This is a genomic window from Teichococcus vastitatis, from assembly GCF_003604215.1.
In the GTDB taxonomy this organism is placed as follows: domain Bacteria; phylum Pseudomonadota; class Alphaproteobacteria; order Acetobacterales; family Acetobacteraceae; genus Pseudoroseomonas; species Pseudoroseomonas vastitatis.
This window is the reverse complement of sequence record NZ_QXGS01000005.1, coordinates 56,756-113,257: the sequence shown is the minus strand read 5'-3', so window position 1 is coordinate 113,257 and position 56,502 is coordinate 56,756. Positions and strand designations below refer to the sequence as shown.

Annotated in this window: 49 protein-coding genes, 4 tRNA genes and 2 pseudogenes (2 of these 55 only partly in view); 32 read left to right on the top strand and 23 right to left on the bottom strand. The window is 68.2% G+C overall.

Going from position 1 to position 56,502, the window contains the following annotated elements; genetic code table 11:
• A protein-coding gene (rpoH, locus tag D2K64_RS10090) for an RNA polymerase sigma factor RpoH (RefSeq protein ID WP_202910615.1) crosses the window boundary here: on the bottom strand, positions 1–74 show its start. The gene continues 817 nt to the left of window position 1, outside the view; only the first 74 of its 891 coding nucleotides appear in the window; its start codon is at positions 72–74; its stop codon lies off the left edge, out of view.
• A gap of 224 nt (positions 75–298) precedes the next feature.
• Entirely contained in the window at positions 299–1,330 is a 1,032-nt protein-coding gene (locus D2K64_RS10085) for an RluA family pseudouridine synthase (protein ID WP_238384114.1), read from the bottom strand.
• A gap of 16 nt (positions 1,331–1,346) precedes the next feature.
• Here D2K64_RS10085 and D2K64_RS10080 point away from each other — a divergent pair, with 16 nt between their 5' ends.
• The 3 genes from D2K64_RS10080 to D2K64_RS10070 all read left to right on the top strand — a co-directional run bounded on the left by D2K64_RS10080 (position 1,347) and on the right by D2K64_RS10070 (position 3,555).
• Positions 1,347–1,628 carry a hypothetical protein gene (locus D2K64_RS10080; RefSeq protein ID WP_120008224.1) on the top strand — a complete coding sequence of 94 codons (282 nt, stop codon included), beginning with the start codon at positions 1,347–1,349 and terminating at the stop codon, positions 1,626–1,628.
• Positions 1,629–1,729: 101 nt separating this feature from the next.
• A tRNA-Glu gene (locus tag D2K64_RS10075) sits at positions 1,730–1,805 on the top strand.
• Positions 1,806–2,610: 805 nt separating this feature from the next.
• Positions 2,611–3,555 carry a hypothetical protein gene (locus tag D2K64_RS10070; RefSeq protein ID WP_120008223.1) on the top strand — a complete coding sequence of 315 codons (945 nt, stop codon included), beginning with the start codon at positions 2,611–2,613 and terminating at the stop codon, positions 3,553–3,555.
• 54 nt (positions 3,556–3,609) lie between these two features.
• On the opposite strand, the gene D2K64_RS10065 is transcribed toward D2K64_RS10070, so the two are convergent.
• From D2K64_RS10065 to D2K64_RS10045, 5 genes are all read right to left on the bottom strand, one after another.
• Positions 3,610–4,395, bottom strand: a complete 786-nt coding sequence (locus D2K64_RS10065) for a hypothetical protein (RefSeq protein WP_238384113.1) — start codon at positions 4,393–4,395, stop codon at positions 3,610–3,612.
• 189 nt (positions 4,396–4,584) lie between these two features.
• On the bottom strand, positions 4,585–5,892 hold the full coding sequence (gene gltA, locus D2K64_RS10060; protein WP_120008221.1) for a citrate synthase: 1,308 nt from the start codon (positions 5,890–5,892) through the stop codon (positions 4,585–4,587).
• A 162-nt stretch (positions 5,893–6,054) separates the two neighbouring features.
• On the bottom strand, positions 6,055–6,624 hold the full coding sequence (locus tag D2K64_RS10055) for a thermonuclease family protein (protein ID WP_120008220.1): 570 nt from the start codon (positions 6,622–6,624) through the stop codon (positions 6,055–6,057).
• Positions 6,625–6,655: 31 nt separating this feature from the next.
• Positions 6,656–8,230 carry a CYTH and CHAD domain-containing protein gene (locus D2K64_RS10050; protein WP_157985795.1) on the bottom strand — a complete coding sequence of 525 codons (1,575 nt, stop codon included), beginning with the start codon at positions 8,228–8,230 and terminating at the stop codon, positions 6,656–6,658.
• A 10-nt stretch (positions 8,231–8,240) separates the two neighbouring features.
• On the bottom strand, positions 8,241–8,774 hold the full coding sequence (locus D2K64_RS10045) for a SixA phosphatase family protein (protein ID WP_120008218.1): 534 nt from the start codon (positions 8,772–8,774) through the stop codon (positions 8,241–8,243).
• Between the two features lie 119 nt (positions 8,775–8,893).
• Here D2K64_RS10045 and D2K64_RS10040 point away from each other — a divergent pair, with 119 nt between their 5' ends.
• Positions 8,894–9,646, top strand: coding sequence for an SDR family NAD(P)-dependent oxidoreductase (locus D2K64_RS10040; RefSeq protein ID WP_120008217.1), 753 nt, complete (start codon positions 8,894–8,896; stop codon positions 9,644–9,646).
• Positions 9,646–10,248 carry a DUF6134 family protein gene (locus D2K64_RS10035; RefSeq protein WP_120008216.1) on the top strand — a complete coding sequence of 201 codons (603 nt, stop codon included), beginning with the start codon at positions 9,646–9,648 and terminating at the stop codon, positions 10,246–10,248. Before D2K64_RS10040 ends, D2K64_RS10035 begins: the two co-directional genes overlap by 1 nt.
• Before the next feature lie 159 nt (positions 10,249–10,407).
• Here D2K64_RS10035 and D2K64_RS10030 read toward each other — a convergent pair whose 3' ends face one another.
• From D2K64_RS10030 to D2K64_RS09965, 14 genes are all read right to left on the bottom strand, one after another.
• Entirely contained in the window at positions 10,408–11,619 is a 1,212-nt protein-coding gene (locus tag D2K64_RS10030) for an alpha-hydroxy acid oxidase (protein ID WP_120008215.1), read from the bottom strand.
• Between the two features lie 408 nt (positions 11,620–12,027).
• Complete coding sequence (locus D2K64_RS10025) at positions 12,028–12,765, bottom strand: metallophosphoesterase (RefSeq protein WP_120008214.1); 738 nt, start codon at positions 12,763–12,765, stop codon at positions 12,028–12,030.
• A complete protein-coding gene (locus tag D2K64_RS10020; protein WP_120008213.1) occupies positions 12,762–14,186 on the bottom strand; it encodes a cryptochrome/photolyase family protein in 1,425 nt (474 codons plus the stop codon). The genes D2K64_RS10025 and D2K64_RS10020 overlap by 4 nt, the downstream gene beginning before the upstream one ends.
• Positions 14,183–14,905 (bottom strand): ligase-associated DNA damage response endonuclease PdeM, encoded by a 723-nt coding sequence (gene pdeM / locus D2K64_RS10015; RefSeq protein WP_120008212.1) that lies wholly within the window; start codon positions 14,903–14,905, stop codon positions 14,183–14,185. Before pdeM ends, D2K64_RS10020 begins: the two co-directional genes overlap by 4 nt.
• 49 nt (positions 14,906–14,954) lie before the next feature.
• Positions 14,955–17,486 carry a ligase-associated DNA damage response DEXH box helicase gene (locus tag D2K64_RS10010; RefSeq protein ID WP_120008211.1) on the bottom strand — a complete coding sequence of 844 codons (2,532 nt, stop codon included), beginning with the start codon at positions 17,484–17,486 and terminating at the stop codon, positions 14,955–14,957.
• 52 nt (positions 17,487–17,538) lie between these two features.
• Positions 17,539–18,051 carry a hypothetical protein gene (locus D2K64_RS10005; protein WP_120008210.1) on the bottom strand — a complete coding sequence of 171 codons (513 nt, stop codon included), beginning with the start codon at positions 18,049–18,051 and terminating at the stop codon, positions 17,539–17,541.
• Complete coding sequence (locus tag D2K64_RS10000; RefSeq protein ID WP_120008209.1) at positions 18,048–18,581, bottom strand: hypothetical protein; 534 nt, start codon at positions 18,579–18,581, stop codon at positions 18,048–18,050. The genes D2K64_RS10005 and D2K64_RS10000 overlap by 4 nt, the downstream gene beginning before the upstream one ends.
• 4 nt (positions 18,582–18,585) lie before the next feature.
• Positions 18,586–19,932, bottom strand: coding sequence for a 3-carboxy-cis,cis-muconate cycloisomerase (pcaB, locus tag D2K64_RS09995; RefSeq protein ID WP_120008208.1), 1,347 nt, complete (start codon positions 19,930–19,932; stop codon positions 18,586–18,588).
• Between the two features lie 36 nt (positions 19,933–19,968).
• Positions 19,969–21,126 (bottom strand): bifunctional 3-oxoadipate enol-lactonase/4-carboxymuconolactone decarboxylase PcaDC, encoded by a 1,158-nt coding sequence (pcaDC, locus tag D2K64_RS09990; RefSeq protein WP_120008207.1) that lies wholly within the window; start codon positions 21,124–21,126, stop codon positions 19,969–19,971.
• A 93-nt stretch (positions 21,127–21,219) separates the two neighbouring features.
• Complete coding sequence (locus D2K64_RS09985; RefSeq protein WP_120008206.1) at positions 21,220–22,545, bottom strand: TRAP transporter large permease; 1,326 nt, start codon at positions 22,543–22,545, stop codon at positions 21,220–21,222.
• On the bottom strand, positions 22,542–23,045 hold the full coding sequence (locus D2K64_RS09980) for a TRAP transporter small permease (protein ID WP_120008205.1): 504 nt from the start codon (positions 23,043–23,045) through the stop codon (positions 22,542–22,544). Before D2K64_RS09980 ends, D2K64_RS09985 begins: the two co-directional genes overlap by 4 nt.
• A 34-nt stretch (positions 23,046–23,079) precedes the next feature.
• Entirely contained in the window at positions 23,080–24,120 is a 1,041-nt protein-coding gene (locus D2K64_RS09975) for a TRAP transporter substrate-binding protein (protein ID WP_120008204.1), read from the bottom strand.
• 89 nt (positions 24,121–24,209) lie between these two features.
• A complete protein-coding gene (locus D2K64_RS09970; protein ID WP_120008203.1) occupies positions 24,210–25,130 on the bottom strand; it encodes an ABC transporter permease in 921 nt (306 codons plus the stop codon).
• Entirely contained in the window at positions 25,120–25,938 is an 819-nt protein-coding gene (locus tag D2K64_RS09965; RefSeq protein ID WP_120008202.1) for an ABC transporter ATP-binding protein, read from the bottom strand. Before D2K64_RS09965 ends, D2K64_RS09970 begins: the two co-directional genes overlap by 11 nt.
• A 192-nt stretch (positions 25,939–26,130) precedes the next feature.
• On the opposite strand from D2K64_RS09965, the gene D2K64_RS09960 reads away from it, so the two are divergent.
• Positions 26,131–27,618, top strand: a complete 1,488-nt coding sequence (locus tag D2K64_RS09960; protein ID WP_120008201.1) for an NAD(P)H-hydrate dehydratase — start codon at positions 26,131–26,133, stop codon at positions 27,616–27,618.
• A 47-nt stretch (positions 27,619–27,665) separates the two neighbouring features.
• Entirely contained in the window at positions 27,666–29,075 is a 1,410-nt protein-coding gene (locus D2K64_RS09955) for a malonyl-CoA decarboxylase (RefSeq protein ID WP_120008200.1), read from the top strand.
• Between the two features lie 19 nt (positions 29,076–29,094).
• Here the strand turns inward: D2K64_RS09955 and D2K64_RS09950 are convergent, their stop codons facing one another.
• On the bottom strand, positions 29,095–29,862 hold the full coding sequence (locus D2K64_RS09950; protein WP_238384112.1) for an EAL domain-containing protein: 768 nt from the start codon (positions 29,860–29,862) through the stop codon (positions 29,095–29,097).
• Positions 29,863–29,997: 135 nt separating this feature from the next.
• Here D2K64_RS09950 and D2K64_RS09945 point away from each other — a divergent pair, with 135 nt between their 5' ends.
• The 3 genes from D2K64_RS09945 (at position 29,998) to D2K64_RS09935 (ending at position 35,679) form a co-directional block, all read left to right on the top strand.
• Positions 29,998–32,391, top strand: coding sequence for a 1-deoxy-D-xylulose-5-phosphate synthase N-terminal domain-containing protein (locus D2K64_RS09945; RefSeq protein WP_120008199.1), 2,394 nt, complete (start codon positions 29,998–30,000; stop codon positions 32,389–32,391).
• A gap of 130 nt (positions 32,392–32,521) precedes the next feature.
• Positions 32,522–33,808, top strand: a complete 1,287-nt coding sequence (locus D2K64_RS09940) for a Gfo/Idh/MocA family protein (protein ID WP_120008198.1) — start codon at positions 32,522–32,524, stop codon at positions 33,806–33,808.
• 11 nt (positions 33,809–33,819) lie between these two features.
• A complete protein-coding gene (locus D2K64_RS09935; protein WP_120008197.1) occupies positions 33,820–35,679 on the top strand; it encodes a glycoside hydrolase family 15 protein in 1,860 nt (619 codons plus the stop codon).
• 65 nt (positions 35,680–35,744) lie between these two features.
• Here the strand turns inward: D2K64_RS09935 and D2K64_RS09930 are convergent, their stop codons facing one another.
• Positions 35,745–36,938 carry a pyridoxal phosphate-dependent aminotransferase gene (locus D2K64_RS09930; protein WP_120008330.1) on the bottom strand — a complete coding sequence of 398 codons (1,194 nt, stop codon included), beginning with the start codon at positions 36,936–36,938 and terminating at the stop codon, positions 35,745–35,747.
• 172 nt (positions 36,939–37,110) lie between these two features.
• On the opposite strand from D2K64_RS09930, the gene D2K64_RS09925 reads away from it, so the two are divergent.
• The 22 genes and pseudogenes from D2K64_RS09925 to D2K64_RS09820 form a co-directional block, all read left to right on the top strand.
• Positions 37,111–37,195, top strand: a tRNA-Leu gene (locus D2K64_RS09925).
• 63 nt (positions 37,196–37,258) lie between these two features.
• Positions 37,259–37,672: pseudogene (locus D2K64_RS25480) on the top strand (trigger factor); the annotation flags it as partial.
• A 570-nt stretch (positions 37,673–38,242) separates the two neighbouring features.
• A pseudogene (tig, locus tag D2K64_RS09915) lies at positions 38,243–39,040 on the top strand (trigger factor); the annotation flags it as partial.
• A gap of 244 nt (positions 39,041–39,284) precedes the next feature.
• A complete protein-coding gene (gene clpP, locus D2K64_RS09910) occupies positions 39,285–39,929 on the top strand; it encodes an ATP-dependent Clp endopeptidase proteolytic subunit ClpP (protein ID WP_120008196.1) in 645 nt (214 codons plus the stop codon).
• Between the two features lie 151 nt (positions 39,930–40,080).
• Positions 40,081–41,337: an ATP-dependent Clp protease ATP-binding subunit ClpX gene (gene clpX, locus D2K64_RS09905; RefSeq protein WP_120008195.1), complete on the top strand. Its 1,257-nt coding sequence runs from the start codon at positions 40,081–40,083 to the stop codon at positions 41,335–41,337.
• Positions 41,338–41,482: 145 nt separating this feature from the next.
• Entirely contained in the window at positions 41,483–43,900 is a 2,418-nt protein-coding gene (gene lon, locus D2K64_RS09900) for an endopeptidase La (RefSeq protein ID WP_120008194.1), read from the top strand.
• A gap of 152 nt (positions 43,901–44,052) precedes the next feature.
• Positions 44,053–44,325 (top strand): HU family DNA-binding protein, encoded by a 273-nt coding sequence (locus tag D2K64_RS09895; RefSeq protein WP_202910614.1) that lies wholly within the window; start codon positions 44,053–44,055, stop codon positions 44,323–44,325.
• 52 nt (positions 44,326–44,377) lie between these two features.
• Positions 44,378–44,449 (top strand) — tRNA-Val (locus D2K64_RS09890).
• Positions 44,450–44,560: 111 nt separating this feature from the next.
• A tRNA-Asp gene (locus tag D2K64_RS09885) sits at positions 44,561–44,637 on the top strand.
• Positions 44,638–44,866: 229 nt separating this feature from the next.
• Positions 44,867–45,235 (top strand): NADH-quinone oxidoreductase subunit A, encoded by a 369-nt coding sequence (locus tag D2K64_RS09880; protein WP_120008193.1) that lies wholly within the window; start codon positions 44,867–44,869, stop codon positions 45,233–45,235.
• A 4-nt stretch (positions 45,236–45,239) separates the two neighbouring features.
• Positions 45,240–45,800, top strand: coding sequence for a NuoB/complex I 20 kDa subunit family protein (locus D2K64_RS09875; protein ID WP_120008192.1), 561 nt, complete (start codon positions 45,240–45,242; stop codon positions 45,798–45,800).
• Entirely contained in the window at positions 45,793–46,455 is a 663-nt protein-coding gene (locus D2K64_RS09870; RefSeq protein WP_370764667.1) for an NADH-quinone oxidoreductase subunit C, read from the top strand. The genes D2K64_RS09875 and D2K64_RS09870 overlap by 8 nt, the downstream gene beginning before the upstream one ends.
• Positions 46,452–47,669, top strand: coding sequence for an NADH-quinone oxidoreductase subunit D (locus tag D2K64_RS09865; protein ID WP_120008190.1), 1,218 nt, complete (start codon positions 46,452–46,454; stop codon positions 47,667–47,669). The genes D2K64_RS09870 and D2K64_RS09865 overlap by 4 nt, the downstream gene beginning before the upstream one ends.
• Positions 47,666–48,295, top strand: coding sequence for a complex I 24 kDa subunit family protein (locus D2K64_RS09860; RefSeq protein ID WP_120008189.1), 630 nt, complete (start codon positions 47,666–47,668; stop codon positions 48,293–48,295). The genes D2K64_RS09865 and D2K64_RS09860 overlap by 4 nt, the downstream gene beginning before the upstream one ends.
• A 4-nt stretch (positions 48,296–48,299) precedes the next feature.
• Complete coding sequence (gene nuoF / locus D2K64_RS09855) at positions 48,300–49,610, top strand: NADH-quinone oxidoreductase subunit NuoF (protein WP_120008188.1); 1,311 nt, start codon at positions 48,300–48,302, stop codon at positions 49,608–49,610.
• 6 nt (positions 49,611–49,616) lie between these two features.
• Positions 49,617–51,677: an NADH-quinone oxidoreductase subunit NuoG gene (nuoG, locus tag D2K64_RS09850; RefSeq protein ID WP_120008187.1), complete on the top strand. Its 2,061-nt coding sequence runs from the start codon at positions 49,617–49,619 to the stop codon at positions 51,675–51,677.
• 6 nt (positions 51,678–51,683) lie between these two features.
• Positions 51,684–52,694, top strand: a complete 1,011-nt coding sequence (gene nuoH, locus D2K64_RS09845) for an NADH-quinone oxidoreductase subunit NuoH (RefSeq protein ID WP_120008186.1) — start codon at positions 51,684–51,686, stop codon at positions 52,692–52,694.
• A gap of 50 nt (positions 52,695–52,744) precedes the next feature.
• A complete protein-coding gene (gene nuoI, locus D2K64_RS09840; RefSeq protein WP_120008185.1) occupies positions 52,745–53,233 on the top strand; it encodes an NADH-quinone oxidoreductase subunit NuoI in 489 nt (162 codons plus the stop codon).
• A gap of 131 nt (positions 53,234–53,364) precedes the next feature.
• The gene (locus D2K64_RS09835) at positions 53,365–54,069 is read left to right on the top strand and encodes an NADH-quinone oxidoreductase subunit J (RefSeq protein WP_120008184.1); all 705 of its coding nucleotides are present in this window, start codon (positions 53,365–53,367) and stop codon (positions 54,067–54,069) included.
• A complete protein-coding gene (nuoK, locus tag D2K64_RS09830) occupies positions 54,069–54,380 on the top strand; it encodes an NADH-quinone oxidoreductase subunit NuoK (protein ID WP_162306172.1) in 312 nt (103 codons plus the stop codon). Before D2K64_RS09835 ends, nuoK begins: the two co-directional genes overlap by 1 nt.
• 4 nt (positions 54,381–54,384) lie before the next feature.
• Positions 54,385–56,301, top strand: coding sequence for an NADH-quinone oxidoreductase subunit L (nuoL, locus tag D2K64_RS09825; protein ID WP_120008183.1), 1,917 nt, complete (start codon positions 54,385–54,387; stop codon positions 56,299–56,301).
• Positions 56,298–56,502, top strand: the beginning of a protein-coding gene (locus D2K64_RS09820; RefSeq protein WP_120008182.1) for an NADH-quinone oxidoreductase subunit M. It continues 1,307 nt past the right edge of the window; only the first 205 of its 1,512 coding nucleotides appear in the window; its start codon is at positions 56,298–56,300; the stop codon falls past the right edge of the window. Before nuoL ends, D2K64_RS09820 begins: the two co-directional genes overlap by 4 nt.

Here is a 56,502-nt window from a genome sequence, read left to right as displayed (position 1 = left end):
CGGATCTCCTGAAGGTAGCGGGAGAGGTTGCCCTCAGGCGCCATCGGGATCGCGAAAGTCGAAGTGGAAGCCATGTCTGCATCTGCCTCCTGCACCGGCCGGGAGCCCCTGTGACGGCGAGCCCCGGACGCGCATATGGTCCGGTCGCTTCCGCTGAGCCCTGACGCGCCGTCCTGCCCTGGTCACGAGGGGCAGGCTCGACGGCCGCGCCTTGGTGTTGGCACCCGGCGTTGGCGACAAGTGAACGCTACCGCGCTGCAGCGGGTTTCGCAAGAAAATCCCGACTGAAATAGTCGGGTTACTCCGGGTTACCATCCAGCAATGCGAGCAGCCCCAGTAGGTCTGGGGGCAGCGGCGCCGAGAAGCGCAGCATTTCCCCCGTGACAGGATGCCGGAAGCCGAGCGTTTCGGCATGCAACGCCTGGCGCGGGAAGGCCAGCAGCACCTCGCGGGTGGCGCCGGGCAGGTCGCGCGCCGCCGCGGGAATGCGGCGCAGGTAGACCGGATCGCCCACCAGCGGGTGGCCCAGATGCGCCATGTGGACGCGGATCTGGTGCGTGCGTCCGGTCGCCAACCGGCACCGCAGCAGCGCGCAGGCCGTCTTCCAGGCCCGTTCCGTGGCGTAACGGGTGAGGGCGTGCTTGCCGTTGCGCGTCACCACTGCCATGCGCTTGCGATCCGTCGGGTGGCGGCCGACCGGCGCTTCCACCTCCCCGGAGGGCGGGGAGGGGACGCCCCAGGCCAGCGCAAGATAGGAGCGTTCCAGGTCACGTTCGGCGAAGGCATTGGACAGCGCCACATGGGCGACCTCGCTCTTCGCCACCACCATCACGCCCGAGGTGTCCTTGTCGAGGCGGTGCACGATGCCGGGCCGCTTCTCGCCGCCGATCCCGGTGAGCTCCTCCCCCGCATGCGCCAGCAACGCGTTCACGAGCGTGCCATCCAGATTGCCGGGGGCCGGGTGCACCACCAGGCCGGCCGGCTTGTTCAGCACGATCAGGTGGCGATCCTCGAACAGGATGGAGAGCGGGATCTCCTGGGCCTTCGGCGCCGCGTCCACGGCTGCCGGCTGTGTCAGCCGGTACAAGGCGCCGGAACGGATCGATTCGGACGGGTCCAGAACCGGCATCTGGTCTCGGCTCGCCAGGCCGGCCTCGATCAGCGCCTTGACGCGGGAGCGCGACACCGTGCCTATCGCCGCCGCCAGGAACCGGTCGAGCCGGTTGCCCGCATCGGCGGCGCTGGCGGTGATCTCGAAGATGGTGGCCGCCTCCGAATGTCCGGTGGCGGATTCAGGCGATGGCGGGGGGTTTTCGGTGCGCGGGCTCAAGGTACTCGTGGGTGTGATGGGTGTGCTGATCATCATCGGCACGGTGGGGCTGGTGATCGCCATCGTGCAGAAGCTGAACCGGTCGGCCCTGGAGCCGGCCGCCGAAACCCGGACCGGGCCGGCCGCCGCCCTTAGCACAGATCTGGCGCTGGGGCAGCCAGCGGGGACGCGCATCGCGGGCATTGCCGCGCCGGCGGGATGGCTTGCGGTCTGGCTGGAGCGTCCGGATGGCGGGCGGATCGTGATGGTGGACCCGTCCGGCCAGCAGCCGAGCCGTGAGATCCGCCTCGGCAACTGATCCGCCGCCGGGACTCGCAGAAAAACATGCCAGGTGCGGAATTTCCCGGCCCGGCGCTTGATCGAAGCAGGAGCCGGGGATACAAGCCCGCCACGCCTTTAGTCCCCTTCGTCTAGAGGCCTAGGACACCGCCCTCTCACGGCGGTAACAGGGGTTCGAATCCCCTAGGGGACGCCAGGCTTTCGCTCGATAACGCATCTGATCCGTGGCGCTCTGTAGTGCCCGGACTCGCAAGCGTTCGTGGACCGCGAGCGCGCGAGCGGCGAATCTGCCGCGGATGCCGGAGGTGCGGACGGTGGCGAGGATGGTGCCACTCCCTTCGATCTGAGTGGCTGCCACTGGTTCGCCTGACGAATGGTGAGCCGTCGTCGGCTCCGTGCTGGAAATGACCCACGCAGCGTCGCTTGCGTCCCGGCTTCGCGCAGCCTTTCGGAGCGAGGGCAAGCGGGCTGGCCGGCCGATGGACTGCCTTCGCTTCACGGTCCTCACGCCGTTGTCCAACCCGGTCCTTGTTGTTGTTCAACAAAGCTTCCCAGGGCTGATCGAAGCATCTCGTCTTCGCCCCAGGTGAGGCGTTGTCGCGCCATCCTGATGCGGTTGCGAGCTTTTTGTCTGTTCCCGGCATCGTGAAGAAGGACATCCTAGCTTCATTACGACCCTACAACTTGCGCTCACGCCCATGGTCTTGTTTTTGAAGCGTAGTTTTTTTAAGGAAATCATTCTCATTAAAAGAAGCATTACAGGCCATTTATGTGAATGAGATTGCCTGCAATGCACGCCCCGATATCTTTCTCCGCGAGATAAGTCTTTTTTCCAAGACATTCTGTCGGAGGTCACGCCTATGTCTGAGATTGTTGAGGTCGCCAAGTTCGGAGCGTCCCCGGAAGCTTGGGATGCTTTCGCGGAACGCTGTGGCGCATCGTTTCGCTGCGCTTCCGGTGCCTTGTCGCTTTGGCAATTGGATCATCACGGATGGCATCGCATGCACCGCCTGGACCTGATGCTGGTCCGGCCTGGGCAATTCCTGAAGATTGGCCAGGTGGCGGTGGGTGTCGGCCGCAAGCTCCGGGTCTTCGCCGACAGCATTCAACTGCTGCCGGACCAGCTGCATCTCTGGCCCCAGGCGATGGACGCGGTGCTGCGCCACCTCGGGGCTGGCGAGTACCACTATGGATCCCAGTGGAACATTGAGGCTCCGCGCGAAGATGCGCTGTCCGCCTTGCCAGGCGTCGAGGTGCGGGCCGTGGAAGGCATCACCCTCGATGTGGTGGAGTTCCGGCAGTGGAATGACTGGACCAGCTATTTCCGCGCGATCAGCAACAACGCCAAGCGCAATGCGAAACGGGCACAGGACACCTTCCCCGACATGGAGGTGCAGAGCCGCATCGGCCTCGCCTCACTGCAAAGCTGGTTCAGCTTGTATAAGCTCAAGGCAAAGCTGGCGCAGCGGAAGAAGCTGGACCTGAGCGGTCTACGTTCCATCCTGCGCTTCGGCATGCGGCTCGCGGCGCTGCGGAACCGGGCCTTCACCTCCATCGTGCGGTGCGGCGGCAAGCCGATGGCCGCATTCTCTGGCATCGACTTCGGCGCCAACACCTACTTCCTGGAAGCAGGCTCTTGCGACGGCAATACGGGCACGAACTGGCATCTGCTGCTGGGCATGCTGGAGCGGGCCTTTGCTCGCGATCCGCGCGGGCAGTTCGTCATGGGCGCGCAATATGCCAGCGATCCACGGGACCAGGGACTGGCCTTTTCCCGCCGGCAGATCAGGGTGAGCCTGTTGCCAACTAGCGAAGTGGTGTTCCGCTATAAGCCGCCGGCTGTGCGGCTGGTGGCGATGACCCCGGCACCCACTCTGGTGCAGGATGTGGTGCAGGATCTGGCAGCCGCCGCGCGCATCGGTCATGGCATGCCGAATGGCGCCTGAAGCCCGAATGGCGGGAGCCGCATGGCTCCCGCGTTACCCCAGCTGTGCCGGACCTCAGGGCAGGCGCATGAAGTTCGCAGCGCCGGAAGCGCGGGCAATCAGCGCCTGCATGGCCGGATTACTGGCACCCGCCTCATCGGTCAGCGCATCCATCGGGTAGAAATACTCATGCGCCTGCGGCATCTGCGTGCGGGCGAAACCCTCGTATTGCCGGTCCTTCAAGCCATAGAGTACCCGCACATCGCGAACCGGAAGCACCAGGGGCGTCTGCGGCTCCTGCCGCAGAAGCTTGAGGCGCCGCCACCGTGGCAGCCGGTCGCCCGGATCCTGCGGCGCCAGGAGCCAGGGAACAGGACAGACCGCGAGCAGGGAGGTGGTGGAGGGCGCGAAGCGCGACCGCTTGTCCAGCAGGTTCTGCAAGGACGCGCAGGCCTCGATGCAGAGGATGTCGCAGAACGGATCGGCTGGATTGGCGCTGAAATGGAGCCAAAGCCCGTCCGGTACCGTGCGCAGCCTGTTGGAGCCGGGCAGCCGCAGGAAGGGATGCAGGCTGGTATCGGCCTCCCCAGGCCGACCACGCATCCAGACGCCATTCTGCTTCAGGGTTTCGAGGGCGCCGGGTGGGCGCTGCGGCCAGGTGCGGAGGCGTCGTCGCACCAGATCGTCAAGCGAACGGTAGGACGGCTTGTTCGTCGCATTATCGAGCATTCGAGGCAGGCTTCCCGTCCACATCTTACAGATCCCGGACGCAACAAACGGCATCTCTGATTCGTGATCAAGAGCAAACAGTAACTTAACCGTGATCATACCGATGATCGAAGAACAAAGGCCGCCCAGCAAACAAAAAGGTCCCCCGGGGTACTGATAACACGCTCCTCGATATTGCATTAATATCAGGCATTTGGAAGTTATCTTTATACTGATGTGAAAGGTCAGCTGCGCGTGAAACAAAAAGCCCGCCAGGCATTGCCTGGCGGGCCTTCCGGATCATGTCAGGCCGATGTGGCCCTTCCGACGCTGCTCCTGGCGTCAGCCGCGGCTGTCGATCGGCGACACGTCGCGCTGGGCGGCACCGGTGTAGACCTGCCTCGGACGACCGATCCGCTGGCCCGGCTCCTCGATCATTTCCTTCCACTGGCTCACCCAGCCCACCGTACGCGCCACGGCGAACAGCACCGTGAACATGTGGGTGGGGATGCCCATCGCCTTCAGGATGATGCCTGAATAGAAATCGACGTTCGGGTACAGCTTGCGGGAGACGAAGTAGTCATCCTCCAGCGCGATCTTCTCCAGCGCCACGGCGAGGTCGAGCAAGGGCTCGTCCTTGATGCCGAGTTCCGCCAGAACTTCATGGCAGGTGGCCTGCATGATCTTCGCGCGCGGGTCGAAATTCTTGTACACGCGGTGCCCGAAGCCCATGAGCTTCACACCGGAATTTTTGTCCTTCACCTTCTCGATGAAGGTCGGGATGTTGTCGACGTGGCCGATCTCGGCCAGCATCTTCAACACCGCCTCGTTGGCGCCGCCATGCGCGGGACCCCACAGCGCGGCAATGCCGGCCGCGACGCAGGCAAAGGGATTGGCGCCGGTGGAGCCGGCCAGCCGCACCGTGGAGGTGGAGGCGTTCTGCTCGTGATCGGCGTGCAGCACCAGGATGCGGTCCATGGCGCGGCTAAGGATCGGGTTCGGCTTCCATTCCTCGGCCGGCACCGCCGTCATCATGTACAGGAAGTTCTCCGCGTAGGTGAGGTCGTTCCGCGGGTACATGAAGGGCTGGCCGATCGAGTACTTGTAGGCCCAGGCGGCGATGGTCGGCACCTTGGCGATCAGGCGGAAGGCGCTGATCTCACGCTGCGCCGGATCGGTGATGTCGAGGCTGTCATGATAGAAGGCTGACAGCGCCCCCACCACGCCGCACAGGATGGCCATCGGGTGGGCATCGCGGCGGAAGCCACTGAAAAACGTTTTCAGCTGCTCATGCACCATGGTGTGCAGGGTGACGCCGCGCTCGAACTCCTTCAGCTGCTGCGCCGTCGGCAATTCGCCGTTCAGCAGCAGGTAGGAGACCTCAAGGAAGTTCGACTTCTCGGCCAGCTGCTCGATCGGGTACCCACGGTAGAGCAGCACGCCCTCATCGCCATCGATGTAGGTGATGGCACTCTCGCAGGCGGCGGTGCCGCCATAGCCCGGATCGAAGGTGAAGACCCCCAATTCGCTGTAAACCTTTCGGATATCGAACACATCCGGACCGATGGTGCCGCCGATCAGGGGCACGGTGGTGGATTTGTTGCTGCCGTCGAGCTGAATGGTGACGGACCCTTTGGCCGTGCTGCTCATGGCGTCTTCCTCTTGAACAGGGCGGCGCCGCAAAGACCGGGCGCCGTCAATGATGCAGCGCAAGATTAGGGGCCGCTTCCCCGGATTGTCCATCCGGGGCCGTGCCGCGGGGTGCCGCCGCGCGCCGCGGGTCCGGCATGCGACGGGTGGGATCCGGGCCGTTCAGCGGCGCGTTTGCCAGCTCGGCGGCGCACCGCGCGGATGAGACCACAGGCCGCGCCCTGCGTTGCGGGCCGCTGCTTCCGTCATTTCCAGGGACGGAGCCTCCGCCAGCGCCCAGCCGGCGTCCACGAGGCTCCTGTTGGCATCCAGCTCACCGGCGCGGCATTCGGCCAGGGCGCGCCCGAAATGATCACGCCCGACGATCTGGCAGCTCAGGTCACGACCATGCAGCAGGCGGGACAATGCTTCCGCCGCCGCGGCGCCGCAATCAAAGCCGGCGCCGCCGGCCGTGCTGCAGGTCTGCCCCCGCTCCGGCGAGCGCAGCCCGGCCAAGCGCACGGTGCGCTCGCCGAGCCGCAGCGTATCGCCATCCACCACCCGGACCGCGGCGGCGGCTGCGCTCCATTCCTGGTCGCGCGGGGCCGAGCCGAAAAGCGCGGCGGGCAAACCGATCCCGCCCAGCGCCAGCACCACGAGGGCACCCGCGGCACCCAGGGCTGCCCTGCTCCAGCGCCGTTTCGGACGGCGGGTCAGGCGGGATGCACGAAAGATCCGACGACGATGAGCCACGTCGCCAGCGTTACCGAGGAGAGGTCAGGGTTCAAGCCTGTTCGGGTTCTAGCACCGGAGGTTTTGTTTCCGAGCGCTTGGGCGGCAGGTCGTCGCGCCAGAATGACGTGGATCTGGCAAAGCGCCGCCAAGCCTTCAGAGCTTCGGGCCGCATATCCCGGCCGGCGGCGAGAGCCCAGCCCTCCGCCAGTCCGATCGCCCAGGCGGACGCGGTGGCGGTTGAAGCCGCGCTGGCGTCCGCCTCCGCTCTGCGGCCGCTGGACAAGGCTGCGACGCGCTGACGCGCCACCACCGCGTCGTTCGACAGGCCGAGGGCTTCCTGCAGCGCCGAAAGGCGCCTGAGGTAGCGCCGGGCCGTGCGGCCGGGCCACAGCGGCGCGAACAGCTCGGCCGCGTAGCGCAGCTTTTTGGCTTCCAGCCGCAGATCGTGCAGGGCGGTGTCGGAAGCGACCTCGATGTGGCGCGCATCCTTCTTGAGCCGCCGTCCCCGCTTCGCCAGCAATGCGGCGGCCCAGGGACGCAGGGGTGCCTCGCGCGCCGTGGGTGCCGCGTCCCAGCCGCGCAGCGCCGCCAGCTTCATGGCGCACCAGACCAGGCCACGGAACTCGGTACCCGCCAGCATCCGGCCCACCGATTCGTAGGCCGCCTGCCGGCGCTGCTGCGCCGCCCGGACGAGCCGGTTCCAGCGCGGCTCGCTGCCCAGAACCGCGGACAATTCCGCGGCCAGGCCGTCCAGGAAGACATCCCATTCCCGCGCGTCGGTGAGGCCGCGCGCCACCTCCCGCACGCCGTTCTCCAACGCCTCCAACTCGGCACCGCTATGCGTCCTGCGGAACAGCTTCAGGCAGGAGCGCAGGCGGCGCGCGGCGACGCGCAGCTGGTGAACGCCTGTCGGACCGGCATCGATGCGCGCCATCGGCGCATGGGCCAGCAACACTTCGGCCAGGTGGGAGATCGCCAGCGACAAGGCCTCGTCCGGTGTCGCCGCACTGCCCAAGTCGGGTGCGCCGCGCCGGATCATGCGAGGCGGCTCGCCCAGGGCCAGGGCCCGGGCCGTTTCATCGAGGCTGGCAACCGCCGGCAGCAGCGGCAATGTTTCGGCCAGGGCGGTGCCCAGCGCCAGCACCGCCGATGCCGGCCCCCACAGCGTCAGTCGCGCCAATTCCAGGCCGCTGGCGCCGGCCTCGATGCGCCCGATCCGCAACTGCATCGAGACGCCGTCGGCCTCTGCGCCGGACGATTGGAGGCGGCCCGACCACCGTGCCAGTGTTTCCAGCGCCGCGTCGTCCAGGCCATCCGGCTCTCCCCCGGCAGGCAACGCCACCTCCGGGCCGGCCAGGGTGCCGGGCAGCCGGAAGCCCTCCGGCGGCATCAGCGGGCAGAGCCGGCGCGGGCCGCGCGGTGCGTCGCGCAGCGCCAGGTTGCGATCGCAGAGCCGACGGTCCGGCGTGTCCAGCCACACCCAGCGTTCCGTCACCGGTCGCGGGCGCGGGCGCCCCGCCAGCGCGGCATGGCGCCAAAGCAGCGCGGCGCCGGCCACCGGCAGCTCCAGCTCCAGCGTCAGGGCATCGGCGTCAAAACGAGCGCCATGGCGCGGAGCCTGCATGTCGAACTGCTCAACTGGCCATTTCGGGAAGATCATTCGGCGCGACGAAGCGGACCAGACGGCCATTGCCGGGCTCCAGCCGCCGCCACGACGTCGCGATGGCGAATTCGGCCAGGGCACCCGTGGGATAGCCATCGGCCAGGCGCTGCGTGCCCGGGGCGTTGCCGGCCATGCCGGCGGGACCGGCCAGGGCCAGCGCCAGGTCATGCAGCCCGGGGTTATGGGCGATCACCAGCAGCGAGCGGGCGGTTTCCGGCGCTTCCCGCAGCGTGTCCAGCAGGCGCTGCCAGGGAGCCAGGTAGAGGTCGTCCATCGGCTCCACCATCGGGCTGTCCGGCAATGGGGCCAGGGCTTCCAGTGTCTGGAGCGTGCGGCGCGCGGAGGACACCAGCACAACGTCCGGCGCTAGGCCGAGACCGTGCATCACCCCGGCCATGGCGATGGCCGCGCGTTTGCCGCGCGCGTTCAGCGGGCGGGCGTGGTCGGGCAGGCTGGGATCGTCCCATGACGATTTGGCGTGCCGCAGCAGGAGCAATTGCCGCATGGTCGCAGTGTGGCATGCCGGGGGCGGCCTGTCGCGGGGGGGGGAGCGATGACGTGGCCGCCATCTTCCGCTTCCGCTCGCCACGCCCATCTCTGCGACGCGATGTGGGAGACTTGACCATGGCAAGACGTGTTGCGGTGCTGGGAGCGACCGGAGCGGTGGGCGCGGCCCTGGCCAGACGCCTGCGCCAAGCCGGTGACGAACCGTTCCTGATCGGCCGCGACATGGAGCGACTGCGGCCCCTGGCAGCCGAGCTGGATGCCCCGATGGCCCAGGCCGATGTGCTGCAACCTGCCGCGCTGGCTTCCGCGATGGCCGAGGCCGGCCCGGAACTGGCCGGGCTGGCCTATTGCGTCGGATCGATCCCGCTGAAGCCGCTGGCGCGCCTGACCGAGGCGGATTTCCTGGATGCCTTTCGCCTGAATGCCGTGGGTGCCGCACTGGCGGTGCAGGCAGCGCAGAAGGCGCTGATGGCGTATGGGGGCGGGGAGGCGGGGCGCGAAGCCGGCGGAGCCAGTGTGGTGCTGTTCTCTTCCGTGGCAGCGCGTTCAGGTTTCCAGGGCCACGCGGCGATCTCGGCCGCCAAGGCGGCGGTCGAGGGGCTGGTGGTGGCGCTGGGCGCCGAGCTGGCCCCGGCCGTCCGCGTCAATGCCGTGGCGCCGAGCCTGATGCGCAGCAGGATGGCAAGCGGCATCACCGGCAACGCTGCCGTGGCCGAGGCCATTGCCAAGCTGCACCCGCTGCCACGGCTGGGAGAGGCGGAGGATGCCGCTGCGCTGGCCGGCTTCCTGTTGTCGCGCGAAGCGAGCTGGATCAGCGGGCAGGTGATGGCGGTGGATGGCGGCCGTGGCGCGCTGCGGGTGAAGGGCTGATGCGCCGGCGCAGCTGGCTCGCCGGTGCCGCCGGCCTGCCCTTCGCGCTGCTGTCCGCCGCCCCCGCGCGGGCGCTGCCTCCGGAAGGCTACCGCTTTCGCGTGGTGCGGGAAGGCCGCAGCATCGGCAGCCACACGGTGCGGGCCGAGGCGGATGGTTCGGTGCGCAACGTGGTGGCGCTGGAGGTGAAGCTGCTGTCCTTCACCGTGTTCCGGATGCACCATGAATATGCCGAGCGATGGCAGAATGACCGGCTGGTCGGCTTCGCGTCCCGCACCCTGAGGGACGGCCAGGAAGGCCGGCTGCAGCTGGCCGCCACCGCCGACGGGCTTCGGGGCACCGGTCCGGCCGGCCCGGTGGCCCTGCCGGCCGGAATGGCGCCGCTGACATGGTGGGAACCGAGCCATCTGGCGCGGCCGCTGTTTGACACGGCAACCGGCGAGAAGCTGAGCGATCCGGCACTGCGCGACCGAAACGGCGCCACCACCCGCTGGCAATGGAAGCCGCGCGGCATGGTGGCGCTGTACAATGCGTCCGGCACATGGATCGGCTTCACCATGCGCGGGGATGACGGTTCGGAGATCCGTTACGAGCCGGCATGAGCGGCCGCTTCCACGAGGGATGACACCGCCCGCCGGTCCGGGGCCGGGCCGCTGTTCCGCGCCGGGCTGAAGCGGGAGCGTCGCCGCAGGCGACGGCCCGGTTCCCGCCGAGTGGCAAGCCGGTCCCGCTGCCGGGTCAGGGACGGGCGCGGCGCAATATCACAGCGCCATGCTCCGCTCGCTCAAGGTCTGCCGCATCGTCTCGGGCGGGCGCGCCACCTCCTCGCCGGGGCGGGCCCCGTGGATGATGTCGGGCGACAGCTCGGAGATGCTCTTGGTGCCGGTCAGCGCCATGGTGACGTCCATCTCCTTGCGGATGATCTCCAGCGCGTTGGTAACGCCGGGGCCGCCGCCGGCCGCCAGCCCGTACAGCCAGGCCTTGCCGATCATGCAGCCCTTGGCGCCGAGCGACAGCGCCTTCACCACATCCTGGCCCGAGCGCACCCCGCCGTCGAACAGCACCTCGATCTGGTCGCCCACCGCATCGGCGATGGCCGGCAGCACCGAGATCGAGGACGGCGCACCATCCAGCTGCCGCCCGCCATGGTTCGACACCACCAGCGCCGAGGCGCCGAGGCCGGAGGCGATGCGCGCATCCTCGGTGTCCAGCACGCCCTTCAGGATCAGCTTGCCGGGCCAGATGGAGCGGATCCACTCCACATCCTTCCAGGACAGGGACGGGTCGAACTGCCCGGCGATCCAGTGCGACAGGGTGTTGAGCCCTTCCTTGGCGCCCGGAGCATCGGTCAGGTTGCCGAAGGTCTTGCGCTTGCCACGCAAAACTTCCAGCGCCCAGCGCGGCTTGGTGGCGATGTCGAGGAGGTTTCTCGCCGTCAGCTTCGGCGGCACGGCGAGGCCGTTCTTGATGTCGTTGTGCCGCTGGCCCTGGATCTGCAGGTCCAGCGTCAGCACCAGCGCAGAGCATCTGGCCGCGATCGCCCGCTCCACCAGGGAGCGCGAGAAGCCACGGTCGCGCATCACGTAGAGCTGGAACCAGAACGGCTTGTCCACCGCCTCTGCCACGTCCTCGATCGAGCAGATCGACATGGTGGACAGGGTGAAGGGGATGCCGAACGCATGCGCCGCGCGGCAGCCATGGATCTCCCCATCGGCGTGGAACAGGCCGGTCAGGCCGGTGGGCGCGATCGCCACCGGCATGCTCACCGGCTCGCCCAGCATGGTGGAGGCGGTGGAGCGTCCCGACACGTCGATCATCACCCGTTGCCGGAGCTTCAGCGCCGCGAGGTCATCCCGGTTGGCGCGGTAGGTCGCCTCGTCATAGGAGCCGCGATCGGCATAGTCGAAGATGGCGCGCGGAATGCGGCGGCGGGCGCGAAGGCGCAGATCCTCGATATTGGTGACCGGTGGCATGGCGCTGCTCTCCTCCGCGGTGGCGCCCGGTTCACGCTCGGACGCGATCTGCTATGAAAGTAACGCGCGGGACGCCCTGCCGCCATGCCCTCGCGGCCGGAGTCGCGCGCCTCCGTGCCGCTCCGGACCGGCCCGGCGGCACGCGGTTCACCCTCGGGCGCCGGAGCCGCCTGCTCAGCCCGGCTGTGGTCTTCGCGGCGCCGTGGCCCGGAATGGGTCCGGGCGCGACGCCAGGAGCGCGGTCGGATCCCGCCGCGTGCCACACCGGCCTGGCGGGCCGAAGGTCGGGCCACGGCGCCTGCGGCGGAGCGTTTCCCGAGGAGGCGCTTGACGAGCGGGTTCATCCTCCGCCTCCCGCTCGCGCCCTGTTGAAGCGGGGAGGAGCCGCCCAGGCGCAGGGGCGCGGTGTCAGATCGGCAGGTCGATCCAGGACAGGTGGCCACCCTTGCCCGCGCCCGTGTCGAGAAACACCGCCCGGCCGCCGGCCGCGGACACGGCCACGAAGGGCCGCCCGTTCAGGCTGCGCATCTCGTGCCCGCAATACACGGTGATGCCGGACGGGATGCGGTGCACCCAGTTGTGCAGGCGCTGCGGATAGCCGTCATCCCGCATGCGGCTGGTAACCTGACCGAACAGGGCGCGGGGCACCAGCCCGTCCGGCTTGTGCGCACCGGCATCCGCCGGCGAAGGCTCGCGCAACATGCGCGGATGGAAGCCGCCATGCACGAAGATCCAGGAGCCGAGGCGCAGCCAGGCGGGGGCGGCGGAAATCTCGGCTACCGCCTGAGCCTTCAGCTCCGCCCCGTCCGGCGCGGCGTCGAGCTGTGCCAGGGTGATGCCCAGCCCTTCCGGGTCCGGCCGCACCAGTGCCCCGGTGAGCGCCCGGCGCAGCTTGTGGTCGTGGTTGCCCAGGATGAACAGGCCGCGCCGCTGCTGCCGCAGCCGGAACGCCAGGCGCAGGGTTTCGGGATTGTCCGGCCCGCGATCGGTCAGGTCGCCGAGCTGCACCACGAATAGGCGCTTTTCCTCGGCCCCGGCGATGGCGGTGGCGAAGGCGGCGGCGTCGCCATGCACATCGCCCACCACCCGCAGCCCGGCGAAGTCCTGCCTGAGGCGGGTCCAGAGAATGGCGGGGGCATCCCTCATGCCGCCGCCCGCAATTCGCCCAGCGCGGCCAGCGCGTCCGCCCGGCCTTGCGCCGGCTCGACGATGGGATGCGGGTAATCATGGCCGAGACGCAGCCCAGCCTGCCGCAGCACGGCGGCGGGCGCGGCCCAGGGCTCGTGCAGCCAGCGATCGGGCAGCCTCGCCAGCTGCGGCAGGAAGTGGCGCACATAGCGCCCCTCGGGATCGAATTTGCGGCCCTGCAGCACCGGGTTGAAGATGCGGAAATAGGGTGCGGCATCGAGCCCGCTGCCGGCCACCCATTGCCAGTTGGTGCTGTTGTTGCCGAGGTCGGCATCCACCAGCGTATCCCAGAACCAGGCCGCGCCCTCCTGCCATGGCTGCAGCAGCTGCTTCACCAGAAGCGATCCCGCCACCATGCGCACCCGGTTGTGCATCCAGCCATGCCGCCAGAGCTGCCGCATCCCGGCATCGACGATCGGATAGCCGGTCAAGCCGCGCTGCCAGGCGCGCAGGCGCATCGCGTCCGGGCGGTATGGAAACCGGGCATAGGCGGGGCGCAACGCGGTGTCCGGCAGCTCGGGCCGGTGCCACAGCAGGTGATGGCTGAATTCGCGCCACAGGATCTCACGCAGAAAGGCCTCGTGCCCGTCCTGTTCCGCCGCCGCATGCCACACTTGGCGCGGCGACAACTCGCCCCATCGCAGATGCGGCGAGAGGCGGGAGGTGCCGTCGCCGGCTGGGCTGTCCCGGCCGGCGCGATAATCGGCCACCCCGCGGCGGAACCGGTGCAGCCGCTCCCGGGCGCCGGCCTCGCCCGGGGTGAGCATCTCCGGAAAGGCGGCGGCCCAATCGCCTTCGCGGGCGGGCGGCAGCAGGCCGAGATCGGCCAGCGCCACGCCGCCGCGCGGGCAGGCCGCAGCCTGCAGCCGGGGCGGCGCCGGAATTGGCTCCATCGGCGGCACCTGCGCCCGCACGGCGCGGGCGAATGGTGCGTACAAGCCGTAAGGCTTGTTCTGGCCACTGCGCACCGCATCGGGATGCAGCAGCAGGTTGCCCGCATGCAGGCTGAGGCGGCGGCCATCCGCCGCCAGCGCCGCGGCCACCGCCGCATCCTGGCGGCGCGCCCAGGGCTCGCACATCAGCGTGGCATGCACCGCGGATGCCCCGGTCTCCCACGCCAGGGCGGGGACCAGCCGTGCGGCGTCGCCGCGCAGCAGCAGCAGGGGCGCACCGCGACCGGCGAGGTCAGCGGCCAGGGCCTCCAGGCTGTGGTGCAGCCACCAGCGCGCGGCGCCGCCCGGCGCCCAGCGCCCCGCCGCCGCCCCGTCCAGCACGAACACCGGCAACAGCGGCCCTTCCGCCGCAGCCGCCAACAGCGCCGGATGGTCCGCCAGCCTCAGGTCCTGGCGCAGCCAAAGCAGGGTCGGGGCGTCACTCATGACAAGGATGTGGCCTCAACCGGGGCGCGCGTCAGCGCCAGGTGCTTCATCGGCCCGACGGCGCAGGAGAACAGCCGCTCCCGGCCCAGCAGAAAGGCGCGGCCGCCGCGTGGAAACAGGGCGGCGATGGGCGGCGCCGTGATGGACAGCCCGCCCGTGTAGGACCCGAAGGCCGGCAACAGCAGGCGCCGCGCATCGGCCAGGAAGCAAGGCCGCGTCACCGGGCCGCAGCGCGTCGTCATGCTGGCCTTGGGATGGAAGTGGCCACTCAGCTCGAAGCCGGCCCGGTTGTCTGGGACCCCCTCGTGCCGGAAGGTGAGGGGACCGAGCCGCAGCTCCGCCAGCGCGGTGCCGGGCAGCGCGTCGGGGGCCACCGGGTCATGGTTTCCCAGCACCCAGGTGACGTCGCGCCCGTCCAGCAGGCGCAGCAGCGCCGTGCGGTCGGCCGACTGCATGCGCGCCGAGCCGCCGCCATCGTGAAAGGAATCGCCCAGGAACACGATGCGCTCGGGCGCGTAGCGGCGAAGCAGCGGCGCCAGCCGCGCCAGAGTGTCGCGGGTGTCGAAGGGCGGCACCAGTTGGCCCCGCCCGGCGAAGTGGCTGCCCTTCTCCAGATGCAGGTCGGCCACCGCCAGCAGGCGCTGCGCGGGCCAGAACAGCACGCCGGCCGGATCGAGGGCCAGGCGTTCGCCAGCCAGGTGGAAAGGCGCGGAAATCATTGCTTCAACTGCGTTACCGGACAGAGGCCGAGGCGGGAAGGGATTGTTTTCACGAAACACCCTGGCGCAGGCGGCGCGAGGCATAACGCGGCGGACGGCGCCGTCGTTCCCGCGGGGAGCGCGGTTCGGGCGGCGGCTGCGTGGGGTCGAGGCCGAGGGAGCCGGTGAAATGCTCGGCTCCATCCGTGGCTTCCTCGACCAGCGCCTCCGCCTCCGCCAAAAGGGCGTCCTCGACGCCGCCGGCCACCCATTCGCGGCCTTCCTCGATCAGCGCCGGCACCGCCAGCGGGGAAACGCGGTCGAGCGCGCGATGGGTGATGCGGCCGCGGATGCGCGCCAGCAGCGTGCCGATGCGGCCCACATCGGTCAGTCCCGCCGCCGCCTCTGCGCGGGTGGCGCGCAACAGGATGTGGTCGGGCTGGTGGCGGCGCAGCACGTCGTAGATCAGGTCGGAGCTCATGCTCATCTGCCGCCCGGATTTCTCCTGGCCGGGATGGTTCTTCTCGAGCAGGCCGGCGATGGTGGCGATGTTGCGGAAGGAACGGCGCAGCATGGAGCTGTCGGCCATCCATTCCTCCAGCTCCTCGCCCAGCAGGTCCTCGGCGAACAGGTCCGCCATGTCCTCCGGCGGAAAAGCCGACCAGGTGGCCACCACGTAGTCGGTGGCCAGGAAGCCCATGGGGCCCAGGCCGCGATGCTCCATGCGCCGGGTCAGCAGCATCCCCAGCGTCTGGTGCGCGAGCCGTCCCTCGAAGCAATAGGCCACCAGGAACCACCGGCCATCGCGTGGAAAGGTTTCCACCAGCAGCCCGTCGCGCGACGGCAGCTCCGAGGCGTGGCGCTGCAATCGCAGCCATTCCTGCACCGGCTCGGGCAGGGCACGCCATTGCCGCGCATCGGCCAGGATGGCCCGCACCCGCCGCGCCAGGGAGGTGGAGAGCGGCATCTTGCTGCCGCCATAGGCCGGCACGCGCGGCTCGCCATCGCCGCCGGGCGAGACGATCACGCTCATCGGCTCCATCCGCTCGTAGCGCAGCAGCCGGCCGGCGAACATGAAGTTGTCGCCGGCCTCCAGGGTGGAGGCGAACCATTCCTCCACCTCGCCCAGCACCGGACCGCTGCGCAGCCGCACCTTCAGCAGCGGCGTGTCGACGATGGTGCCAAGGTTCATCCGCAGCTGGCGCACCACATGGCCGTTGCGCGGGTGCACCAGCCCCTCGCTGTCACGGAACAGCTTGCGGAACCGCTCATAGGCGGACAGCGCATAGCCGCCATCCTCGACAAAGCTCAGCGTGTCGTCGAAGTCGCGCCGCGTCAGGGCGGCGTAGGGGGCGGCGCGCGTCACCTCGGCGTAGAGGGCGTCGGGATGAAAGGGGGCATGGCAGGCGGTGGCCAGGATGTGCTGCGCCAGCACGTCCAGCCCGCCCGGCCGCGGCGGCTCGCCATCTACCTCGCCGGCGGCGACGGCCTGGATGGCGGCGCGGCACTCGATCACCTCGAACCGGTTGGCCGGCACCAGGAAGGCGGAGGAGGCCTCGTCCATACGGTGATTGGCGCGGCCGACGCGCTGCAGCAAGCGCGCCACGCCCTTGGGCGCCGCCACCTGGATCACCTGATCCACCGCGCCCCAGTCGATGCCGAGGTCGAGGGAGGCGGTGGCCACCACGGCGCGCAGCTTGCCGGCGGCCATCGCCGCCTCCACCTTGCGGCGCTGCTCAATGGTCAGCGAGCCGTGGTGCAGCGCGATCGGCAGGTTATCGTCGTTCAGCCGCCACAGCGCTTGGAAGCACAGTTCCGCCTGGGCCCGGGTATTGACGAACACGATGGTGACGGCCGCGCCGCGCAGCTTCTGGTACACTTCCGGCATCGAGGCGAGCCCCATATGCCCACCCCAGGGCAGCCGGCCCGCGGGCAGGATCACGTCCAGCGTGGGCGGCGTGCCGCCGGTTTCGCGAACCAGCTGCACCGAGGCCGGATCGGCATCCGGCGCCACCCAGGCGGCCATGGCCTCCGGATGCGCCACGGTGGCCGACAGGCCGACCCGCCGCATGCGCGGCGCCAGGGCGGACAACCGCGTGAGGCCCAGCGCCAGCTGGTCGCCACGCTTGCTGCCAGCCAGCGCGTGCACCTCATCCACCACCACGCTGCGCAGGCCGGCGAACAGGGCAGCGGCATCGGGCAAGGACAGCAGCAGCGCCAGGCTTTCCGGCGTGGTCAGCAGGATCTGCGGAGGTGTCGCGCGCTGCCGGGCGCGCCGGTTGGCCGGGGTGTCGCCGGTGCGCGTCTCCACCGCGATGCCGAGTCCCATCTCGGCAACCGGCGTCAGCAGGTTGCGGGCGATGTCGACGGCCAGCGCCTTCAAGGGCGACACATAGATCGTGTGCAGCCCAGGGCGGGGATCCCGGTGCAGATCGACCAGGGTGGGCAGGAAGCCGGCCAGCGTCTTGCCGCCGCCGGTGGGTGCCACCAGCAGGGCGGAGCGGCCGGCCTCGGCCGCCGCCAGCATGGCCAGCTGGTGCGCGCGCGGCACCCAGCCCCGCGCGGCGAACCAACCCGAAAAAGGTTCCGGCAATGTTCCCATCGGCCACCGCGGTATGGCCCGGTTGCCGTCGCCTGCCAAGCTTGGCCGTTGGCTACTGCAGCGCGCCCCAGCGATCCACGGCGGGTTCGGCCGAGGCCCATTTCCAACCTCGCGACTGGCGGCACGCAGTGGCGGCGAACACGCCGGCGGGCGGCGCCTCGGGCCCGTCCGGCAGCAGCGAAAACAGCACCTCGCGGCAGGAGGCGAGCGGCGTCTCGATGACCCGCGTCACCTCCATCCGACCCCCGGTGTCGCGCCAGCCGAAGGGCAGGCCGTGTTCCACCTTCCAGGCCTGTGCCTGCCCCGGTGCCAGCCGCGACGCCTCGGCGGCGATGGCGTCCTGTTCCTCGCTGCGCAGCGAGCGGAACCAGGATGACAGCGTGTAGTCCACCACCGTGCGGATGCCGAGGCCCACGGCATAGCCGACCGCCGGGTTGGAGGTCAGGCCGCCCACGGCGATGCCGCCGACGCCGCCTGCCGCGGCACCGGCATTCTGGCCTGAGGTGGCGTTCTCGCACCCCGCCAGCAGCAGCATCCCGACCGCCAGCACCGCCCGGCGCCTCATTGCAGCGAGCCCCAGCGTTCCGTCGCCGGCTCAGCGCTGGCCCATTTCCAGCGCTCGCCGCTGCGGCAGATGATCGCGGTGTAGAACTCGGCGCGGTCCAGCGCCTCGTCATCCTGCAACTCCACGGAGAACACGATCTCCCGGCAGGTCAGCCCCAGCGCGCCGATCTCGCGCGCCACGGTGACGCGGCCCTGGTGGTTATACGCCAGGGGCACGGTGTGGCGGATCGCCCAGCTGGCGACGGTGCCCATCGCCAGCGGGCCGGCGGCGTTGGCGATGCTGTCCTGCTCCGCCTGCTGCAATTCGCGCTGGGTATAGTCCAGCCCGGCGCGCGCGAGCGACTGCACGCCAAGACCGATGCCGGCCGCCACGGCACCGTTGTCGCTGACGGCGCTGGCGAGGCCGGCACCGGCCAGACCGGCGAGATCGGCCGTGCCTTCGCTGAGAAAGGCGTTGCAGCCCGGCAGAAGCAGCGCCGCCGCCAGCGCCAGGGCAGGTTTGCGGACGGGGAAGGTGAAGGGTGCCGTCATCTTGTCAGAGCCGCGCCAGGACCCGGTCGATGAAGGCGCCGGCGCTGCCCAGATAGTTCGAGGGATCGGTCAGCCGAGCGATCGCCGCCGCGTCCAGCGCGCCGGTGACGCAGGGGTCGCGGCCCAGCGCCTCCGCCAGCGACACGCCTTCGGCCAGCGCGATGTCGCAGGCGTGATGCACGGAGTCATGCGCCCCGCCGCGGCCGAGATGCGGGGCGAGACCCATCATCACCGCCTCCGCGACGATCAGGCCGCCGGTGCTGTCGAGATTGCGGCGCATGCGCGCGGCATCCACCGTCATCCCCTCGGCGATGGTGATGGCCTGGGACAACGCGCCATGCGCCAGAGTGAAGGCCTGCGGCACCGCCAGCGGCTCGGTCTGCCACGGCCCGGTGCCGCGTTCCTGGTCCACCGGCATGGCGTTCAGCATCTGGGGCACCAGCGCCGCCACGCCGCGCGCCTGGGCGATCACGTATTCGCAGGCGATCGGGTTGCGCTTCTGCGGCATGGTGGAGGAACCGCCGCGCCCTGGTGCATGCGGCTCGAACACCTCGGCCACCTCGGTCTGCATCAGCAGCATCACATCGGTGGCGAATTTCGCCAGCGTGCCGGTCAGCAGGCCCAGGAAGCAGATTGCTTCCGTCACGCTGTCGCGCGCCACGTGCCAGGGCGCGTCCGGCGCGGCGAGGTCGAGCTCCCGCGCCAGTTCCTCGGCCACGGCAATGCCCTGGTCGCCGAGTGAGGCCAGGGTGCCGGCGGCACCGCCGAACTGCACCTTCAGCACCCGCGGCTCCATCTGGTCCAGCCGCTCGCGCATGGTGATCAGCGGCGACAGCCAGATCGCGCATTTATAGCCGAAGGTCAGGGGCAGGGCGTGCTGCAGATGGGTCCGCCCGGCCATCACCAAGGCGCGGTGTTCCTGGGCCTTGGCGGCCAGAGCGGCGCTGAGCCGGTGGAGATCCTGGCGGATCAGCGCGAAGGCCTCGCGCAGCTGCAGCACGATGGCGGTGTCGATGATGTCCTGGGTGGTGGCGCCCCAATGGGTCCAGCGCCCGGCCTCGTTGCCGGCCAGCGCGGTGAGCTGCCTCACCAGCCCGACCACCGGATAGCCGGTGTTCTGCGTGGCACGGGCCAGCGCCGGCAGGTCGATCTTATCCAGCACCGCGTTCTCGGTGATGGCGGCGGCGGCCTCCTCGGGAATGATGCCGAGGCGCGCCTGGGCGCGCGCCAGCGCTGCTTCGACATCCAGCATGCGGGCCAGAAAGGCGCGCTCGCCGATGATGCTGCGCATCGCATCAGTGCCGTAGAGCACGGACAACACGGGGCCGTCGGCAGGATTCACGGACAACATGGAGTCAGGCCCCCCCCTGGCCGGTGGTGGGCACGCTCATGCCGGTTCCTCCATCTCGTGGAAGGTTTGTTTGGCGAGTTTCAGCGCGTGGTTGGCCACCGGCACGCCGGCATAGGCGGCGACCTGCAGCAGCACCTCGGCCAACTCCTCCGGTGTCACGCCGGTCTGCTTGGTGGCGCGGACGTGCAGCACGAACTCCTCGTGCCGGCCGAGCGCCGCCATCATCGCCAGGGTCAGCAGGCTGCGGGTGTGGCGCGGCAGGCCCGGCCGGGTCCAGATCTGGCCCCAGACGTTGCGGGTGATGTAGTCCTGGAAGGGCTGGTCCAGCGCCGTGACGGCGGCCGTGGCGCGCGCCACATGCGCCTCTCCCAGCACGGCGCGGCGCACCGCGAAGCCAGCCTCGAGGAAATCCTCGGCGGGCCGCGGCTGCGCTTCCAGATGCGCCAGCATGGCGGCGCACAGGGCCCCGGCCGCCTCGAAGTTCGGGATGTGGTTGACGCCGGGCAGCACCACCAGCCCGGCGCCGGGAATGGCCTCGCGCAGCGCCTCGGCAGCGGCCACGGGCGAGGCCGGGTCGTGCTCGCCCACGATTACCGTGCAGGGCGCGTCCATGCGGCCGCGAACCTCCTCCGCCCGGGCGTCGCGCAGCGCGGCGGCGGCGGCGGCGTAGCCCACGGGATCGGTGCGCAGCAGCATGTGGCGCAGGCCGCGGGCGGACGGCGTTGCCGGGTCCATCACCCAGCGCGGCATCACCGTATCGGCCAGCACGCCGGTGCCGTCTCGCAGCACTGCCTCGATGCGGTTCTGCCAGGTGGCGGGATCTGGGAACTCCATCGCCGTGTCCACCAGCATCAGCGACGCCACGCGTTCCGGCGCATCGACGGCGAGTTGCTGGGCGATGCGGCCGCCGATCGATAGCCCGGCGACGTGGGCACGCGGGATCTCCAGCGCGTCCATCAGCGCCACAACATCCTGTGCCAGCACCCGCATGCTGTATTCGCCGGGTGTGACACCGGTCAGCCCATGGCCCCGCATGTCGGGGCGGATCACGCGCCAGCGGCGGGACAGCGCCGCCGCCTGCGGCTCCCAGACATGCTGGGTGGTTCCGATGGAATGCAGCAGCAGCACCGGGGGCGCGCTGTCCGGACCCTCGACGACGCAATGGACCAGATGGTCCCCGATCTGGACAAACATTCCCTCAGCCATCCCAGCAAGCCGTGCGCGGGAACCGTGGACGGCTCCCGCGCGAAGCCTCACCCTGCGGCGGCGGGCGGTCAACCCTGCGCGCTAGCCGCCCAGCCAGCGCAGCAGGCCGAGCGACAGTCCGGGAAACGCGACGCACAGCGCCAGCCGCAGCAGATCCATCGCGAGATACGGCATGACGCCCCGGTAGATGCGCGCCATCGGCACATCCCGCGCCAGGGCCGAGACCACGAACACGTTCAGCCCGATCGGCGGCGCGGTGAGGCCGATGCCCACCACCACCAGCACCAGGATGCCGAACCAGATCGCCACCTCGTCCGGCGGCAGCCCGAAATCCAGCGCCGTCACCACCGGAAAGAACACCGGCAGGGTGAGCAGGATCATCGCCAGCTCATCCATCACCGCGCCGAGCACGATGTAGGTGAGCAGCAGCAGCGCCAGGACGCCGAAGGCGGGCAGGTTCTGCTCGGTGATCCACTGGGCCAGCAGGTCGGGCGCCTGGGTCAGCGCCAGAAAGGCGTTGAACACCTCGGCACCGAGCAGGATGGCGAAGATCATGGCCGCGGTCTCGGCCGTGCCGCGCAGGGCTTCCAGCAGGCCGGAGGGACTCAGGCTGCGCCGCGCCAGTGCCACTCCGAGCGTCGCCACCACGCCCACGGCGGCACTTTCCGTCGGGGTGAAGACGCCGCCATAGATGCCGCCCACCACGATCACCGCGATCAGCAGCACGGGAATCACCGCGCGCAAGGCAGCGCGCTTCTCCGCCGTGCTGAGCGCCGGCGCCGCCGGCATCGCTTCGGGCCGCAGCCGCGCCAGCAGAAGGATCACCACCGCATACAGCAGCGCCGCCAGCAGGCCGGGCACCAGCGCCGCCATGAACAGCGAGGCGATGTTCTGCTCGGTGCTGATGGCATACACCACCAGGATGACGCTGGGAGGGATCAGGATGCCCAGCGTGCCGCCCACGGCGATGGTGCCGGTGGCGAAGCCGGGCTCGTAGTTCAAGCGGCGCAGTTCGGGCAGCGCGGCGCGGCCAAAGGTCGCGGTGGTGGCGACCGAGGAGCCGCACACGGCGCCAAAGGCCGTGCAGGCGCCGATCACGCCGATCGCCAAGCCCCCGCGCCGCGTGCCCACCAGGGCCTGCGCCGCCGTGAACAGGTCGCGGGCCAGCCCGCCGCGCTCGGCCACCGCACCCATCAGGATGAACAACGGGATCACCGAGAAGGTGTAGTTGGCGAACAGGTGATAGGGTGTCGCCTTGAGGTAGTTGCCCAGCGCCTCCCAGCCCAGGATGTGCTGGTAACCCAGGGCACCGACCAGCAGCATGGCCAGCCCGACCGGCGCGCGCATGGCGATCAGCACCAGCAGCGCAACGAAGCCGGTGCCCGCCTGCAGGAATTCCTCGCTCATGCCTGGGGCGCTCCGGCGGGGCTTCCCTTCCATTGGTGCCAGGCTGTCCAGAACGCCGCCAGTGCCGTGGCGGCGAAGCACAGCGAGCCCAGCGCGATGGCCCACCATTGCGCCACCCCCAGCACCATGGAGCGCGTGCCGCTGAACCAGGCATCTGCCGCGCCCAGTGCCATGCGCCAGGCCAGCAGCGCCGTGATCACTGCCCAAAGGATGTTCCAGCCGGCATCCACGGCTTCGTTGATCCGCGCCGGCAGCCAGCCGGTGAAGCTGTCCACCAGGATGTTGGCGCGCATCAGCGTGCCATGCGCCAGGAAACCGAACACGGCGAGGCCGGAGCCGATCTGCACCAGCTCGAAATCGCCGGGGATCGGCTGGCCGGTGAACCAGCGCAGCAGGATGCTGGCCGTGGCCAGCAGGGCAGTGGCCAGCAGCAGCGCGCTGCCGGCCAGCATCAGGACGGTGGCGAGGCGCGGAATGGCGCCATGGCGGGTGGGCGCCATGTCCGGGCGGTTCTCCTGGGTCGGTGGGGCGGGTTCAGCCGGCGTGATGCGCGAAGGCGGCGCGCGCCGCGTCCAGCAGCGCCTCGCCGCCGCGGTCCCGCATCTGGCCCAGCCAGGCTTCGGTAACCGGCTGGCAAGCTTGGCGCCAGCGCGCTGCTTCCTCGGCGGTGATCTCGATCAGCGTGTTGCCGCGCTTGCGCGCCACCTCGGAGTTCTGCACCGCCTGCTGGTCCAAGGTGGCGCCGACGGCGGCCGCGGCCACCATGCCCGAATGCTGGTCGAGCGTGCTCCGCAGCGCCTCCGGTAGCGCGGCATATTTCGCCTTGTTCATCGCCAGCACGTTGGTCGCGGTGTAGAAGGTGGGGCTGCCCGGAATGGCCGTGTGGTTCTTCACCAGCTCCTGCAGCTTAATGGAGGGCACCACCTCCCACGGCACCACGGCGCCGTCCAGCACGCCCTGGCTCAGCGCCTCCGGCACCTGCGGCACCGGCATGCCGATCGGTGCGGCGCCGAGGGCGCGCAGTCCCTCGCCGGCCTGCCGGGTCGGGAAGCGCAGCTTCAGGCCGCTCAGATCCTCCATGGTGCGGACCGGGCGGCGGGAATGGATCAGCCCGGCATCATGGGCCCAGAACACCAGCGGCTGCACCTCGCCGAACTCTTCCCGGAGGTGCTCGCCGGCGAAAGCTTGGCAGGCGCGGGCATTGGACACGCCGCCATGGTTGGCGATGAAGGGCAGCTCCATCACCTCCATCTTCGGAAAGCGCCCGGCGGTGTAGCCGGGCAGGGTCCAGACGATGTCGGCCACGCCGTCCCGCGCCTGGTCGTAGAGCTGCGGCGGTGCGCCGCCGAGCTGCATGGAGGGGAAGATCCGGATCTTCAGCCCGCCATCGGTGGCGTCCTCGATCCCCTTGCTCCAGGGCTGCAGGAAGTTGCGGTGGATGTTGGACACCGCCGGCAGGAAGTGGTGCAGGCGCAGCGTGACGGAGGCCGCCTGGGCGCTGGCGATGCGCGGCGCCGCCAGTGGTGCGGCAAGGAGCCCGGCCGCGAGGGCGGGCAGGTGGCGTCGTTGCACCATGGTTCGTGAATCCTCCCGGGGGCGGCGGGATCGCCGGGCCGCCAGCGTGGCGGCGTGCAAGCCGGGGCGCAAGCGTTCCCGTGGGGCGCTCAGCCGCCGGGCAGGCTGGTGACGTTCTGTTCCGCCTGACCCCGCGTCGCCCAGCCGGTGGTCCGTTCCTCGATGGCAACGGCGACGGCGTACATCACCACGCCCATCACCGCCGTCACCATCAGGCCCGCGAACACCAGCGGCACGTCGAAGCGGCTGCTGGCCGAGAGCATCAGTTGGCCGATGCCGGAATTGGAGCCCACCGTTTCGGCCAGGATGGAGCCCACGAATGCCACGGTGATCGCGATCTTCAGCGAGGCGAAGAAGTAGGGCATCGCGCGCGGCAGCCCGACCTTTCGGATGATGTCGACCGGCCGCGCGCCGAGCGCGCGCAGCACGTCGCGCAGCTCGGGCTCCACCGTGGCGATGCCGGTGGCGACGTTCACCACGATGGGAAAGAAGGAGATCAGGAAGGCGGTGATGATGGCCGGCACCGTGCCGATGCCGAACCAGATCACCAGGATCGGCACCACCGCCACCTTGGGCACCGAGTTGAAGCCGATCAGCAGCGGGTACAGCCCATGGTAGAGCAGGGTGGAGGAGCCGATGGCCACGCCCAGCGCCAGCCCGAACACGATGGCGAGGCCGAAGCCCACCAGCGTGGTCATCAAGGTCTGCCAGGCATTGCTCAGCAACGGCTCCCACCACTGGATCATGGACGCGGCGATGGCCGATGGCGCGGGCAGGATGAAGGCGTCGATCTGCAGCCCCCGCACCAGTACCTCCCACAGCAGAAAGGTCGCGGCGATGATGATCCACGGCAGCAATGTCTGCAGCCGCCGCCGCCGCCGCGCCGCCGCCGCGAGCGCTTCCACGCGCCGGGCATTCGCCTCGCCGCGGCGCGGCGCGGAATCATCGCCGGGGCGCGGTGCGGGGTCGCTTCCGCGCCGCGGGGTGGGGGAGCCCTGATCAGGCGGCATCGGCGATCTCCCCGCCCTTGCGGGCGGCGTTGATATGGTCGCGCAACTCGTGCACCAGATCCTGGAAGTCCTGCTTGTAGGTGTCGTCGAGGGAGCGGGGGCGGTCGAACGGAACCGTGCGCTCGGCCAGGATGCGGCCTGGGCGGGAGGACATCACCAGCACGCGGTCGGCCAGGAACACGGCTTCCCTCAGGTCGTGCGTCACCAGGATCACGGTGGGCTTCAGCGTCAGGCAGACCTCCTGGAGCTGGGCCCAGAGATCCTCGCGGGTGAAGATGTCGAGCGCACCGAAGGGCTCGTCCAGCATCAGCAGCTCGGGGTCGTGCACCAGTGCGCGGCACAGGCTGGCGCGCTGCTGCATGCCACCGGACAGCTGATAGGGAAAGCGCTTCTCGAAGCCCGCCAGCCCGACCATGGCCAGCAGCCTGTGCGCCTTGTCCTCATAGGCGGCCCGCTCGCGCCGCAGGCGCCGCCTGTGAGGCTCCACCACCTCCAGCGGCAGCATCACGTTGCTGAGGATGTTGCGCCAGGGCAGCAGGGTAGGGTTCTGGAACGCCATGCCGACCACGGAGAGCGGCCGGTCCACCTCCTGCCCACCGACGATGACGCTGCCGGCGCTGGAGGGCCAGAGACCGGATACCAGCTTCATCAGCGTCGACTTGCCGCAGCCGGAAGGCCCGACCACGACGACGAACTCGCCCCGCGCGACATTCAGGGTGGCGTCGCGCAGCGCCAGCGTGCCCTCCACGCCGCCATATTGCATCGAGACCCCGTCGATCTCGACGAAAGGCCGCTCCTTCGTCGCCATGCCCAATCCCTGCCGCACCCGTGTTCCGCCCTGCAAGTGCCAAGCCATGGGGTGCGAAGGCAAGCCTGCCGTACCGCGGCAGCGGCAAAGATGCAGGGTTCCGGGCCAACCCTGCCCATCGGCTGGGCATTGCGGGGGCGGCGCGGCCCCGATGTCACGCAACGGCGGCGGCGGGCCCGTGTTGCTGCGGTGATGCTCCGCGCGCCCGCTTCTTCCACGCTGCCCGCCGAACTGCTCACCCCGGCCGAGATGGCCGAGGCCGATCGTGCCGCCATCGCTGGTGGCGTGTCCGGCCTTGCCCTGATGCAGGCCGCAGGGGCGGCGGTGGCCCGGGCGGTGCGCGCCCGGTTCCGGCCCTGTCGCGTGCTGGTGCTGGCCGGCCCCGGCAATAATGGTGGTGACGGCTACGTCGCCGCGCGGCTGCTGGAACAGGCGGGATGGCCGGTCGGTGTCGCGGCGCTGGCACCGCCGCGGCTCGGCAGCGACGCCGCGCTGGCCGCCGCCGCCTGGCGCGGCCCGTGCCTGGGGCTGGAGGCCGCGGAGATTGCCCGCGCCGGGCTGGTGATCGATGCGCTGTTCGGCGCCGGGCTGCAACGCGACCTGGCGCCGGAGCTGGCGGCGCTGCTGCGCGGCGTCTCGGCCCCGGTGGTGGCGGTGGATGTGCCCTCCGGGGTTGATGGCGCGACCGGGCAGGTGCGCGGCTTCGCGGCACAGGCGGCCCTGACCGTGACCTTTTTCCGGCGCAAACCCGGACACCTGCTGCTTCCCGGCCGTGAACTATGCGGCGAAACGGTGCTGGCGCCGATCGGCCTGCCGGGCGCGGTTCTGCAGGGCATCGCCCCGTCCAGTTTTGCCAATGGTCCGGCCTTGTGGCGCCTGCCGCGTCGTGATGCCGAGAGCCACAAATTCAGCCTCGGCCATGTCACCCTGGTGGCGGGCGCCACCATGCCGGGCGCCGCGCGGCTGGCGGCATCGGCCGCGCGGCGGGTCGGCGCCGGGCTGGCCACGGTGGCGGCGCCGGATGGTCCCACCGCGGCGCTGTTCCGCGCCGGCGAGCCTGGCCTGCTGGTGCGCGACGACCCGCCCGAGGCGCTGATCGAGGATCCGCGCCGCAACGCCTGGCTGCTCGGCCCCGGCGCGTCGCCGGGCCAGGCGATCCTGGATCTGTTGCGGCGGCTGGTGCAGGCCGGCCGCGCGGTGGTCGCGGATGGCGGCGCGCTGACCGCCGCCGCCGGGCAGCCGGACGCGCTGCGGGGCGCGGCGGTGCTGACGCCGCATGCCGGCGAATTTGCCCGCGTCTTCGGCGCCGCGACGGAGGACCGGCTTGCGGCGGCGCGCGCGGCCGCTGCCCGCACCAGCTCCGTGGTGCTGCTGAAGGGCTCGGACAGCATCATCGCGGCGCCGGATGGTCGCGCCGCCATCAACAGCAACGCGCCGCCCGCCCTGGCCACGGCCGGCTCCGGAGACGTGTTGGCGGGGCTGGTGGCCGGTCTGCTGGCGCAGCACATGCCGCCCTTCGAGGCCGCCGCCGCCGCCGCTTTCCTGCACGGCGCGGCCGCCACTGCGGCTCTGGGCGGCGCCCGGCCGGATCAACCCTTGATTGCCGAAGACGTGTTGTCGGGAATCGGCCCCGCCGTCGCGGTGGCGCTTTCCTCTGGGGGCTGGACTGCGGCAAGCTGATCACTACATGTTTCGCCAGATTACTGGCGTAATGCCGGGGAGCCCACATGTCCGACGTTGCCATTGTTCCTTCCGGCTCGGAAGGATTGTTCGACCGGGCATTGAAGCGCGTCACCGTGCTGTGGCGCGACATGGCCGCCTCAGTCGGAGGTCCTGCCGAGGATGCGTCGTGGGAAGCCCGCATGCGGGCCTGCCTGGAGGCGCGCGGCGGCGAGGTTTCGGCCCGCAACCGCGCCGCCAGCCTGGCGCAATCCTATCTGACGCTGGATGAGGCGGGACGCGCCGGCTTCTTCCAGGCCCTAGCGAGCTTCGACTCCGACCCGGCTTCGGTGGAGGCGGCGATGCGTGAGGTCAGTGCCGCCCGGGACAACGCGTCCCGCGCCAGTGCCAAGGCCAAGCTGCGCCGGGTGCTGGAGCCGCCGCGCCTGCGGCTGCTGACGCAGTTCACCACCATCCCAGACGGCATGAAGTTCCTGGTGGATCTGCGCGCCGACCTGAACCGGCTGATGGGGCGCGATCCCATGCTGGGCGCTCTGGATGCCGATCTGCGCGGCCTGCTGGCCAACTGGTTCGACATCGGCTTCCTGGAACTCCGCCGCATCGACTGGAACTCGCCCGCCGCCCTGCTGGAGAAGCTGGTGGGCTACGAGGCGGTGCACCGGATCCGCACCTGGCGCGACCTGAAGAACCGCCTGGATTCCGACCGCCGCTGCTACGCCTTCTTCCATCCGCGCATGCCGGAGGAGCCGCTGATCTTCGTCGAGGTGGCGCTGGTGCAGGGCCTGTCCGGCTCGGTGCAGAAGCTGCTGGACGAGAAGGCGCCGGTGCAGGACCCGCGCAAGGCCGATACCGCCATCTTCTATTCCATCAACAACTGCCAGCGCGGCCTGGACGGCATTTCCTTCGGCAATTTCCTGATCAAGCGCGTGGTCTCCCTGTTGCGCGAGGAACTGCCCAACCTGAAGACCTTCTCCACCCTGTCCCCGATCCCCGGCTTCCGCCGCTGGCTGGAGGAGCGCACCAGCGAGGCGGAGCCGAAGCTGCTGACCGAGGAGGAGGCGAAGCAGCTCGTGGAGTGGTCGGGGCTTGCCAGCGGCGACGCGGCGCTGCGCGCCCTTCTGGCCGGGCCGCGCGCTCTGGCGGGCAGCTGGGGCCTGAAGGCGGAACCGGTGCTGACGCGGCTTTGCGCCCGCTACCTCGTGCTGGAGACCGGGCGCGGCGGCAAGCGGGCCCGCGACCCGGTGGGCCATTTCCACCTGTCCAATGGCGCGCGGATTGAGCGGGTGTGCTGGCGCGGCGACGTGTCCGAGAAGGGAATGCGCGAGAGCATCGGCTTCATGGTCAATTACCTCTACGACCCGGCCAAGATCGAGGATTACCACGAGGCGTATGTGGGGGAGGGCAGCCGCGCCGCAACCACGGCGCTGCGCAGGCTGGCACGCAGCGGCCCGCAATAATCTGCTGCCTGCCCTCGCCTCAGGCAGCGATGGCAGGGCGCGGCAGCGTCTGGAAACCGGGGCGGCCGATCAGGTAGCCCTGGAACAGGGTGACGCCCAGATCCTCCAGGACGCGGAATTCGGCGTCCGTTTCGACGCCTTCCGCCACCACGTCGCAGCCGAGATCGCCGCACAGCGCCAGCATGTGGCGGATGATGCTGCGCCGGCGCGCATCGCGGTCCACGCCGCGCACCAGCGCCATGTCGAGCTTTACCGCATCGGGCTGGAAATCCGCCAGCAGGGTGAGGCCGGAATGCCCAGCGCCGAAATCATCGATTGCGGTGCGAAAGCCGATGTCGCGGTAGCAGGCCAGGATGCGCAGCAGGTGCGCCGGGTCCTGCATGGCCTCGTTCTCGGTGAACTCGAAGATCAGCCTGTCGCGCGGCAGGGTGCTGCGCTCGGCCGCCGCCAGGGTGGCCCGGATGCAGGCGCGGGGTTCATAAACGGCGTTCGGCATGAAGTTGATCGACAGCTTCGCGTCGGTGTCGATCAGTCCCAGTCCGGTGGCCATTTCGATGGCGCAGACGCGGCAGGCCTGGTCGAAGGCGTAGCGATTCGCTTCGGTGATGGCGCCCAGCACGCCGGCGGCCCCTTCCCCGGCGGGGCCGCGCACCAGCGCCTCGTAGGCATAAAGCCGCGATCCGGCGGCATCGCGGCGGAGGATCGGCTGAAAGGCCATCGACAGGGCGGGCAGGGCCGCGGCGGGACCCCGGCAGGCGGCGCAGCCGGGTGAATCAGAAGGCGGCATCCAGGCGGGGCTCCAGTGCGAGGCGGTATTCTAGACATGATAATGATTGCCGGGTCGTGAACGTGGTCCGCTTGGTGGCGGCGGGGCTTTTCACTAGCTTGTGTGGGTCCGAGACTGAACCAGCAAGGAAGCGCCATGAACGCCACTCCCGATCCGCGCGGATTGCGGCCGGCTGACGACCCGGCTCGCCGCCTGCGGCTCCTGCGCGCGGTGGAGCGCAAGCTGCTCTGGCTCTCAGCCTGGACCATCCACAACGCCAACCACATCCGGCCCAACCGCGACGGTCTGAAGGTGGGCGGGCACCAGGCTTCCTCGGCCTCCGTGGCGGCGATCATGACGGCGCTGTATTTCGATATCCTGCGGCCGCAGGACCGGGTGGCGGTGAAGCCGCATGCCGGGCCGGTGTTTCACGCGGTGAACTACCTGCTCGGGCGGCAATCGCGCGACAAGCTGGCGACGCTGCGCCAGTTCGGCGGCATCCAGCCTTATCCTTCCCGCGTCAAGGACGGTGCGGAGGTGGATTTCTCCACCGGCTCGGTGGGCCTCGGCGTGGCGCTGACCTCCTTCGCCTCGCTGGTGCAGGATTATGTCCACCTGCATGGCCTAGCGCGGGAGGGAATGCCGCGCGGCCGTCACGTCGCCATCGTCGGCGATGCCGAGCTGGACGAGGGCAACATCTACGAGGCCCTGCTGGAAGGCTGGAAGCACGATGTGCGCGATGTCTGGTGGGTGATCGACTACAACCGCCAGAGCCTCGATTCCGTGGTCCCCGACCGGTTGTTCGGCCGCATCGAGGGGCTGTTCCGCGACATGGGCTGGAACGTCGTCACACTCAAATACGGCCGCAAGCTGGAGGCCGCCTTCGCACGGGAGGATGGCGAGCATCTGCGCCGCTGGATCGACGACTGCCCGAACAGCCTCTACGCCGCGCTGACCTTCCAGGGCGGCGCCGCCTGGCGCGCCGCGGTGCTGGCGGAGCTGGGCCGCATGCCCGGCATCCGCGCCATCATCGACCCGCTGGACGATGCCGAGCTGGGCGCGCTGATGACCAATCTCGGCGGCCATGACATCGAGACGCTGACGGAAGCCTTCCGCGCCCAGGAGGCCGCCGGCGACCAGCCCACCTGCTTCATCGCCTACACCGTGAAGGGCATGGGGCTGCCCTTCGCCGGGCACAAGGACAACCATGCCGGGCTGATGACCCGGGAGCAGATGGAAGCCTTTCGCGGCGAGATGGGCATCCGCGAGGGACATGAGTGGGACCGCTTCGAGGGCCTCGACCTTCCGGTCGCGGAGCTGGAAGGCTTTCTCCGCGAGATCCCCTTCGCCGCCGCGCTGGCGCCGGAGGGCCGCAGCCTGTCCGCGCCCGCCGTGCCGGTGCCGCCCGTGCTGCCGGCGCCGCGCCTGCCGCCCTCGCGGATGCTGTCCACCCAGGCCGGCTTTGGCGAGCTGATGGCCGAGATCGGCCGCGGCCAGAAGGAATGGTCCGCCGTCGCCTCGCGCATCGTGACCACTAGCCCGGATGTCACGGTGTCCACCAGCCTCGGGCCCTGGGTGAACAGGCGCGGCATCTTCGACCGGCACCTGAAGAACGACGTGTTCCGCGATGCCAAGCTGGCCTCGGCGCAGCGCTGGGGAATGTCGCCGAAGGGGCAGCACGTGGAACTCGGCATCGCCGAGCAGAACCTGTTCCTGGTGCTGGGTGCGCTGGGACTGGCGGACCGGATGCATGGGGCACGGCTGCTGCCGGTGGGCACGGTGTACGACCCCTTCGTCAACCGCGGCCTCGATGCGCTGATCTATGCCTGCTACCAGGATGCGCGCTTCCTGCTGGTGTCCACCCCCTCCGGCCTGACCCTGGCGCCGGAAGGCGGGCAGCACCAGAGTGTCAACACCCCGCTGATCGGCATGGCGCAGGACCGGCTCGCTTCCTATGAGCCGGCGCATGCCGACGAGCTGGCGGTGCTGCTGCGCCACGCTTTCCACCACATGCAGCAGCCTGACGGCTCGGCGGTGTGGCTGCGGCTGTCCACCCGATCCATCGCGCAGCCGGAGCGGGCGCTGGACCCGGCGGCGGTGATCGCCGGCGGCTACTGGGCGGTACACCCCGCTGAGGGGGGCCGCATCGCCATCGCCTATCAGGGTCCGGTGGCGCCGGAAGCCTGGGCCGCCTTCGAGGAGCTGCGCGCCGAGGAGCCCGGGGCCGGGCTGCTCGCCATCACCAGCCCGGACCGGTTGCACGCGGAATGGCTGGCCTCGCGGCGGGCGGCGCGGCGGGCGCCCGGTGCGGCGGCCTCCACGATCGAGGCGCTGCTGGCACCGCTGGCGCGCGACGCGGCCATTGTTTCCGTGCTGGACGGGCACCCGGCGGCCCATGCTTGGCTCGGCGCGGTGCGCGGGCAGCGCGTGGTGCCGCTCGGGGTGGACCATTTCGGCCAGGCCGGCGACATCCCGGACCTGTACCGCGAACACGGCCTGGACACCGACGCGATCCTGGATGCCTGCGCCCAGGCGCTGCTCGGCGGCTGAGGCGTGGGGCAACTGCCGCGGGGGTTCCGCTTTCTTTCCCCGGCACCATCCTCCTCGGTGATCGCGGCATCGTCGGACAAGGCCGCCCCGCGCGGCGGATGATGCGGCACTCCAGCCGAGGTCGCTGCACATGTTCCTTGTTTCCCGCCGCCTTCTCCTGGGCTCCGGCTCCATCGGCGTCAGCCTGATGGGTGGCGCCCTGTCGCAGCCTGCCACGGCGGCCGGGCCGCTGCCCCCGGTTCCGGCGGATATCGGGCAGGTCGAGAACGGCCGTGTCACCTTTCCGAACTGGAGGGGGGAGGCGGATCGTCCCTCTCCGCCGCCCCCGGCACCGCTACCTCCGGAGAAGCGGGTCGGCTTCGCGCTGGTCGGTCTGGGCCGGCTGTCGCTGGAGCAGCTGCTGCCGGCCTTCGCCGAGTGCAGGCAGGCGCGTCCCGTGGCGCTGGTGTCCGGCACGCCGGACAAGGCGCGCATCGTGGCTGAGCAGCACGGCATCCGGCCGGACGCGCTGTACGATTACGGCAGCTTCGATCGCATCCGCGACAATCCGGAGGTGCAGGTTGTCTACATCGTGCTGCCCAACGGCCTGCATCACGAGTTCACCCTGCGCGCCGCCCGGTCCGGCAAACATGTGCTGTGTGAGAAGCCGATGGCCAACACCGCCGCCGAGGCGGCCGAGATGGTGCAGGCCTGCGCCGCCGCCAAGGTGAAGCTGATGGTGGCGTATCGCTGCCAGTATGAGCCCTATAACCGCCAGGCCACCGACCTGCTGCGCTCCGGCGAGCTGGGGCGTCCGCGCTTCATCGAGGCGGTAAACACCCAGGTGCAGGGCGAGATCGATCAGTGGCGCTTCAAGAAGGCGCTGGCCGGCGGCGGCGCGCTGCCCGACATCGGGCTCTATTGCCTGAATTCCGCGCGCTTCTATTCCGGGGAGGAGCCCGTGGAAGTGTTCGCCCGCATCGACAACCCGAAGAATGACCCGCGCTACCGCGAGGTGGAGGAAAGCATGGCCTTCATGCTGCGCTTTCCCTCCGGCCTGATCGCCAATTGTGCCTGCAGCTACGGCGCGCATGAAAGCAAGGATCTGCGGGTGCGGCTGGAGAAGGGCTGGATCGATGTGGAGAACGCCTTTGCCTATGAGGGCCAGTCCATGCGCGTCGCCCGCCGCGCCGGCCGCGCCGAGGGCATCGAGGAGCTGCGCCTGTCGCAGAAGAACCAGTTCGCTGCCGAGATCGACCACATGGCGGAATGTGTGCTCACCGGCCACACGCCGCGCACGCCTGGCGAGGAGGGGCTGCAGGACCATCGCATCATGGAGGCGCTCTACCGCAGCGCCGAGACCGGCCAGCCGGTGGCGCTGCCGGCGGCGGACACGCTGGATGCCACGCGCGGCCCGGGCCTGAAGGGCGACGGCTAGAAGCGTCCTCCATGGCTCCGGCAACCCGCGGCCGCTACCGGCCGATCAGCGATTACGGCATCATCGGCGATACGCACAGCACCGCCCTGATCGCGCCGGATGGTTCGGTGGACTGGCTCTGCTGGCCACGCCATGACAGCCCGGCCTTGTTTCTGCGGATCCTGGATGACGGACGAGGCGGACTCTGCACCGTGGAAGGCGGTGCAGGACAGGGCGAGCCGCGACCGGCCGGCCGCCGCTACCTGCCGGGCACCAATATTCTCGAAACGCACCTGGCCATGGCGGGCGGCGAGGCGACGCTGACTGATTTCATGCCAGTGAACCCGCCGGCCCCGTTATCCGAGGAAGGTCCGGACGGGGAAGGGGAAACCCGGCTGATCCGCCTGCTGCGCTGCGTATCGGGCTGCGTCAGCGGCTGGTTCCGGGTGCGCCCTGCCTTCGACTACGGCCGGCTGCAGGCCGGCGCGGCGGCACATCCCGATTGCGTGCTGTTCTCGGCCGGCGGGCACCGGCTGCGCGCCGCCGGCTCGGCCCCGCCGGAGCTGCGCGGCAACGAGGCCTGGATTCCCTTTTCCCTGCGTCAGGGCGAGGAAGCCTTCCTGGTGCTGACCCATGGCGAGCAGGGGCGGGAGCCGCCGGTGCATGCCGAGGGTGTGGCGCACCGCCTGGCGCAAAGCCGCCGCTACTGGGAGGAATGGAGCGCGCGCTGCGGGTATCGCGGTCCTTACCGCGAGATGGTGCTGCGCTCGGCACTGTGCCTGAAGCTGCTGTGCTACGCGCCCAGCGGCGCCATCATTGCCGCCGCCACCACCTCCCTGCCCGAGGCGGTGGGGGGCACGCGCAACTTCGATTACCGCTTGGCCTGGATGCGTGACGCCAGCTTTTCCGTGGGTGCCTTCGTGAACCTCGGCTATCTCCGGGAAGCGGCGGAGTTCATGCGGTTCCTGCGCGAGATCGGCGAGGGGCCGGGCGCCGAGCTGCGCCTCCTGTACGGCATCAAGGACCCGCCGGCGCCCGAAGAAACGCTGGACCACCTGGAAGGCTACCGCGGCTCCCGCCCCGTACGCATCGGCAATGCCGCCAAGGACCAGCGGCAGCATGACATTTACGGCGAGTTCCTGTCCTCACTGCACCTTTATGTGGACCGGGTCGGCCGCAACCTGCCGCACAGCGTCGGCCGGCACCTGAAATCCGCCCTGCGGGCTCTGGCCGAGCAGGCCCTGGCGCGGCGGCACGAGCCGGATCATGGCATCTGGGAGATCCGCGGCGCGCCGCAGCATTACCTTCACACCAAGGCGATGCTGTGGCGGGCGCTGCATTCCGCCGCCCGCACCGCCGAGATCATGGGCTACCATGATCTCGATATCGCCGGCTGGGATCGCGCGGCCGGCGAGATCCGCGAGGAATACCATCGGCGGGGCTGGAGCATCCGGCGCGGCGCCTTCGCCATGGCCTACGGCTCCGACCGGCTTGACGCGGCGGTGCTGCGCGCGGTGCTGTATGGCGCGTTCGAACCCGGGGACCCGCGCATCGCCGCCACGCTGGAGGCGGTGCAGCGCGATCTGGCGACGGGCGATCTGGTACGCCGCTACGACGCGGATGACGGCTTCCCCGAGAAGGAGGGGGCTTTCGCCGTCTGTTCCTTCTGGCTGGTGGGGTGCTTGGCGCTGATGGGCCGCACCCGGCCCGCCAAGGCGATGTTCGAGCGGCTGCTGGGCCGTGCCAACGATCTCGGTCTCTATGCCGAGGAGTTCGACCTCGCCACCGGGGAGTTCCTGGGCAACTTCCCGCAGGGCTTCACCCAGATGGCGGTGATCAACCATGCGCTGCGGCTGGACGGCAGCATCGCCCGCTTCGGCTTGCGGGACTGATCTCATCCGCCGGCAGAGGTTGGGCAAGTCGTTCTGTTCCGGGTTCAGCGGCGATGCTGGTGGGCTCAGCGGCTCCGGAAATAGGCGTCGAGCCGCCGCATCGCTTCCCGCGCCAGCGCCGTGTCCACGGCGAAGCAGAGTCGCAGCTGGCCCTGGCCTTCTGGCCCGAACGCGGTGCCGGGCGCCAGCCCGACCTTGGCCTCCCGCAGCAGCCGGATGGCCAGGGCCTTGGAATCGGTTTCGCCGGCCACCGAGAACATCAAGTAGAAGCTGCCCTCCGGCGCCTGCGTGGTGATGCCGGGGATCGCCGCCAATCCCTCGGAGAAGATGTCCCGGCTGTCGCGGCAACGGCCCACCATGGTGCGGATGAAGTCGTCGCCTTCTTCCAAGGCGGCAATGCAGGCATGTTGGATAAAGGTCGGGATCGAGGTGGTGTTGTACTGGCCGAGGTTGTCGAACACCTGTTCCATGCCCTGAGGGAAGATGAGCCAGCCGGCTCGCCAGCCGGTCATCGCCCAATTCTTGGAGAAGGTGTTCGAGATCAGGAGCTTGTCTTCGGCGGTGCAGACCTGCAGGAAGGACGGAGCGATGCTGTTGCCGTAGGTGAAGTGGTTGTACACCTCATCCGACAGGATCCACAGGCCGCGTTCCCGGGCGAGGTCGCGCAGCGCGGCCATCTCCCCCTTGCTCATCACCCAGCCGGTCGGGTTGGACGGCGAGTTGATGGCGATGACCCTGCTTCTCGGGGTGATCGCCGCCTCGATTGCCTCCAGGCTGAGGCTGAACCCGCCATCTGCGCCCCGATCCAGCGCGACCGGCACGGCGACGCCGCCCAGCACCTGCACGGTGGCGGCCAGATTGGGCCAGTGCGGTGCCGGGAAGATCACCTCGTCCCCGGAGTTGAGCACCGCCTGCATGGCCTGCATGATGGCATTCATACCGCCGGCCGTCAGGGTGAAGCGGCCGGCCGGCACCTCGACCCCCCAGTGGCGACGATGATAATCCGACAGGGCTTGGCGCAGCCGCGGCAGGCCGTGCGCGTAGGTGTAGCGCGTGTGGCCGGCGCGCATCGCCGCCGCCGCCGCATCCACCACGAGGGACGGAGTCGGCAGGTCGCCCTCGCCGATCCACAGCTTGATCACCTCGGGGTCCTCGCGGCCCAGATCGGCCACCTCGGCGATCTGGTTCTGCGCCAGGGCGCGGATGCGCTCGGGCAGGTCGTCCAGGAGGGCGGGGCGGGTGGGGCTGGAGACGCTCATGCGGGCGAAAACCTCGGGCGCGGAACGGCCGGGATGGGCCGCTTCATCCTGTGTGCCGCCGCCGCCGGGGGCGCGCAAGGCGGGGATGGGCGGCTGTGCTCTTTCAATAACCGCGCCACTGCGCTAAACGCGCCGGCTCATGAACGCCGGCCGTGGAGGCGTCGTGGGTCTGGCGGGCGTGGTGGAATTGGCAGACACGCTGGATTTAGGTTCCAGTGGCGCAAGCCGTGGGGGTTCAAGTCCCTCCGCCCGCACCACCCGGCCCCCGCAATCGCGCCGGCCCTGACCGGTCTATATTCTCTAGGAGCGTTGGTGTGGCGATGCAGGTGACCGAGCTGGCAGCCGAGGGGCTGAAGCGGGCCTTTACCGTGGTGGTTCCGGCGGCCGACATTGCCGCGGCGCGCGATCAGCGCCTGGTGTCGCTGGCCAAGGACATCCGCCTGCCGGGCTTCCGCCCGGGCAAGGTGCCGATGGCCGTGGTGAAGCAGCGCTATGCTTCCGCCGTGATGAGCGAGGTGCTGGAGCAGCAGGTCCAGTCCGTGACCCGCACCGTGGTGGAGGAGCGCGGCCTGCGACCTGCCATGCAGCCGAAGATCGAGCTGGTGTCGTTCAAGGACGATGCCGACCTCGAATTCAAGATCGAGCTGGAGCAGATGCCGGAGATCCAGCTGCCGGACTTCTCCGCCATTGAACTGGAGAAGCCGGTCGCCAAGGTCGGCGATGAGGAAGTCTCCAGGGCGCTGGAGGGCATCGCCGCCCGTAACCGCGCCATGGAGGACGTCACCGAGGACCGCGCCGCCCAGCAGGGCGACGTGGTGGTGACAGACTTCATCGGCCGTGTTGTCGGGCCTCAGGATCTGCTCTCGGGTACTCCAGCGGAGAGCTGGAAGCTGACGCAGGCTGGCGGCACCGGTAGCCTGGAGGCCGTTGATGGCGGCGCCGTGGCGAAGCTGTCGGGTGCCGACGCTGCCCGCGTCACCTTTGTTTCCGGTCCGAAGCTCCAGGGCGGTGATGTCCTGAACATTTTCTTCCGTTGGAAGGTTGATGCACCGCTCTCCGATAATGCTAAGGGCGTCGTGTTCTTTGACCTGCAGGATGACACTGGCAAGACTGTGCAGTCTGGCGAGGTTTCCGTGACGCCGCCCGGCATGGAGGAGGCGTCGGTCAGCGCTACCTGGACTGCGCCGGAAGGTGCGTCCGGCATGCTGCGGGTCAGTGTCCGTGTCGGCTTCGCCGACAAGAAGGACGACGTTGTCCTGACCATAACCAACGTGGCCCTGCGCCAGGGCGAGGATGGAGCGGTGGGCGCTGCCTTCCCGGGCGGCACCGGCACGGACATGCCGGTGGAGATCGGCGGGGCCGGCTTCATTCCCGGCTTCGCGGAAGGTCTCGAGGGCATCAAGGTCGGCGAAACCCGCCATGTGGACGTGACCTTCCCGGCCGAGTACGGCGCCGCCGAACTCGCCGGCAAGCCGGCCCGCTTCGAACTGACGGCCAAGAAGCTGCAGAAGCCGGTCTCGGCCGCGGTGGATGAGGAGTTCGCCAAGAAGCTCGGCCTCGGCAGCGTGGACGAGCTGAAGCAGCGCGTCACCGAGAGCCTGCAGGGCGAGTATGACCAGCTGTCGCGCCTCAATGTGAAGCGCAAGCTGCTGGACGCGCTTTCGGCCCAGGCCTCGTTCGAGGTGCCGGCATCGATGGTGGAGACCGAGTTCGCGCAGATCTGGCAGCGGGTCGAGGCCGACCTGAAGGCGGGCCGCCTGGATGAGGAAGACAAGGGCAAGGATGAGGACACGCTGAAGGCCGACTACAAGGCTATCGCCGAGCGCCGCATCCGCCTTGGCCTGCTGTTGAGCGAGATCGGCCGCACCAACAACATCCAGGTGACCAACGAGGAGCTGTCCCGCGCCATGCGGACCGAGGCCCAGCGCTACCCGGGCCAGGAGAAGCAGGTCTTCGACTTCTTCCAGAAGAACCCGCAGGCGATCGACAGCCTGCGTGCGCCCATCTTCGAGGAGAAGGTGGTGGACTTCATGCTGGAGCTGGCCAAGGTCACCGAGAAGGAAGTGCCTGCCGGAGAGCTGTCAGCCGATCCGACAACCTGATGCCCTGTCGCTGGGATGCCGAAAGGCGTCCCGGCACCGGGAGGGGGCTGCCGCCCCGGAGACTGTGCCGCGGAAATTTTCGATCCCCTGGCGCAACCATATCCGCCCCCCTCTTTCCCCTGCGCGGCGTCTGCACCATGTTAACAATTGAAGTCTAGGGTGATGGCGGACGGGATTCGCCGGGGCGGGATGGGCAAGGGCTCTTCCGTGGCCCGGTGGCCCGTCCACCGCGGAAGGATGCAAGATGCGGGATCGTGATCCGGTCGAAACCTATAACAACCTCGTCCCGATGGTCATCGAGCAGACCGCGCGGGGCGAGCGTGCCTTCGATATCTATTCGCGCCTGCTGAAGGAACGGATCATCTTCCTGACCGGGCCGGTCTACGACCAGATGTCGTCGCTGATTTGCGCCCAGCTGCTGTTCCTTGAAAGCGAGAATCCGAACAAGGACATCGCCTTCTACATCAACAGCCCGGGTGGCGTGGTCTCGGCCGGCCTCGCGATGTACGACACCATGCAGTACATCCGCGCGCCGGTATCCACGGTGTGCCTGGGCATGGCGGCGTCGATGGGATCGCTGCTGCTGACCGCCGGCGCCAAGGGCAAGCGCTTTGCGCTGCCGAACAGCCGCATCATGGTGCACCAGCCGTCCGGCGGTGCGCAGGGTCAGGCGACCGACATCGAGATCCAGGCACGCGAGATCCTGTCGCTGCGTAAGCGGCTGAACCAGATCTATGTGAAGCATACCGGCCAGCCTATCGAGGAGATCGAGCGCAAGCTGGAACGCGACAGCTACATGTCGGCGGAGGAGGCGAAGGCCTTCGGCCTGATCGACGAGGTGGTGGAGGAGCGTCCGGCCGGTCCGATCTCTGAGGCCCCCAAGGCATGAACCATGGCCGGGCGGAGAACTCCACCCGGCGCCTGAGTGGTGGCCGGCGGCTGCGGGCCGCCCGGCACCCGTCCCGCTTCCCCCGTTATGACAGGGGGGCTACAGTCCCGCATGATCCGCCGGCCCGTTGCCGGAGGGTCCAGGAGCGCGCATGAGCAAGTCCGGCGACTCGAAGAACACCCTGTATTGCTCGTTCTGCGGCAAGTCGCAGCACGAGGTCCGCAAACTCATCGCCGGCCCGACGGTCTTCATCTGCGACGAGTGCGTCGAACTCTGCATGGACATCATCCGTGAGGAGCACAAGACACACCTGGTGAAGTCTCGCGACGGGGTGCCGACCCCGCGCGAGATCTGCAAGGTGCTGGATGATTATGTGATCGGGCAGGAGCACGCCAAGAAGGTGCTCTCCGTCGCGGTGCACAATCATTACAAGCGCTTGGCGCATGGCGGCAAGACCGGCGAGGTCGAGATCGCCAAGTCCAACATCATGCTGGTGGGCCCGACCGGCTCGGGCAAGACGCTGCTGGCCCAGACGCTGGCGCGCATCCTGGACGTGCCCTTCACCATGGCGGACGCCACGACCCTGACCGAGGCGGGCTATGTCGGCGAGGACGTGGAGAACATCATCCTCAAGCTGCTGCAATCGGCCGACTACAATGTCGAGCGGGCGCAGCGCGGCATTGTCTATATCGACGAGGTCGACAAGATTTCCCGCAAGTCGGACAATCCGTCGATCACCCGGGACGTGTCGGGCGAGGGCGTGCAGCAGGCGCTGCTGAAGATCATGGAAGGCACCGTCGCCTCCGTGCCGCCGCAGGGCGGGCGCAAGCACCCGCAGCAGGAATTCCTGCAGGTCGACACGTCCAACATCCTGTTCATCGTGGGCGGCGCCTTCGCCGGGCTGGACAAGATCATCGCCGCCAAGGGCAAGGGCTCGGGGATCGGCTACGGCGCCGAGGTGCGCGGCCCGGATGAGCGCCGCATGGGCGCCATCCTGCGGGAGGTGGAGCCTGAGGACCTGCTGAAGTTTGGCCTGATCCCGGAGTTCATCGGCCGCCTGCCGGTGATCGCCACGCTGGAGGATCTGGACGAGAAGGCGCTGATCGAGATCCTGACCAAGCCGAAGAACGCTCTGGTCAAGCAGTATCAGCGCTTGTTCGAGATGGAGGCTACCAAGCTGACCTTCACCGAGGACGCGCTGCGCTCCGTTGCGACGCGCGCCATCCAGCGCAAGACCGGCGCTCGCGGCCTGCGGTCCATCATGGAGAGCATCCTGCTCAGCACCATGTTCGATCTTCCGGGCCTCGAGGATGTCGAGGAAGTGGTTGTGAACAAGGAAGTCGCCGAAGGGCGTGCGGCCCCGCTGTTCATCTATGGTGAACGGGCGGCGGAGCAGACTTCCGCGTGAGGTTCAGCCCGGCTCTGATGGCATGGCTGGCCTCGCGTGGCTTGCCCTGCCGCCAGGCCGGGCCCATCTCATGGGAGAACCCCGTGGCGTGGGCGCGTGCCGTGATCGGGCGCGTTCACGCCGGCTGTCCTGAGTGAGGTCCCCAATGGCGGATAAGAAACCCGAATTGACCAGCGGTGAGCTGCTTCCCGTGCTCCCGTTGCGCGACATCGTTGTCTTCCCCCACATGATCGTGCCCCTGTTCGTCGGGCGGGAGAAGAGCGTGCGCGCCCTGGAGGCGGTGATGCGGGAGGACAAGCAGATCCTCCTCGTTGCCCAGCGCAATGCCGCGCAGGATGATCCGTCCGCGGATGACCTGTACGACGTGGGCACGGTGTCCACGGTGCTGCAGCTGCTGAAGCTGCCGGATGGCACGGTCAAGGTGCTGGTGGAGGGCGGCAAGCGTTCCCGCGTGCTCGGCTTCAAGGAGACCGAGCAGTATTTCGAGGCCTTCACCGCGCTGATCGATGAGGCCGAGGCGGAGCCGCCCGAGGTCGAGGCGCTGGCCCGTACCGTGGTCTCGCAGTTTGAGCAGTACATCAAGCTCAACAAGAAGATCGCGCCGGAGGTGCTGGTCTCGATCAACCAGATCGATGATCCGGCCAAGCTCGCGGATACGGTGGCCAGCCACCTGAACCTGAAGATCAGCGAAAAGCAGGAACTGCTTGAGATCGCCGGCGTTTCGCAGCGCCTCGAGCGGGTCTTCGCGCATATGGAGAGCGAGATCGGCGTTCTTCAGGTGGAGAAGCGCATCCGGAACCGCGTCAAGCGGCAGATGGAGAAGACCCAGCGCGAATACTACCTGAACGAGCAGCTCAAGGCGATCCAGAAGGAGCTCGGCGAGGGCGAGGACGGCAAGGACGAGCTGGCCGAGCTGGAAGCCAAGATCAAGGCCACCAAGCTGTCGCCAGAGGCACGCGATAAGGCGATGGGCGAGCTGAAGAAGCTCCGCTCCATGTCGCCGATGAGTGCCGAGGCGACGGTGGTGCGCAACTACCTCGACTGGATCCTCTCGATCCCCTGGAAGAAGAAGTCGAAGGTCAAGAACGACCTGGCCAAGGCCGAGGAAGTGCTCGACGCCGATCACTACGGGCTCGACAAGATCAAGGAGCGGATCATCGAGTATCTGGCGGTGCAGTCGCGCTCGCCGAAGATCCGTGGCCCGATCCTGTGCCTCGTGGGACCGCCGGGCGTGGGCAAAACCTCGCTGGGCAAGTCCATCGCCAAGGCCACCAACCGCAACTTCGTGCGGATGTCGCTGGGCGGCGTGCGGGACGAGGCGGAGGTGCGCGGCCACCGGCGGACCTATATCGGCTCCATGCCGGGCAAGGTCATCCAGGGCATGAAGAAGGCCAAGACCTCCAACCCGCTCTTCCTGCTGGACGAGATCGATAAGCTCGGCGCCGATTGGCGTGGCGACCCGTCCTCGGCTCTGCTGGAGGTGCTGGATCCGGAGCAGAACTCGACCTTTGGCGACCACTACCTCGAGGTGGATTACGACCTGTCGGACGTGATGTTCGTCACCACGGCCAACAGCCTGCGCATGCCGCAGCCGCTGCTGGACCGGATGGAGATCATCCGCATCCCCGGCTACACCGAGGATGAAAAGGTGCAGATCGCCAAGCGCCACCTGCTGCCCAAGGTGACCGAGGCGAACGGCCTGAAGTCAGGCGAGTGGAGCGTGACCGATGAGGCGCTGCTGGACCTCGTGCGCTACTATACGCGCGAGGCCGGGGTGCGGAACCTGGAGCGTGAGGTCGGTGGCCTGGCGCGTAAGGCGGTGACCGAGATCGTCTCCAAGAAGGCGAAGAAGGTCGCGATCAATCGTAAGAACCTTGGGAAATATGCCGGGGTCCGCAAGTTCCGCTATGGCGAGGCCGAGGCCGAGGACATGGTGGGCGTGGTCACTGGGCTAGCCTGGACCGAAGTGGGCGGTGAGATCCTGACGATCGAATCCGTCATGGTTCCCGGTAAGGGCAAGGTGCAGACCACCGGCAAGCTGGGCGACGTAATGCAGGAAAGCGTCTCGGCGGCTCTGTCCTACGTGCGCAGCCGCTCGGTGAGCTTCGGCATCAAGCCGACGCTGTTCGAGCGCCGCGACATCCACGTCCACGTGCCGGAGGGTGCGACCCCGAAGGATGGTCCGTCAGCCGGCATCGCGATGGCGACATCGATCGTGTCGGTCCTGACCGGCATCCCGGTGCGCAAGGATGTCGCCATGACGGGCGAGATCACGCTGCGCGGTCGGGTGCTGCCGATCGGTGGGCTGAAGGAGAAGTTGCTGGCGGCGCTGCGGGCCGGCATCACCACGGTGTTCATCCCGAAGGACAACGAGAAGGATCTGGCCGAGATTCCCGACAATGTGAAGAAGGGCCTGACCATCATCGCGGTGTCGCATGTCGATGAAGTCATCGCTCAGGCGCTGGCGCGTCCTCCTGAGGCAATCAGCTGGAGCGAGGCGGACGAAGCTCCTCCCGCTGCGGCTGATGGGCGGGGCACCGTTCCGGCCAGCCTGCCGCACTGAGGCATTGGTCGTTGACGAGAGGCCGGAGCAGATGCTCCGGCCTTTTTCGTTTCCGGAACGGTCATCCTGGCGTTGACGCTGCAAAAGCCGCTTGCCTACTGTTCCATCGGGTGCCCTCGGGTGCCGTGGCAGCACAGGGCAGGAACAGGCGGGTGAACAAGCAGGATCTGGTGGCCGTTGTTGCGGAAACGGGGGAACTGTCGAAGGCCAAGGCGGTGGAAGTCGTAGATGCGGTGTTCGGCGCCATCGGAGGTTCGCTCAAGGCTAAGCAGGAGGTCCGCCTCCTGGGCTTCGGAACCTTTTCCACGGCGCGGCGCAAAGCCGGAAAGGGGCGTAATCCGCGCACGGGGGAGGAGATCGATATTCCTGCCGCGACCACGGTCCGGTTCAAGCCGGGCAAGCTGCTGCGCGACGATCTGAACTGAAAAAGGCTTGCGCGGCGCGGTGCCAGCGGGCATCGCTGTGCCTGCACCGGGCGGGCACTTAGCTCAGCGGTAGAGCGCCTCGTTTACACCGAGGATGCCGGCGGTTCGAATCCGTCAGTGCCCATTCCACCCGGCTCCAGGCGGTTCGATGCAGCCGCAAATCAATCGTCATCCTGGCTATTTTCGGTGATTGACAGGGAAGGCCGGGCGCCGTAATTCCCCGCCCACGCCGCAAGCGGGTGTAGCTCAGTTGGTTAGAGCGCCGGCCTGTCACGCCGGAGGTCGCGGGTTCGAGCCCCGTCACTCGCGCCACAGCGCATCAAGAAAACGCCGCCCCGGGCAACCAGGGTGGCGTTTCTTGCTTCGTCTCCACAAGCATCTGGCGCAGCGCGAATCCTGTGGCGGCCTATGGCGGGAAGCGGCTCGGGGGGGTAATGTCCGCCCCGACATTGCATTGCGGCATGCCCCGCGGCGCGATCGCCACGTGCTCCCCGGTGCGTGGCTTTACTGGGCCACCTGGGCCCAAGGGACGGACACAATCATGACCCAGCCCCTGCTGGCGACCTATTTTCCGATCCTGGTCTTCCTGGCGATCGCGGCGGTGATTGCCGCGGCCATGGTGGGGGGCAGCGTGCTGGCCGCCCGGCAGAAGCCCTATGCGGAAAAAGTCTCTGCCTATGAATGCGGCTTCGAGCCGTTCGACGATACGCGGCGCAAATTCGACGTCCGCTTCTACCTCGTCGCCATCCTGTTCATCATCTTCGACCTCGAGGTCGCCTTCCTGTTCCCCTGGGCGGTGGCGCTGGGCGACATTGGCTGGCTCGGTTTCCTGTCGATGATGGGCTTCCTGGCGGTCCTGACGGTGGGCTTTCTTTACGAATGGCGCAAGGGCGCCCTGGACTGGGAATGATCCCATGAGCAGCACCAGCAGCAACGACCTCGCCTGGAACAAGCAGGCGCTTCAGCCTGGGGCGGAGCAGGACGCCGTGGTGAAAGGCGTCACCGAGGAGATGGAGGACAAGGGCTTCATCGTCGCCAACTTGGACAAGGTGGTGAACTGGGCCCGCACCGGCAGCCTGTGGCCGATGACCTTCGGCTTGGCGTGCTGCGCCGTGCCGATGATTCACGCCTATATGCCACGCTACGACCTCGACCGCTTCGGCGTGATTCCGCGCGGCTCGCCCCGGCAGTCGGACGTGATGATCGTTGCCGGCACGTTGACCAACAAGATGGCGCCCGCATTGCGCAAGGTCTACGACCAGATGGCCGAGCCGCGCTGGGTGATTTCCATGGGCAGCTGCGCCAATGGTGGCGGCTATTACCACTACTCCTACAGCGTGGTGCGCGGCTGCGATCGCATCGTGCCGGTGGACGTTTATGTGCCGGGCTGCCCGCCGACGGCCGAGGCGTTGGTCTACGGCATTCTGCAGCTGCAGAAGAAAATCCGCCGCACCGGGAGCATTCTCCGTGGCTGATGAGAACCAGACCCTCCCGGCCGAGCTGACGCCACCGACTCCGCAGCAGGCGTTGCTGAATGCCGTGCTGTCCACTCTGCCGGATGGCGTGGTGACGGAATCGAAGCTGGCGCGCGGTGTAGAGCCGGAGATCCGGGTGCGCCGCGAGGCCCTGCACGCCGTGCTGCAATTGCTGCGCGACAAGCCCGATTTCGGCTTCGAGCAGTGCATGGACATCTGCGGCATGGACTGGCCGCAGCGGGCCGAGCGCTTCGACGTGGTCTACAACCTGTTGTCGCTGACGCATAACCACCGCATCCGCGTGATCACCCAGACCGACGCGGTGCAGCCGGTGCCGACCGTGTCCGACCTCTGGCCCACCGCCACCTGGTTCGAGCGTGAGGCGTGGGACATGTACGGCGTGGTGTTCGAGGGGCAGAGCGATCTGCGCCGCATCCTGACCGATTACGGATTCCAGGGGCACCCGCTGCGCAAGGACTTCCCGCTGACCGGCTATGTGGAGGTCCGCTACGATCCTGAGCGGCAGGCCGTGGTCTATGAGCCCGTGAAGCTGCAGCAGGATTTCCGCAACTTCGATTTCCTCTCGCCCTGGGAAGGCATGACCACGCTGCCCGGCGACGAGAAGGTGCATCTCAACCGGATCACCCGCGAATGAGCCTCAGCACCGAAGACACTCCGGCCGCCGGCGGCACCCGCACGGTCGAGATCGACAGTCACACCATCAATTTCGGGCCGCAGCATCCCGCCGCGCATGGCGTGCTGCGCCTTGTTCTGGAACTGCAGGGCGAGGTGGTGGAGCGGGCCGACCCGCATATCGGCCTGCTGCATCGCGGTACCGAAAAGTTCATCGAGTACAAGACGTACCTTCAGTCGAACCCGTATTTCGATCGCCTGGATTACGTTGCGCCGATGTGCATGGAGCACGCCTACGTCCTGGCGCAGGAAAAGCTGCTCGGGATCGAGGCGCCGATCCGCGCCCAGTACATCCGCGTGATGTTCGCTGAGATCAGCCGCCTGCTGAACCACATCCTGAACATCACCACCTACGCCCTGGATGTGGGCGCCACCACGCCGAGCCTGTGGGGCTTCGAGCAGCGCGAGGCGCTGCTGGAGTTCTATGATTCGACGTCGGGTTCGCACTACCACGCGAATTACTTCCGCGCCGGCGGGGTGGTGAAGGACCTGCCGCCTGGCCTGACCGACCGCATCGCGGCGTGGGCGGAGCAGTTCCCGAAATTCGTGGACGATATCGAGCGGCTGCTGACCGGCAATCGCATCTTCAAGCAGCGCACCGTCGATATCGGCATCATCACGGCCGAGGAGGCGATGGCGTGGGGCTTCAGCGGCCCGTGCCTCCGCGCCTCCGGCTGCGCCTGGGATTTGCGTCGCTCGCAGCCCTATGATGTCTACAATCAGATCGATTTCGACATCCCGGTCGGCAGCCATGGCGATTGCTACGAGCGCTACCTGGTCCGAGTGGCGGAGATGCGTGAGAGCCACAAGATCGTCAAGCAGTGCCTGGCGCAGATGCCGCGCGGCCCGATCAAGGTGCAGGACAGCAAGATTGCCTCGCCGACTCGTGCCGACATGAAGCGGTCGATGGAATCGCTGATCCACCATTTCAAGCTGTATTCCGAGGGCTACCACGTGCCCGAAGGCTCGACCTATACCGTGGTCGAGGCGCCGAAGGGCGAGTTCGGCGTGTTCCTGCAGGCGGACGGCACCAACCGGCCCTATCGCTGCAAGATCCGCTCGCCCGGCTTCGCGCATCTGCAGGCGATGGAGAAGCTGTCCAAGGGTCACATGCTGGCCGATGCCGTGTCCATCATCGGCAGCCTGGATATCGTGTTCGGAGAGATCGACCGGTGAGCGCGCCCCAGCACCAGGAACCCGTCAGCTTCGCCTTTGACGAGCAGAGCGAGGCACAGATCGCCACGATCCTGAAGCGGTACCCGGAGAACAAGAAGGCCAGCGGGGTCATCCCGCTGCTCTACGTCGTGCAGAAGCAGATGGGCCGGCAGACCGGCAGCGCTTGGGTGCCGCGCGTGGCAATGGACCAGGTGGCGCTGCGCCTCGGCATGGCGCCGATCCGCGTCTACGAGGTCGCGACCTTCTACTTCATGTTCAACACCAAGCCGATCGGCCGGTATCACCTGCAGGTCTGCGGCACCACGCCGTGCTGGCTGCGCGGCTCGGACGAGGTGGCGCGTGCCTGCCGCGATGCGGGACACCTGAAGGGCTACGGCGACACCAGCGACGACGGGTTGTTCACCATGACAGAGGTGGAATGCCTGGGCGGTTGCGTGAACGCGCCGATCCTGCAGGTGGACGACGATTATTACGAGGACCTGGATTACGACAGCACGGTGCAGCTGATCGAGGCGCTGAAGCGTGGCGATCGGCCCAAGCCGGGCAGCGCCAGGGGACGGTTGTGCAGCGCGCCGGAAGGCGGACCCGAGACGCTGCTCGACATCCCGCTGGCGGAGGGGAAGTGACGCCATGGCGCTGAGCGACAAGGACCGCATCTTCACCAACCTTTACGGCATCCATCATTGGGGGCTGACGGAGGCGCGGCGGCGCGGCAACTGGGACGGGACGGCCGGCATCATTGCCAAGGGCCGCGACTGGATCATCGAGGAAATGAAGCAGTCCGGCCTGCGCGGCCGTGGCGGCGCCGGCTTCCCGACCGGCCTCAAATGGAGCTTCATGCCGAAGGAGAGCCCCGATGGGCGGCCCTCCTATCTGGTAGTGAACTGCGACGAATCCGAGCCGGGCACCTGCAAGGACCGCGACATCATCCGCAACGATCCGCACACGCTGATCGAGGGATGCCTAATCGCCGCCGTCGCCATGGGCGCGCATGCCGGCTACATCTACGTCCGCGGCGAATATTACAATGAGCACCTGGTGCTACAGGCCGCCATCGAAGAGGCCTACGAGGCCGGCCTGCTCGGGCCGAACGCAGCTGGCTCTGGCTGGGATTTCGATCTCTACGTGCATCGCGGCGCGGGCGCCTATATCTGCGGCGAGGAAACGGCGCTGATCGAGAGCCTCGAGGGCAAAAAGGGCATGCCGCGGCTGAAGCCGCCATTCCCCGCCGCCGTCGGCCTCTATGGCTGCCCGACCACGGTGAACAACGTGGAAACCATCGCGGTGGTGCCGGAGATCCTGCGGCGCGGCGCATCCTGGTTCGCCTCCTTCGGCCGGCCGAAGAACAGCGGCACCAAAGTGTTCTGTATCCAGGGCCACGTGAACAAGCCTTGCAACGTGGAAGCCGAGATGAGCATCCCGATGCGGGAGCTGATCGAGCGCTATGCCGGCGGGGTGCGCGGCGGCTGGGACAACCTGCTGGCGGTGATTCCCGGCGGTTCATCGACCCCGCTGCTGCCGAAGCATATCTGCGACGACGTGCTGATGGACTTCGACGCGCTGCGCGAGCACAAATCGGGCCTCGGCACGGCGGGCGTGATCGTGATGGACAAGTCCACGGACATCATCAGAGCGATCGCGCGCCTCGCGCAGTTTTACAAGCACGAGAGCTGCGGCCAGTGCACCCCCTGCCGCGAGGGCATGGGCTGGCAGAAGCGCCTGATGGACCGCATGGTCGAGGGGCGGGCGGAGATCGCCGAGATCGACGTGCTGGAGAGCGTGACCCGCCAGATCGAGGGCCATACCATCTGCGCGCTGGCCGATGGCGGCGTGTGGCCGGTGCAGGGCCTGATCCGGCATTTCCGGCCGCTGATGGAAGAGCGCATCGCGGCCTACAAGGCCAAGAAGAGCGGCGGCGCCATGCCGCTCGCCGCGGAGTAACACGCCATGGCGAAGGTCACGATCGACGGGATCGAGATCGAGGTCCCGAACGGTGCCACCGTGCTGCAGGCCTGCGAGGCCGCGGCCAAGGAGATCCCGCGCTTCTGCTACCATGAACGGCTGAGCGTGGCGGGCAATTGCCGCATGTGCCTGGTCGAGGTGGAGAAGGCGCCGAAGCCGGTGGCCTCCTGCGCCTATCCGGTGGCGGACGGCATGAAGGTGTTCACGGACAGCCCGATGGTCCGGAACGCCCGCCGCAACGTCATGGAGTTCCTGCTGATCAACCATCCGCTGGACTGCCCCATCTGCGACCAGGGCGGCGAGTGCGATCTGCAGGATCAGGCGACAGCCTATGGCGGCCAGGGCGGCCGTTATATGGAGGAGAAGCGGGCGGTCAAGGACAAGTACCTGGGCCCGCTGGTCAAGACGATCATGAACCGCTGCATCCAGTGCACCCGCTGCGTGCGCTTCGCGACCGAGGTCGCGGGCGTGCCGGAGTTGGGCGCCACCGGCCGCGGCGAGGATCTGCAGATCGGCACCTATGTCGAGAAGGCGCTGACCACCGAGCTGTCCGGCAACCTGATCGACATCTGTCCGGTTGGCGCGCTGACCAGCCGTCCCTATGCCTATGTGGCGCGGCCCTGGGAATTGCGGAAGACGGATAGCGTGGACGTGCTGGACGCCACCGGCACCAACATCCGCGTCGACACGCGCGGGCCGGAGGTGGTCCGCATCCTGCCGCGCACCAATGAGGATGTGAACGAGGAATGGATGGCCGATCGTGGCCGCTTCGCCTTTGACGGGCTGAAGCGGCGCCGGCTGGACCGTCCCTGGGTGCGCAGGGACGGCAAGTTGCGCCAGTCCAGCTGGGAAGAAGCCTTCTCGGTGATCAGCGAGAAGATGCACGGGCTGAAGGGCGACCAGGTCGGCGCCATCGCCGGCGACTTGGTGGATGCCGAGAGCGCCTTTGCCCTGCGCGCGCTGATGCGGGGTCTGGGTTCGGCCAACACCGATTGCCGCCAGGATGGCGCGGCGATCGACACCTCGCGCCGCGACTTCTACCTCTTCAACAGCGGCATCACCGGGATCGACGAGGCTGATGCCTTGGTGATCATCGGCAGCAACCCGCGCCGGGAAGCGCCGGTGCTGAATGCACGCATCCGCAAGCGCTGGGCGTCCGGCTCCATGAAGGTGGCGCAGATCGGGCCGCAGGGCCTCGACCTCACCTATAATGCGGAACATCTGGGCGAGGGCCCACTGGCCATCGCGGGCCTGATGGATGGCAGCCTCGGCTTCGCGGAAACGCTGAAGGCCGCCAAGAAGCCGATGGTGATCGTCGGGCGGGCGGCGCTGGCGCGTCCGGATGGTGCCGCGATCCTGGCGGCAGCCTGGGATCTGGCCAAGGCCTTCGGGGCGCTGACACCGGAGTGGCACGGCTTCAACGTGCTGCACCTGTTCGGCGGCCAGGTCGGCGCGCTGGATGCGGGCTTCGTGCCGGGCGAGGGCGGTCGCGACGTGGCCGGCATGCTGCAGGGCGGCCTGCAGGCCCTCTGGCTGCTGGGCGCCGACGACATCGACACCGCCCTGATTCCGTCCGACACCTTCGTGGTGTATCAGGGCCATCACGGCGATCGGGGCGCTGCCCGGGCGGACGTGATCCTGCCGGGCGCCGCCTATACCGAGAAGGACGCCACCTACGTCTCCACCGAAGGGCGGGTGCAGCGGGGCCGACTGGCCTTGTTCCCGCCGGGGGAGGCGAAGGAGGACTGGCGCATCATCCGTGCCGCCGGCGCCGCGTTGGACGTGGCTTTGGAGTTCGACACGCTGGACGCGCTGCGCGAGCGGATGGTCGCTTTCAACCCGATCTTCGGCGTGGTGGATGGACGCGTTGCTGGCGGCTGCGCGGACAGCTCCGGTCCGCGGGCGAGCGGCGCCATGGGCGAGGCGGCCTTCACCCTGCCTCTCGCGGATTACTGGCTGGCGGACACGGTGAGCCGGGCCTCAGAGACGATGGCCCAGTGCAGCCGCATCTACAACGATCCCGCGCCGCGGCTGGCGGCGGAGTAAGCCCTGATGGAAGCCTTCCTTGCCTCCCCGTTCGGGGTGCTCATCATCACGGCGCTGCAGACGCTGGCGATGCTGGTGCCGCTGCTGATCGCCGTTGCCTACATGACCTATGCCGAGCGCAAGATCATGGCGGCGATGCAGATGCGCGTTGGCCCGAACGTGGTGGGCCCGCTGGGCCTGCTGCAGCCCTTTGCAGATGCCGCGAAGATGCTGATGAAGGAAACCATCATCCCGTCGGGCGCCAACCGGGCGCTGTTTATCCTCGGGCCGATGCTGACCTTCATGCTGGCGATGATCGCCTGGGCGGTGATCCCGGTGAACGAGGGCTGGGCGATCGCCGACATCAATGTCGGCATCCTGTACCTGTTCGCGGTCAGTTCGCTCGGCGTGTACGGGATCATCATCGCTGGCTGGGCGTCGAACTCGAAATACGCCTTTCTCGGCGCGCTGCGCTCGGCGGCGCAGATGGTGAGCTACGAGGTCTCCATGGGTCTCGTGATCGTCACGGTGCTGCTCTGCGTCGGCTCGCTCAACCTGACGCAGATCGTTCTGGCACAGAAGACGGTGTGGTTCTTCATTCCGCTCTTCCCGATGTTCATCATCTTCTTCATCTCGACCCTGGCCGAGACCAATCGCCCGCCCTTCGACCTGGCGGAGGGCGAGTCGGAACTGGTGGCGGGGTTCATGGTGGAATATTCCTCCATGACCTACGCGCTGTTCTTCCTCGGCGAATACGCCAACATGTTCCTGATGTCGGCCATGACGACCACCCTGTTCCTGGGTGGATGGCTGCCGCCGATGGACATCACCCCCTTCAACTGGCTGCCCGGGCCGATCTGGTTCATCCTGAAGATCTGTCTGTGCATGTTCACCTTTGTCTGGGTGCGTGCGACCTTCCCCCGCTACCGCTATGACCAGCTGATGCGCCTGGGCTGGAAGGTGTTCCTGCCGTTCAGCCTGATCTGGCTGGTGTTGACGGCCTTTGTTCTGAAGCTGGCCGGGTGGCTGCCGGCATGACCTGTTCCAAGATGAGTGGCGCGGGCCTGCTCCGCGCGATGAGGTGAGAGATGGCATCGCTTGACCGGATGGCGCGCAGCCTGCTGCTGACCGAGCTGGTCTCGGGCATGGCGCTGACGCTGAAGTATTTCTTCAGCAAGAAGTCGACCATCAACTATCCTTATGAGAAGACGGCGCTGTCCCCCCGCTTCAAGGGCGAGCACGCGTTGCGGCGCTACCCGAACGGGGAAGAGCGGTGCATCGCCTGCAAGCTGTGCGAGGCGGTCTGCCCGGCCCTGTGCATCACCATCGAGGCCGAGCCGCGCGAGGACGGGTCACGCCGCACCACGCGGTACGACATCGACATGACCAAATGCATCTATTGCGGCCTGTGCGAGGAAGCCTGCCCGGTAGATGCCATCGTCGAGGGGCCGAACTTCGAGTTTGCCACCGAGACCCGGGCCGAGTTGCTCTACGACAAGAACCGCCTGCTTTCGAATGGTGATCGCTGGGAACCGGAGATTGCCAAGCGGCTCGAGCTCGACTCCCCCTACCGCTGAACGCCACGCTTCGGGGGTGGAACCGGCCGTGACATCCCCGAGGCTCTCCAGCACGGCCCCGTCCTCCTGCCAGGGCGGTTCATTTCTTGGAACGGTGCCATGATGCAGCATCTGCACGCGGGCGGGCCGCGATGATCGCCGCTCTCGCCTTTTACGTCTTCGCAGCCATCCTGATCGCCTCGGCGGTCATGGTGGTGACCAGCCGGAACCCGGTGCATAGCGTGCTGTTCCTGATCCTGGCCTTCTTCAACGCTTCTGCGCTGTTTCTGATGGCCGGCGCCGAGTTCCTGGCGATGATCCTGGTGATCGTCTATGTCGGCGCCGTGGCCGTGTTGTTCCTGTTCATCGTCATGATGCTGGACATCGACTTCACGCAGCTGCGGCAGGGCTTTCAGCGCTACGCCCCGGTGGGCGGCGTGATCGGGGCCATCCTGTTCCTGGAGCTGCTTTTCGTGTACGGCTCCTGGCAGTTCGCGCCGGATGCGGCGACGCTGCGGATGAACGTCGTGCCGGTGGAGCCGGGCGTTTCCAACACCGAAGCGCTGGGGCGGCTGGTCTATACGGATTACGTCTTCCTGTTCCAGGTCGCCGGGCTGATCCTGCTGGTTGCCATGATCGGCGCCATCGTGCTGACCCTGCGCGACAAGTCGGTCGACAGCAAGCGCCAGGACATCGCCACGCAGGTGGCCCGTGCGGAGGCGGTCGTTCTGACCAAGGTTCCGGCCGGTGCTGGCCTCGCCACCATGGGCATCACCCGCCGCAAGCTGCCCGAGGCGCCGAAGCCCAAGGCCGTCGCGCATGACGATCCCGGCCATTCCGGGGGAGGGCATCACTGATGTTGAGCATCGGCCTCGGCCATTACCTGACTGTCAGCGCGATCCTGTTCGTGCTCGGGATCCTCGGCATCTTCCTGAACCGGAAGAACATCATCGTCATCCTGATGTCGATCGAGCTGATCCTGCTGTCGGTGAACCTGAACCTCGTAGCCTTCTCCGCCGCGCTGCAGGATCTCACCGGGCAGGTCTTCGCCATGTTCGTGCTGACCGTGGCGGCGGCCGAGGCCGCCATCGGCCTGGCAATCGTCGTCATCTACTTCCGCAATCGCGGCAGCATCGAGGTGGAAGACATTTCCACCCTGAAGGGCTGAAGCCATGTATGTCGGTGCTGTTTTCTTTCCCCTGCTGGGGGCCTGCATCTGCGGCTTCTTCGGCCGCTGGCTGGGCGACAAGCTGGCGCAGTGGGTGACCGTGGTCTGCATGGCGCTCGCCGCGCTGTGCGGGATCTCGGCCTTCATCCAGGTCGGCTTCAACCATGCGCCCACCACGGTGGACATCGTCACCTGGCTCGATGTCGGCGGTCTGCAGCTCTCCTGGGCGCTGCGCTACGACACGCTCGCGGCGATGATGGTGGGCATGGTCACGCTGATCTCGACCATGATCCATCTCTACAGCGTGGGCTACATGTCCCATGACGAGACCCAGCCGCGCTTCTTCGCCTATCTGTCGCTGTTCACCTTCATGATGCTGATGCTGGTGACCGCCGATAACCTCCTCCAGCTGTTCTTCGGCTGGGAAGGCGTCGGCCTCGCGAGCTACCTGCTGATCGGCTACTGGTACGAGCGCGAGAGCGCCAATCGCGCGGCGATGAAGGCCTTCATCGTCAACCGGGTGGGCGACCTGTTCTTCATGCTCGGCATGGCGCTGACCTTCTGGACCTTCGGCACCATCGAGTTCGACGGCATCTTCCAGGGTGTCGCCGCGGCGCAGCCCACCACCTTCGCCGGGGTCCCGGTGATCGAGCTGATCGCCCTGTTCTTCTTCCTGGGCGCCATGGGCAAGTCGGCGCAGATCGGCCTGCACACCTGGCTGCCGGACGCCATGGAAGGCCCGACGCCGGTGTCCGCCCTGATCCACGCGGCCACCATGGTCACGGCCGGCGTGTTCCTGATGGCGCGCATGTCGCCCCTGGTGGAATACGCGCCCAACGTGCTGGGCTTCGTCACCGTGATTGGCGCCACCACGGCCTTGTTCGCGGCATCGGTCGGCATGGTGCAGAACGACATCAAGCGGGTGATCGCCTACTCGACCTGCTCGCAGCTCGGCTACATGTTCTTCGCCGTCGGCGTTGGCGCCTACCAGGCGGCCGTGTTCCACCTGTTCACGCACGCCTTCTTCAAGGCGCTGTTGTTCCTGGGGGCCGGCTCGGTCATCCATGCCATGTCGGACGAGCAGGATATCCGCAAGATGGGCGGGATTTGGAAGAAGATCCCGGTCACCTATGCCATGTTCTGGATCGGCTCGCTGGCGCTGGCCGGCGTGCCCTACTTCGCCGGCTATTATTCCAAGGACATGATCCTGGAGGCGGCCTTCGCCGGGCATGGCTGGACGGCGATGTACGCGTTCATCTGCGGCATCCTGGCCGCCTTCCTGACCGCCTTCTATTCCTGGCGCCTGATCATCATGACCTTCCACGGCAGGCCGCGCGCCGACCATCACACGATGGAGCACGTGCATGAGAGTCCGGCGGTGATGCTGGTCCCGCTGCTGGTGCTGGCGGTGGGCGCGCTGTTCACCGGTGCCTATTTCTATGAGAACTTCGTCGGCCATCACTGGGCCGAGTTCTGGAACGGCGCTATCGTGAATGCGCCGCACAACCACATCATGCATGAGGCGCACGAGGTGCCCGAATGGGTGCCGCTGGCGCCCACCGTGGTGGGCGTGACCGGCATCGTGCTGGCCTATGTGTTCTACATGTTCATGCCGGGCATCCCGGGGCGGATCGCCGCCGCGATGCCGGGGCTGTACCAGTTCCTGCTGAACAAGTGGTATTTCGACGAATTGTATGACCGCATCTTTGTCCGCCCCGCCCGTGCCCTGGCGCGCGTGTTGTGGCAGACGGGCGATGCCAAGATCATCGACGGCATGCCCAACGGTGCCGCGGCGCTGACCATGCAGGCCTCGGGCCGGATGGTCCGGCTGCAGTCGGGGCGGGTGGCGAACTATGCCTTCGCCATGATCATCGGGCTTGTGTTGTTCGTATCCATCTTCGTGTTCGGGGTCGGCCGATGAACGCCGCGGGTTTTCCCCTGCTCTCGCTGCTCACCTTTCTGCCGTTGCTGGGGGCGGGCATCATCATGTTCGTCCGCGGGGAGGAGGCGGTGGTTGCCGCCAATGCCCGCTGGACGGCGCTGTGGACCAGCCTGATCACCTTTGGGCTGTCGCTGATCCTGTGGTTCCAGTTCGACAAATCCACCGCTGACTTCCAGTTCG

Coding starts and splice junctions, on each gene's coding strand:
- nuoI (WP_120008185.1), top strand. CDS start 52,745: ATGGCATCGCTTGACCGGATGGCGCGCAGCCTGCTGCTGACCGAGCTG.
- D2K64_RS09970 (WP_120008203.1), bottom strand. CDS start 25,130: ATGCCGCCTGATCAGGGCTCCCCCACCCCGCGGCGCGGAAGCGACCCC.
- D2K64_RS10030 (WP_120008215.1), bottom strand. CDS start 11,619: ATGCCACCGGTCACCAATATCGAGGATCTGCGCCTTCGCGCCCGCCGC.
- D2K64_RS10080 (WP_120008224.1), top strand. CDS start 1,347: ATGGGTGTGCTGATCATCATCGGCACGGTGGGGCTGGTGATCGCCATC.
- D2K64_RS09940 (WP_120008198.1), top strand. CDS start 32,522: ATGTTCCTTGTTTCCCGCCGCCTTCTCCTGGGCTCCGGCTCCATCGGC.
- clpP (WP_120008196.1), top strand. CDS start 39,285: ATGCGGGATCGTGATCCGGTCGAAACCTATAACAACCTCGTCCCGATG.
- D2K64_RS09955 (WP_120008200.1), top strand. CDS start 27,666: ATGTCCGACGTTGCCATTGTTCCTTCCGGCTCGGAAGGATTGTTCGAC.
- D2K64_RS09930 (WP_120008330.1), bottom strand. CDS start 36,938: ATGAGCGTCTCCAGCCCCACCCGCCCCGCCCTCCTGGACGACCTGCCC.
- D2K64_RS09960 (WP_120008201.1), top strand. CDS start 26,131: ATGCTCCGCGCGCCCGCTTCTTCCACGCTGCCCGCCGAACTGCTCACC.
- nuoG (WP_120008187.1), top strand. CDS start 49,617: ATGGCGAAGGTCACGATCGACGGGATCGAGATCGAGGTCCCGAACGGT.
- D2K64_RS10070 (WP_120008223.1), top strand. CDS start 2,611: ATGCACCGCCTGGACCTGATGCTGGTCCGGCCTGGGCAATTCCTGAAG.
- clpX (WP_120008195.1), top strand. CDS start 40,081: ATGAGCAAGTCCGGCGACTCGAAGAACACCCTGTATTGCTCGTTCTGC.
- D2K64_RS09935 (WP_120008197.1), top strand. CDS start 33,820: ATGGCTCCGGCAACCCGCGGCCGCTACCGGCCGATCAGCGATTACGGC.
- D2K64_RS10040 (WP_120008217.1), top strand. CDS start 8,894: ATGGCAAGACGTGTTGCGGTGCTGGGAGCGACCGGAGCGGTGGGCGCG.
- D2K64_RS09950 (WP_238384112.1), bottom strand. CDS start 29,862: ATGCCGCCTTCTGATTCACCCGGCTGCGCCGCCTGCCGGGGTCCCGCC.
- nuoH (WP_120008186.1), top strand. CDS start 51,684: ATGGAAGCCTTCCTTGCCTCCCCGTTCGGGGTGCTCATCATCACGGCG.
- pdeM (WP_120008212.1), bottom strand. CDS start 14,905: ATGATTTCCGCGCCTTTCCACCTGGCTGGCGAACGCCTGGCCCTCGAT.
- gltA (WP_120008221.1), bottom strand. CDS start 5,892: ATGAGCAGCACGGCCAAAGGGTCCGTCACCATTCAGCTCGACGGCAGC.
- pcaB (WP_120008208.1), bottom strand. CDS start 19,932: ATGTTGTCCGTGAATCCTGCCGACGGCCCCGTGTTGTCCGTGCTCTAC.
- D2K64_RS09980 (WP_120008205.1), bottom strand. CDS start 23,045: ATGGCGCCCACCCGCCATGGCGCCATTCCGCGCCTCGCCACCGTCCTG.
- D2K64_RS09985 (WP_120008206.1), bottom strand. CDS start 22,545: ATGAGCGAGGAATTCCTGCAGGCGGGCACCGGCTTCGTTGCGCTGCTG.
- D2K64_RS09945 (WP_120008199.1), top strand. CDS start 29,998: ATGAACGCCACTCCCGATCCGCGCGGATTGCGGCCGGCTGACGACCCG.
- D2K64_RS10025 (WP_120008214.1), bottom strand. CDS start 12,765: ATGAGGGATGCCCCCGCCATTCTCTGGACCCGCCTCAGGCAGGACTTC.
- D2K64_RS09880 (WP_120008193.1), top strand. CDS start 44,867: ATGACCCAGCCCCTGCTGGCGACCTATTTTCCGATCCTGGTCTTCCTG.
- D2K64_RS09835 (WP_120008184.1), top strand. CDS start 53,365: ATGATCGCCGCTCTCGCCTTTTACGTCTTCGCAGCCATCCTGATCGCC.
- D2K64_RS10005 (WP_120008210.1), bottom strand. CDS start 18,051: ATGAGGCGCCGGGCGGTGCTGGCGGTCGGGATGCTGCTGCTGGCGGGG.
- D2K64_RS10020 (WP_120008213.1), bottom strand. CDS start 14,186: ATGAGTGACGCCCCGACCCTGCTTTGGCTGCGCCAGGACCTGAGGCTG.
- D2K64_RS10045 (WP_120008218.1), bottom strand. CDS start 8,774: ATGCGGCAATTGCTCCTGCTGCGGCACGCCAAATCGTCATGGGACGAT.
- D2K64_RS10010 (WP_120008211.1), bottom strand. CDS start 17,486: ATGGGAACATTGCCGGAACCTTTTTCGGGTTGGTTCGCCGCGCGGGGC.
- D2K64_RS09975 (WP_120008204.1), bottom strand. CDS start 24,120: ATGGTGCAACGACGCCACCTGCCCGCCCTCGCGGCCGGGCTCCTTGCC.
- pcaDC (WP_120008207.1), bottom strand. CDS start 21,126: ATGTTTGTCCAGATCGGGGACCATCTGGTCCATTGCGTCGTCGAGGGT.
- nuoL (WP_120008183.1), top strand. CDS start 54,385: ATGTATGTCGGTGCTGTTTTCTTTCCCCTGCTGGGGGCCTGCATCTGC.
- D2K64_RS09865 (WP_120008190.1), top strand. CDS start 46,452: ATGAGCCTCAGCACCGAAGACACTCCGGCCGCCGGCGGCACCCGCACG.
- D2K64_RS10050 (WP_157985795.1), bottom strand. CDS start 8,230: ATGCAGGCTCCGCGCCATGGCGCTCGTTTTGACGCCGATGCCCTGACG.
- nuoK (WP_162306172.1), top strand. CDS start 54,069: ATGTTGAGCATCGGCCTCGGCCATTACCTGACTGTCAGCGCGATCCTG.
- D2K64_RS09875 (WP_120008192.1), top strand. CDS start 45,240: ATGAGCAGCACCAGCAGCAACGACCTCGCCTGGAACAAGCAGGCGCTT.
- D2K64_RS10035 (WP_120008216.1), top strand. CDS start 9,646: ATGCGCCGGCGCAGCTGGCTCGCCGGTGCCGCCGGCCTGCCCTTCGCG.
- D2K64_RS09965 (WP_120008202.1), bottom strand. CDS start 25,938: ATGGCGACGAAGGAGCGGCCTTTCGTCGAGATCGACGGGGTCTCGATG.
- D2K64_RS10000 (WP_120008209.1), bottom strand. CDS start 18,581: ATGACGGCACCCTTCACCTTCCCCGTCCGCAAACCTGCCCTGGCGCTG.
- nuoF (WP_120008188.1), top strand. CDS start 48,300: ATGGCGCTGAGCGACAAGGACCGCATCTTCACCAACCTTTACGGCATC.
- lon (WP_120008194.1), top strand. CDS start 41,483: ATGGCGGATAAGAAACCCGAATTGACCAGCGGTGAGCTGCTTCCCGTG.